Source organism: Pseudomonas sp. DVZ6, from assembly GCF_024259445.1.
GTDB classification, from domain to species: domain Bacteria; phylum Pseudomonadota; class Gammaproteobacteria; order Pseudomonadales; family Pseudomonadaceae; genus Aquipseudomonas; species Aquipseudomonas peradeniyensis.
On the sequence record NZ_JANCLM010000002.1, the window covers coordinates 52,990 to 110,660 of the forward strand.

The 57,671-nt window shown below is 67.7% G+C and carries 48 protein-coding genes (2 of these 48 only partly in view); 25 read left to right on the forward strand and 23 right to left on the reverse strand.

All coding sequences use genetic code 11. The annotated features are described in order from the left end of the window. From NMG10_RS01670 to paaF, 13 genes are all read right to left on the reverse strand, one after another. Positions 1-1,257, reverse strand: partial view of a cation acetate symporter gene (locus NMG10_RS01670; RefSeq protein ID WP_244670900.1) — the 5' portion only. Its footprint begins 306 nt before the window's first position; only the first 1,257 of its 1,563 coding nucleotides appear in the window; the start codon lies at positions 1,255-1,257; the stop codon falls past the left edge of the window. Then, positions 1,254-1,562, reverse strand: coding sequence for a DUF485 domain-containing protein (locus NMG10_RS01675; protein WP_254463597.1), 309 nt, complete (start codon positions 1,560-1,562; stop codon positions 1,254-1,256). The genes NMG10_RS01670 and NMG10_RS01675 overlap by 4 nt, the downstream gene beginning before the upstream one ends. A 171-nt stretch (positions 1,563-1,733) precedes the next feature. Next, positions 1,734-2,810 (reverse strand): 1,2-phenylacetyl-CoA epoxidase subunit PaaE, encoded by a 1,077-nt coding sequence (gene paaE / locus NMG10_RS01680; RefSeq protein WP_254463599.1) that lies wholly within the window; start codon positions 2,808-2,810, stop codon positions 1,734-1,736. 15 nt (positions 2,811-2,825) lie between these two features. Beyond that, positions 2,826-3,350, reverse strand: coding sequence for a 1,2-phenylacetyl-CoA epoxidase subunit PaaD (paaD, locus tag NMG10_RS01685; protein ID WP_232856182.1), 525 nt, complete (start codon positions 3,348-3,350; stop codon positions 2,826-2,828). Then, complete coding sequence (paaC, locus tag NMG10_RS01690) at positions 3,337-4,095, reverse strand: 1,2-phenylacetyl-CoA epoxidase subunit PaaC (RefSeq protein ID WP_254463601.1); 759 nt, start codon at positions 4,093-4,095, stop codon at positions 3,337-3,339. The genes paaD and paaC overlap by 14 nt, the downstream gene beginning before the upstream one ends. Before the next feature lie 8 nt (positions 4,096-4,103). Beyond that, positions 4,104-4,385, reverse strand: a complete 282-nt coding sequence (paaB, locus tag NMG10_RS01695; RefSeq protein WP_011533969.1) for a 1,2-phenylacetyl-CoA epoxidase subunit PaaB — start codon at positions 4,383-4,385, stop codon at positions 4,104-4,106. 28 nt (positions 4,386-4,413) lie between these two features. Continuing rightward, positions 4,414-5,403, reverse strand: a complete 990-nt coding sequence (gene paaA, locus NMG10_RS01700; RefSeq protein ID WP_232856184.1) for a 1,2-phenylacetyl-CoA epoxidase subunit PaaA — start codon at positions 5,401-5,403, stop codon at positions 4,414-4,416. A 288-nt stretch (positions 5,404-5,691) separates the two neighbouring features. After that, entirely contained in the window at positions 5,692-7,011 is a 1,320-nt protein-coding gene (gene paaK, locus NMG10_RS01705) for a phenylacetate--CoA ligase PaaK (protein ID WP_110737010.1), read from the reverse strand. Between the two features lie 94 nt (positions 7,012-7,105). Further along, a complete protein-coding gene (gene pcaF / locus NMG10_RS01710) occupies positions 7,106-8,326 on the reverse strand; it encodes a 3-oxoadipyl-CoA thiolase (RefSeq protein ID WP_274235406.1) in 1,221 nt (406 codons plus the stop codon). Continuing rightward, entirely contained in the window at positions 8,319-8,768 is a 450-nt protein-coding gene (gene paaI / locus NMG10_RS01715; RefSeq protein ID WP_110737014.1) for a hydroxyphenylacetyl-CoA thioesterase PaaI, read from the reverse strand. Before paaI ends, pcaF begins: the two co-directional genes overlap by 8 nt. Further along, entirely contained in the window at positions 8,761-10,278 is a 1,518-nt protein-coding gene (paaH, locus tag NMG10_RS01720) for a 3-hydroxyacyl-CoA dehydrogenase PaaH (protein WP_254463609.1), read from the reverse strand. The genes paaI and paaH overlap by 8 nt, the downstream gene beginning before the upstream one ends. A gap of 2 nt (positions 10,279-10,280) precedes the next feature. Then, positions 10,281-11,075, reverse strand: coding sequence for a 2-(1,2-epoxy-1,2-dihydrophenyl)acetyl-CoA isomerase PaaG (gene paaG, locus NMG10_RS01725; RefSeq protein WP_254463611.1), 795 nt, complete (start codon positions 11,073-11,075; stop codon positions 10,281-10,283). A 31-nt stretch (positions 11,076-11,106) separates the two neighbouring features. Then, complete coding sequence (gene paaF, locus NMG10_RS01730) at positions 11,107-11,880, reverse strand: 2,3-dehydroadipyl-CoA hydratase PaaF (RefSeq protein ID WP_203646643.1); 774 nt, start codon at positions 11,878-11,880, stop codon at positions 11,107-11,109. Between the two features lie 341 nt (positions 11,881-12,221). Between paaF and paaY the strand changes: the two genes are divergently transcribed. Together paaY and paaX are read left to right on the forward strand one after the other, a co-directional pair. Continuing rightward, positions 12,222-12,821 (forward strand): phenylacetic acid degradation protein PaaY, encoded by a 600-nt coding sequence (gene paaY / locus NMG10_RS01735; protein ID WP_203646641.1) that lies wholly within the window; start codon positions 12,222-12,224, stop codon positions 12,819-12,821. A 59-nt stretch (positions 12,822-12,880) separates the two neighbouring features. Then, entirely contained in the window at positions 12,881-13,804 is a 924-nt protein-coding gene (paaX, locus tag NMG10_RS01740; RefSeq protein WP_110737025.1) for a phenylacetic acid degradation operon negative regulatory protein PaaX, read from the forward strand. Between the two features lie 174 nt (positions 13,805-13,978). Here the strand turns inward: paaX and NMG10_RS01745 are convergent, their stop codons facing one another. Then, on the reverse strand, positions 13,979-15,562 hold the full coding sequence (locus tag NMG10_RS01745; RefSeq protein ID WP_254463613.1) for a rhodanese-related sulfurtransferase: 1,584 nt from the start codon (positions 15,560-15,562) through the stop codon (positions 13,979-13,981). Beyond that, positions 15,559-16,161, reverse strand: coding sequence for a cysteine dioxygenase (locus tag NMG10_RS01750; RefSeq protein WP_254463615.1), 603 nt, complete (start codon positions 16,159-16,161; stop codon positions 15,559-15,561). The genes NMG10_RS01745 and NMG10_RS01750 overlap by 4 nt, the downstream gene beginning before the upstream one ends. 110 nt (positions 16,162-16,271) lie before the next feature. Here NMG10_RS01750 and NMG10_RS01755 point away from each other — a divergent pair, with 110 nt between their 5' ends. The 16 genes from NMG10_RS01755 to NMG10_RS01830 all read left to right on the forward strand — a co-directional run bounded on the left by NMG10_RS01755 (position 16,272) and on the right by NMG10_RS01830 (position 35,672). After that, positions 16,272-17,168 (forward strand): LysR family transcriptional regulator, encoded by an 897-nt coding sequence (locus NMG10_RS01755; RefSeq protein WP_254463617.1) that lies wholly within the window; start codon positions 16,272-16,274, stop codon positions 17,166-17,168. 573 nt (positions 17,169-17,741) lie between these two features. Continuing rightward, positions 17,742-18,557, forward strand: coding sequence for an ABC transporter permease (locus NMG10_RS01760; RefSeq protein WP_254463619.1), 816 nt, complete (start codon positions 17,742-17,744; stop codon positions 18,555-18,557). Further along, on the forward strand, positions 18,554-19,321 hold the full coding sequence (locus NMG10_RS01765; protein ID WP_254463767.1) for an ABC transporter ATP-binding protein: 768 nt from the start codon (positions 18,554-18,556) through the stop codon (positions 19,319-19,321). Before NMG10_RS01760 ends, NMG10_RS01765 begins: the two co-directional genes overlap by 4 nt. Continuing rightward, complete coding sequence (locus tag NMG10_RS01770; RefSeq protein ID WP_254463621.1) at positions 19,318-20,508, forward strand: acyl-CoA dehydrogenase family protein; 1,191 nt, start codon at positions 19,318-19,320, stop codon at positions 20,506-20,508. Before NMG10_RS01765 ends, NMG10_RS01770 begins: the two co-directional genes overlap by 4 nt. Beyond that, the gene (locus NMG10_RS01775) at positions 20,505-21,449 is read left to right on the forward strand and encodes a D-isomer specific 2-hydroxyacid dehydrogenase family protein (protein WP_254463623.1); all 945 of its coding nucleotides are present in this window, start codon (positions 20,505-20,507) and stop codon (positions 21,447-21,449) included. The genes NMG10_RS01770 and NMG10_RS01775 overlap by 4 nt, the downstream gene beginning before the upstream one ends. Continuing rightward, positions 21,446-22,264, forward strand: coding sequence for a class II aldolase/adducin family protein (locus tag NMG10_RS01780; RefSeq protein ID WP_254463646.1), 819 nt, complete (start codon positions 21,446-21,448; stop codon positions 22,262-22,264). Before NMG10_RS01775 ends, NMG10_RS01780 begins: the two co-directional genes overlap by 4 nt. A gap of 15 nt (positions 22,265-22,279) precedes the next feature. Beyond that, positions 22,280-23,236 (forward strand): ABC transporter substrate-binding protein, encoded by a 957-nt coding sequence (locus NMG10_RS01785; RefSeq protein WP_203646428.1) that lies wholly within the window; start codon positions 22,280-22,282, stop codon positions 23,234-23,236. A gap of 199 nt (positions 23,237-23,435) precedes the next feature. Then, positions 23,436-24,629 carry a dipeptidase gene (locus NMG10_RS01790; protein ID WP_254463648.1) on the forward strand — a complete coding sequence of 398 codons (1,194 nt, stop codon included), beginning with the start codon at positions 23,436-23,438 and terminating at the stop codon, positions 24,627-24,629. Positions 24,630-24,949: 320 nt separating this feature from the next. Continuing rightward, entirely contained in the window at positions 24,950-26,524 is a 1,575-nt protein-coding gene (locus NMG10_RS01795; RefSeq protein ID WP_254463650.1) for an FAD-dependent oxidoreductase, read from the forward strand. Between the two features lie 75 nt (positions 26,525-26,599). Continuing rightward, complete coding sequence (locus NMG10_RS01800; RefSeq protein WP_110737047.1) at positions 26,600-27,094, forward strand: RidA family protein; 495 nt, start codon at positions 26,600-26,602, stop codon at positions 27,092-27,094. A gap of 55 nt (positions 27,095-27,149) precedes the next feature. Further along, the gene (locus NMG10_RS01805; RefSeq protein ID WP_232856200.1) at positions 27,150-29,600 is read left to right on the forward strand and encodes a TonB-dependent siderophore receptor; all 2,451 of its coding nucleotides are present in this window, start codon (positions 27,150-27,152) and stop codon (positions 29,598-29,600) included. Between the two features lie 321 nt (positions 29,601-29,921). Then, a complete protein-coding gene (locus NMG10_RS01810; RefSeq protein ID WP_254463652.1) occupies positions 29,922-30,821 on the forward strand; it encodes an aliphatic sulfonate ABC transporter substrate-binding protein in 900 nt (299 codons plus the stop codon). Positions 30,822-31,055: 234 nt separating this feature from the next. Continuing rightward, positions 31,056-31,832, forward strand: coding sequence for a 2OG-Fe(II) oxygenase (locus NMG10_RS01815; protein ID WP_050705786.1), 777 nt, complete (start codon positions 31,056-31,058; stop codon positions 31,830-31,832). Between the two features lie 5 nt (positions 31,833-31,837). Continuing rightward, the gene (locus tag NMG10_RS01820; protein ID WP_096050126.1) at positions 31,838-32,587 is read left to right on the forward strand and encodes a tRNA-dependent cyclodipeptide synthase; all 750 of its coding nucleotides are present in this window, start codon (positions 31,838-31,840) and stop codon (positions 32,585-32,587) included. A gap of 213 nt (positions 32,588-32,800) precedes the next feature. After that, a complete protein-coding gene (locus tag NMG10_RS01825; protein WP_254463654.1) occupies positions 32,801-34,345 on the forward strand; it encodes an MFS transporter in 1,545 nt (514 codons plus the stop codon). Further along, positions 34,332-35,672, forward strand: a complete 1,341-nt coding sequence (locus NMG10_RS01830) for an LLM class flavin-dependent oxidoreductase (protein WP_254463655.1) — start codon at positions 34,332-34,334, stop codon at positions 35,670-35,672. The genes NMG10_RS01825 and NMG10_RS01830 overlap by 14 nt, the downstream gene beginning before the upstream one ends. Positions 35,673-35,783: 111 nt before the next feature. Here NMG10_RS01830 and NMG10_RS01835 read toward each other — a convergent pair whose 3' ends face one another. From NMG10_RS01835 to NMG10_RS01865, 7 genes are all read right to left on the reverse strand, one after another. Further along, positions 35,784-36,767, reverse strand: coding sequence for a fatty acid desaturase (locus tag NMG10_RS01835; RefSeq protein WP_232856204.1), 984 nt, complete (start codon positions 36,765-36,767; stop codon positions 35,784-35,786). Positions 36,768-36,786: 19 nt separating this feature from the next. Beyond that, positions 36,787-37,854: a GNAT family N-acetyltransferase gene (locus NMG10_RS01840; protein WP_254463657.1), complete on the reverse strand. Its 1,068-nt coding sequence runs from the start codon at positions 37,852-37,854 to the stop codon at positions 36,787-36,789. Between the two features lie 427 nt (positions 37,855-38,281). Next, positions 38,282-39,577 (reverse strand): histidine decarboxylase, encoded by a 1,296-nt coding sequence (locus NMG10_RS01845; protein WP_274235405.1) that lies wholly within the window; start codon positions 39,575-39,577, stop codon positions 38,282-38,284. Between the two features lie 80 nt (positions 39,578-39,657). Further along, on the reverse strand, positions 39,658-40,407 hold the full coding sequence (gene dhbA / locus NMG10_RS01850) for a 2,3-dihydro-2,3-dihydroxybenzoate dehydrogenase (protein ID WP_232856206.1): 750 nt from the start codon (positions 40,405-40,407) through the stop codon (positions 39,658-39,660). Next, positions 40,407-41,273, reverse strand: coding sequence for an isochorismatase (locus NMG10_RS01855; protein ID WP_254463659.1), 867 nt, complete (start codon positions 41,271-41,273; stop codon positions 40,407-40,409). Before NMG10_RS01855 ends, dhbA begins: the two co-directional genes overlap by 1 nt. A 17-nt stretch (positions 41,274-41,290) precedes the next feature. Continuing rightward, the gene (locus NMG10_RS01860) at positions 41,291-42,892 is read right to left on the reverse strand and encodes a (2,3-dihydroxybenzoyl)adenylate synthase (protein WP_254463661.1); all 1,602 of its coding nucleotides are present in this window, start codon (positions 42,890-42,892) and stop codon (positions 41,291-41,293) included. 26 nt (positions 42,893-42,918) lie between these two features. After that, positions 42,919-44,091, reverse strand: coding sequence for an isochorismate synthase MenF (locus tag NMG10_RS01865; RefSeq protein ID WP_254463663.1), 1,173 nt, complete (start codon positions 44,089-44,091; stop codon positions 42,919-42,921). Positions 44,092-44,219: 128 nt separating this feature from the next. Here NMG10_RS01865 and NMG10_RS01870 point away from each other — a divergent pair, with 128 nt between their 5' ends. Further along, positions 44,220-48,506, forward strand: a complete 4,287-nt coding sequence (locus NMG10_RS01870) for an amino acid adenylation domain-containing protein (protein ID WP_254463665.1) — start codon at positions 44,220-44,222, stop codon at positions 48,504-48,506. A 61-nt stretch (positions 48,507-48,567) separates the two neighbouring features. After that, the gene (gene basC / locus NMG10_RS01875) at positions 48,568-49,887 is read left to right on the forward strand and encodes a putative histamine N-monooxygenase (protein WP_254463666.1); all 1,320 of its coding nucleotides are present in this window, start codon (positions 48,568-48,570) and stop codon (positions 49,885-49,887) included. 119 nt (positions 49,888-50,006) lie between these two features. Here the strand turns inward: basC and NMG10_RS01880 are convergent, their stop codons facing one another. After that, positions 50,007-52,112 carry a condensation domain-containing protein gene (locus NMG10_RS01880; RefSeq protein WP_254463668.1) on the reverse strand — a complete coding sequence of 702 codons (2,106 nt, stop codon included), beginning with the start codon at positions 52,110-52,112 and terminating at the stop codon, positions 50,007-50,009. A 217-nt stretch (positions 52,113-52,329) separates the two neighbouring features. Here NMG10_RS01880 and NMG10_RS01885 point away from each other — a divergent pair, with 217 nt between their 5' ends. The 5 genes from NMG10_RS01885 to NMG10_RS01905 form a co-directional block, all read left to right on the forward strand. Next, positions 52,330-52,845 carry a sigma-70 family RNA polymerase sigma factor gene (locus NMG10_RS01885; RefSeq protein ID WP_254463671.1) on the forward strand — a complete coding sequence of 172 codons (516 nt, stop codon included), beginning with the start codon at positions 52,330-52,332 and terminating at the stop codon, positions 52,843-52,845. Between the two features lie 120 nt (positions 52,846-52,965). Then, positions 52,966-54,753: an ABC transporter ATP-binding protein gene (locus NMG10_RS01890; protein ID WP_254463673.1), complete on the forward strand. Its 1,788-nt coding sequence runs from the start codon at positions 52,966-52,968 to the stop codon at positions 54,751-54,753. 2 nt (positions 54,754-54,755) lie between these two features. Next, a complete protein-coding gene (locus NMG10_RS01895) occupies positions 54,756-56,525 on the forward strand; it encodes an ABC transporter ATP-binding protein (protein WP_203646453.1) in 1,770 nt (589 codons plus the stop codon). A 50-nt stretch (positions 56,526-56,575) separates the two neighbouring features. Further along, a complete protein-coding gene (locus tag NMG10_RS01900) occupies positions 56,576-57,466 on the forward strand; it encodes an ABC transporter permease (protein ID WP_232856261.1) in 891 nt (296 codons plus the stop codon). Beyond that, positions 57,466-57,671: the 5' end (the start) of an iron chelate uptake ABC transporter family permease subunit gene (locus NMG10_RS01905; protein WP_254463771.1), read on the forward strand. Its footprint extends 730 nt past the window's final position; 206 of the gene's 936 nt are visible here — the first part of the coding sequence; the start codon lies at positions 57,466-57,468; its stop codon lies beyond the right edge, outside the window. The genes NMG10_RS01900 and NMG10_RS01905 overlap by 1 nt, the downstream gene beginning before the upstream one ends.

Consider the following 57,671-nt stretch of genomic DNA (forward strand, 5'->3'; position numbering starts at 1 on the left):
CAGCAGCACCGGGAAGTTGACCGAGGCGGCCACCGCCAGCACCAGGCCGGAGAGGAAGGCGATGTTCTGCGACTCGAACAGCAGCCCCAGCAGCACCGCGAACAGGCCGATCCCCAGGGTGGCCAGGCGCGAGACGCGCATCTCTTCCTGCTCGCTGGCCTGGCCCTTGCGCACCACGCAGGCGTACAGGTCGTGGGACACCGCCGAGGCACCGGACAGCGCCAGGCCCGCGACCACGGCGAGGATGGTGGCGAAGGCCACCGCCGAGATGAAACCGAGGAACAGGTTGCCGCCCACGGCCTGGGCCAGGTGCACCGCGACCATGTTGCCGCCGCCGATGATCGCCCCGCTGGCGTCGCGGTAGGACGGCTCGGTGCCGACCATGACGATGGCGCCGAAGCCGATGACGATCAGCAGCAGGTAGAAATAGCCGATGAAACCGGTGGCGTAGAACACGCTCTTGCGCGCTTCCTTGGCGTCGCTGACGGTGAAGAAGCGCATGAGGATATGCGGCAGGCCGGCGGTGCCGAACATCATGCCCAGGCCCAGGGAGATGGCGTCCACCGGGTTGGACAACAGCGCTCCCGGCGCCATGATCGCCTGGCCCTTGGCGTGCACGGCCACGGCGCTGGCGAACATTGCCTCGGTGCTGAAGCCGAAGTGCCTGAGCACCATGAAGGCCATGAAGGTGGTGCCCGACAGCAGCATCACCGCCTTGATGATCTGCACCCAGGTGGTGGCGAGCATGCCGCCGAAGGTGACGTACAGCACCATCAGCACGCCCACCAGCATCACCGCGTACAGGTAGCTGATGCCGAACAGCAGTTCGATCAGCTTGCCGGCGCCGACCATCTGCGCCACCAGGTACATCAGCGCCACGGCCAGGGTGCCGAAGGCCGAGGTCAGGCGCACCGGGGCCTGGGCCAGGCGGTAGGAGACCACGTCGGCGAAGGTGTACTTGCCCAGGTTGCGCAGGCGCTCGGCGATCAGGAACAGGATGATCGGCCAGCCGGCCAGCACGCCCAGGGCGTAGAGCAGGCCGTCGTAGCCGTTCATGAACATCATCGCCGAGATGCCGAGGAAGGAGGCGGCGCTGATCATGTCGCCGGCGATCGCCAGGCCGTTCTGCATGCCGGTCAGGCCGCCGCCGGCGGTGTAGAAGTCGCTGGCCGAGCGGGTGCGCAGGGCGGCCCAGCGGGTCACCAGCAGGGTGAAGCCGACAAACACCAGGAACATCGAGATGGCGGTCCAGTTCATCGCGCGCACTCCTGCTTGACCACCTCGTTGAGCGGGTCGATGACGCGGTTGGCGCGGTGCATGTAGACCCCGGTGAGGGCGAAGGACAGCAGCACCATCAGCACGCCCACCAGCATGCCGACACTGGTCACCCCGCCGCTGAGGGACTGGCCGAGCACGCCGGGGGCGAAGGCCACCAGCAGGACGAAACCGTAGTAGGCGACGAGCATGGCCAGGGTCAGCGAGCCGTTGAGGCGGCGCTTGCGCTGGATCAGTTGCACGAAGGCGGGGTGCTTGCTGATGGATTCGAGGTGTTCGGGTGTCATGGGGAGCGTTCTCTCTGGCTGTTGTAATTGTTTTTTCAGGTCACGCGGGTGTTGCCGGTATCTGTGTTGGCTTCTTTGCGGGTAAACCCGCTCCCACAGGGACGGCGTTGGTCTTGAGGGCGCCGATGTACCTGTGGGAGCGGGTTTACCCGCGAAGCAGGCGACGCGGTGCTAGAGCTGATCGAAATCGAGCACCACCTTGTCGCTCAGCGGGTAGGTCTGGCACGACAGCACATACCCGGCCGCCACTTCGTAGTCCTCCAGGGCATGGTTGCTGTCCATCTCCACCTCGCCCTCGATCACCTTGCACTTGCAGGTCGAGCACACCCCGGCCTTGCACGACCAGGGCAGTTCGGCGCCGATGGCGTTGCCGGCCTCGAGCACGCTGCGGGTGTTGCGCGGCAGGTCGAAGGCCAGGGCGCGGCCGTCGCTGATCACGGTGACGTGGCTGACCGCCGAATCCACCTGGCGCGCCGCCTCGCGGGCTTCGCGACGGGCCTCTGCACCGGCGGCGGCGAACAGCTCGAAGTGGATGCGCTCCCTGGCCAGGCCGTTGGCCTGCAGGCTGTCGCGCACGGTCTCGGTCATCGCCTGCGGGCCGCAGATGAATGCCGCATCGAGGGATTTGACGTCGAGCCAGCGAGCGAACAGCTGGCCGCACTTGTCGGCGTCGATGCGGCCGTTGTACAGGTCGACATCCTGCTGTTCGCGGCTGAACACGAAGATCAGGTTGAGGCGGTCGAGGTACTGGTTCTTCAGGTCTTCCAGACGATCGCGAAACAGCGCGCTGTTGCTGGCGCGGTTGCCGTACAGCAGGGTGAAGCGGCTGTGGGGTTCGCAGGCCAGGGTGGTGGCGACCAGCGACAGGATGGGGGTGATGCCGCTGCCGGCGGCCACGCCCAGGTAATGACCCCGGCGTGCCGGCTCCAGCGGCACGAAGAAGCTGCCCGACGGCGGCATTACCTCGAGCTGCTGGCCGGCCCTGAGCACTTCGTTGGCGAAGGCCGAGAAACGACCGCCCGGCACGCGTTTGACCGCCACGCGCAATTCGCCGTCCTGCACCGCGCTGCAGATCGAATAGGAGCGGCGCACTTCTTCGTCATCCAATCGGGTGCGCATGACCAGGTACTGGCCCTGGGTGAAACGAAACTCATCGTGCAGGTGCGCGGGCACGTCGAAGGCGATGGACACCGCGTCGCGGGTCTCCTGGCGCACTTGCTTGACGGTCAGGCTGTGAAACTGGCTCATGGCGTTCTCCACGGCTCAAAGGCATTTGAAATAGTCGAACGGCTCCAGGCACGCACGGCAGCGGTACAGGGCCTTGCAGGCGGTGGAGCCGAACTGGCTGAGCAGTTCGGTATCGCTACTTGCGCATTGCGGGCAGCACACCGTGGGCGAGGCCCCCCGCAGGCTGGCACTGCCGACGGGCGGTGCGATGCCGTAGGCGCGCAGGCGCTCGCGGCCCTGGTCGCTGATCCAGTCGGTGCTCCAGGCCGGGGTAAGCCTGCGCTCCAGCGCGGGCTCGGCGAACCCGGCCTGTTCCAGCGCCTGGCGGATATCGCCCTCGATCACCTCGGTGGCCGGGCAGCCGGAGTAGGTCGGGGTGACCACCAGGTGCAAGTGGCCGGCGCGCCAGTCGAGGTCGCGCACGACACCTAAGTCGACCACGCTGACCACCGGTACCTCCGGGTCCATCACCTCGGCCAGCACCGCCCAGGCCTGGGCCAGGTCGCCGTCGCGCAGGGCGCGGGCGCCGCGGTCACCCGCGATCAGCTCACCAGGTCGCATCGGGGTAGGCTCGCGGCAGGAACTGCATCTCGGCCAGCAGCAGGCCCAGGTGCTCGGTGTGCAGGCCCTTGCGCCCCTCCAGGTAGAAGTGGCTGGCGGCTTTCGGCAGCGGCAGCTCGACCGAGGCGAAGATCGTTTCCACCGTGGCGTGCCAGCGCTGGGCGACCTGCGTTGGGTCGGCGGCGATGCCGGCCTGGGCCAGTTGCACTTCACTGTCGCTGGCGACCGTCAGCTCGACGGTGAAGCGCCACAGCACGGGGATGGCCTCGAGCATGCGCCAGCGGCTCTCTTCGGTGCCGCCGCCCAGGCGCTGCACCCACTCGCCGGAGCGGCGCAGGTGGTAGGTCACCTCCTTCAGGGCCTTGGCGGCGATACCGGCGATGCGCTCATCGTTCGAGGCACACAGACCGTCAAGCACGGCGTGGTGCCAGGCGTCGTAGAGGAACTGCTTGAGCATCGTCACGGCATAGTCGCCGTTGGGCTGTTCGACCAGCAGCAGGTTGCGGTAGGCGCGCTCGTCGCGGCGGAAGACCAGGGCGTCGGCATCGCGGCCGTCGTCCTGCAGTTCGGCGGCATAGTCCAGCCAGTTGCGCGCCTGGCCGACCAGATCGAGGCCGACGTTCATCAGCGCCAGTTCTTCCTCCAGCGCCGGAGCCTTGCCGCACCACTCGCACAGGCGCTGGCCCTGGACCAGGGCGCTGTCGCCGAGCAGCAGCAGGTATTGAATCAATGCTTGCTTGTGCATGGCGCGCCTCACATGTGTCCGACTTCGGCCGGCAGCTCGTAGAAGCTGGCGTGGCGATAGACCTTGTCATCCGCCGGGGCGAACAGCGGGTCCTTCTCGTCGGGGGAGGAGGCGGTGATCAGCGCCGAGGGCACCACCCACAGGCTCACCCCCTCGCTGCGGCGGGTGTACAGCTCGCGGGCATTCTCGATGGCCATGGCGGCGTCGGCGGCGTGCACGCTGCCGACGTGCTTGTGGTTCAGGCCGTGCTTGCTGCGCACGAAGACTTCGAACAGGGTCCAGACAGACATTGGGGGTATCTCCGCATCATTCGCCGCTTCAGGCGGCGTTCTTGTTCTGTTGCTTGCGGGCATAGGCCACGGCGGCCTCGCGCACCCAGGCACCGCTTTCGATGGCGTTGCGCCGGGTGGCCAGGCGTTCCTGGTTGCACGGGCCGTTGCCCTTGATCACTTCGTAGAACTCGTCCCACTGGATCTCGCCGAAGTCGTAGTGGCCACGGGCCTCGTTCCACTTGAGCGCGGGGTCCGGCGCAGTGCAGCCGAGCAGTTCGAGCTGGGGCACGGTCTGGTCGATGAAGCGCTGGCGCAGTTCGTCGTTGGTCTGGCGCTTGATCTTCCAGGCCATGGACTGGGCGCTGTTGGGGGAATGCTCGTCGCTGGGGCCGAACATCATCAGCGCCGGCCACCACAGGCGGTCGATGGCGTCCTGGACCATGTCCTTCTGCGCCTGGGTGCCGTGGCGCATCATGGTCAGCAGCAGCTCGTAGCCCTGGCGCTGGTGGAAGCTCTCTTCCTTGCAGATGCGGATCATGGCGCGGGAGTAGGGGCCGTAGGAGGTGCGCTGTAGCACCACCTGGTTGACGATCGCCGCGCCGTCCACCAGCCAGCCCACCGCGCCCATGTCGGCCCAGCTCAGGGTCGGGTAGTTGAAGATGCTTGAGTACTTGGCCTTGCCACTGTGCAGCCTGGCGATCTCTTCGTCGCGGTCGGCGCCGAGGGTTTCCATGGCGCTGTACAGGTACAGGCCGTGGCCGGCTTCGTCCTGGATCTTGGCCATCAGCTGCAGCTTGCGCTTGAGCGACGGGGCGCGGGTGACCCAGTTGCCTTCCGGTAGCATGCCGACGATTTCCGAGTGGGCGTGTTGGGAGATCTGGCGGATGAGGGTCTGGCGGTAGGCCTCGGGCATCCAGTTCTTGGCTTCGATCTTTATTTCGGCGTCGATCTTCTCCTGGAAGGCGCGCTCTTCGGGCGACATCTCCTCCAGGGACTTGAGGCGCTTGACGCCGGTTTCTACGAGCTGTGCGTACATGTTCAGGCTCCCGGTTGTGGGCTGCTTGGGGCGTGGGTCATTTATAAGCGATACAAAACACAACATCAAACAGTATTTGATGTATCAAATAAGAATTGTGTATCGCATTGGGATTGTCGGGGCTGCTGCGCAGCCCTTTCGCGGCACAAGGCCGCTCCTACAAGGGGAATGCGATCTCCTCTGTAGGAGCGGCCTTGTGCCGCGAAAGGGGCGCAGAGCGCCCCCCAGCTTTCTAAAGGCCAAAAAAAGCCCCGGACCATGCCGGGGCTTCCTTCTCAGCGCTTGCCGTCAGCCAGCCAACCGCTTGTCATACACATGACAAGCCTTGCCCTCCGAACGTTTCAGCGTGCCGCAAGGCTGCAACTGGACCTGCGTGCTGATACCGATATAGGTCTTGATCTGCCGCGCCAGCTCGCCCACCACCTGCTTGCGCTGGCCCTCGTCGAGGTACTGGCTGTCGCTGCGCAGTTCCACATGCACCTCGACGCTGTCGAGGTTGCCATTGCGATACAGATGAATCTCATACAACTCTGAAAGCTGTTTTATCTTGAGCACCTGTTCCTCGATCTGCGTGGGGAACACATTGACCCCGCGGATGATCAGCATGTCGTCGCTGCGCCCGGTGATCTTGCCAATGCGCCGCATCGGCCGCGCCGTGCCGGGCAGCAGGCGGGTCAGGTCACGGGTGCGGTAGCGCACCATCGGCAATGCCTCCTTGCTCAACGAGGTGAACACCAGCTCGCCAAGCTGGCCGTCCGGCAGCACGTCGCCGCTGACCGGGTCGATGATCTCGGGGTAGAAGTGGTCCTCCCAGATGGTCGGGCCGTCCTTGGTCTCGAGGCATTCCATGGCCACGCCCGGGCCCATGATTTCCGAGAGCCCGTAGATGTCCAGCGCATCGATGCCCAGGCGTTGCTCGATGGAGCGGCGCAGTTCGTCGGTCCAGGGTTCGGCGCCGAAGATGCCCAGGCGCAGCTTGAGGTCGTGCGGGTCGATGCCCTGGCGCTCGATCTCGTCGGCCAGGTTGAGCATGTACGACGGCGTGACCATGATGATGTCGGGCTGGAAGTCGCGGATCAGCTGCACCTGCTTCTCGGTCTGGCCGCCAGACATGGGGATCACCGTGCAGCCCAGGCGCTCGGCACCGTAGTGCGCGCCCAGGCCGCCGGTGAACAGGCCGTAGCCATAGGACACATGCACCTTGTCGCCACGACGCCCGCCAGCGGCGCGGATCGAGCGCGCCACCACGTTGGCCCAGGTGTCGATGTCGTTCTGGGTGTAGCCGACCACCGTCGGCTTGCCGGTGGTACCGCTGGAGGCGTGCAGACGCACCACCTGGTCCTGGGGCACGGCGAACATGCCGTAGGGGTAGTTGTCGCGCAGGTCGTTCTTGCCGGTGAAGGGGAATTTCGCCAGGTCGTCCAGCGACTTCAGGTCATCGGGGTGGGCGCCGCAGGCGTCGAAGCGCTGGCGATACAGCGGCACGTTGGCGTAGGCGTGGTTCAGGCTCCAGCGCAGGCGATCCAGCTGGTGCTGGCGCAGCGCGTCGAGGCTGGCGGTTTCCATCGGGTCGAGCAGGGCGCGGTCGGCATCGTGGTAGAGGTTCATGGTTTCACTCGAGTTGTTCTTGTCGTGGGCCGAAGCCCTGAGTGTCATGGCAGGCAGCATACTGCCCGCGTCGCGTGGCGTCTCTGGCGGCTGATCAGAGGCGTTCGAGCACCAGGGCGATGCCCTGGCCGACGCCGATGCACATGGTGCACAGGGCATAACGCCCGCCGGTCTGTTCCAGCTGGTGCAGGGCGGTGGTGACCAGCCGTGCGCCGCTCATGCCCAGCGGGTGGCCCAGGGCGATGGCGCCGCCGTTGGGGTTGACCCGGGGATCGTCGTCGGCCAGGCCCAGCTCGCGCAGCACGGCCAAGCCCTGGGCGGCGAAGGCTTCGTTGAGTTCGATCACGTCCATGTCGGCCAGGGACAGGCCGGTCAGTTCCAGTACCTTGCGGGTGGCCGGCACCGGGCCGATGCCCATGAGTCGCGGCTCGACGCCCGCCGCCGCGAGGCCAAGCACCCGGCCGCGAGCCTTGAGGCCATGTCGCCGGGCTGCCGTGGGGCTGGCCAGGAGCAGGGCGCAGGCGCCGTCGTTGACCCCCGAGGCATTGCCGGCGGTGACGCTGCCGCCCTCGCGAAACGGCGTGCCCAGGCGCGCCAGTTGCTCAAGGGTGGTGTCGCCCCGTGGATGTTCGTCCTGCTCGATACGCTTGGCCGGGCCTTTGCGCTGGGGGATCTGCACCGCGACGATCTCCCGGGCCAGGCGGCCATTGGCCTGGGCGGCGGCGGCCTTGAGCTGGCTGCGCAGGGCGAAGGCGTCCTGGTCCTCGCGGGAGATGGCGAAGCGCTCGGCGACGTTCTCGGCGGTCTCGGGCATCGAGTCGATACCGTAGTGCGCCTGCATCAGCGGATTGACGAAACGCCAGCCGATAGTGGTGTCGAACAGCTGCGCGCTGCGGCCGAAGGCCTGTTCCGACTTGCCCATGACGAAGGGCGCCCGCGACATCGATTCGACGCCGCCGGCCAGCATCAGCCCGGCCTCGCCGCAGCGCAGGGCGCGGGCGGCGTTGCCGATGGCGTCCAGGCCCGAGCCGCACAGACGGTTGAGGGTGGTGCCGGGCACCTCGATCGGCAGCCCGGCCAGCAGGCCGGCCATGCGCGCGACGTTGCGGTTGTCTTCGCCGGCCTGGTTGGCGCAGCCAAGGATGACATCGTCCACGGCCGCCCAGTCCAGCTCCGGGTGGCGCGCCATCAGTGCCTTGATTGGCACCGCAGCGAGGTCGTCGGGGCGCACGCTTGCCAGGGCGCCGCCATAGCGACCAATGGGCGTGCGCACGGCATCGATGATCAGCGCGTGGGGCAGGGTGGCGTCAGTCATGGGAGGTCTCCGGCGACAGCACGGTGCCGCGCACTTTGTAGGATTTGCCGTGGAACAGGGCGATCAGCTCGCCCTGTTGGTTCTCGATGCGCACGTCGTAGTTGCCGGTGCGGCCCTTGCGGCTCTGCTCGCTGGCGGTGGCCAGCAACTGATCGCCCAGGCGTGCCGGCGCCACATAGTCGATGCTGCAACCCAGGGCCACGGCGGCTTCATCGTAGCTGTTGCAGGCGAAGGCGAAGGCCGAGTCGGCCAGGGCGAACAGGTAGCCGCCGTGGCAGGTGCCGTGGCCCTGGAGCATGTCGGCGCGCACGCGCATGCCCAGCCGGGCGCTGCCTGGGCCGGCGTCGAGCAGTTCGATGCCCAGGCCCTGGCTGGCGGCGTCGCGGGCGAACATGGCCTGGGCGCAGGCGCGGGCCAGGGTGTGTGCGGATTGCTCAGTCATGCAGGCAGCCTCCTTCGGCGTGGGTGCGGCGCAGCAGCAGGGACGGGCGATAACGTTCCTCGCCGTAGCTGCGTTGCAGGTTGTCGAGCACGTTCAGGGTGTAGCCGACCCCCAGGTCGTCGGCCCAGGCCAGCGGGCCACGCGGGTAGTTGACCCCGGCGCGCATGGCCAGGTCGATGTCGCCGGGCGTACCGACGCCTTGCAGCACGGCGTCGGCGGCTTCGTTGGCGAGCATGGCCACGGTGCGCAGCACCACCAGGCCGGGCAGGTCGGCCACCGGGCAGGCGCTCAAGCCGGCCCGGGCGAGCAGGTCGACGGCCTGGTCCAGGGCCTCGGCACTGCACTCGGCGCCGTGGCTGATGGCCAGGCGCGTGGCGCTGGTGTAGTCCAGGGCCAGGTCCAGCAGCACCAGGTTGCGCAAACCGTCCTCGCGGGCGCGCTGGCTGGCCAGGCGACCATCGGACAGCGCCAGGGTGGCATCCCCCACCCGCAGCAGGCCGCCGCCAGCGCGCTCGGTGACGTCGATACCCTTGGCGCGCAGGCGCTCGACCAGGGGCCGCAGGACACCGAGGTCACCTTCCACCGTGCAGCGCTCGACAGGCGCCTGGCTGGTGAGTGCCGCAGGCGCTGGCCGCTCGGCGCCTTCAGCGTAGCTATAGAAGCCCTGGCCGGTCTTGCGCCCGAGGCGCCCGGCGTCGACCAGCTCTTTTTGCACCAGCGATGGCTGGAAGCGGAAGTCGCCATAGAACGCCTCGAACACCGAGCAGGTCACCGCGTAGTTGACGTCATGGCCGATCAGGTCGGTCAGCTCGAAGGCGCCCATGCGAAAGCCTCCGGCGTCGCGCAGCAGGGCATCGAGGGTGGCGCAGTCGGCGGCGCCTTCTTGCAGCAGGCGCAGGCTTTCGGCGTAGAAGGGCCGAGCCACGCGGTTGACGATAAAGCCTGGCGTCGAACGGGTGTGCACCGGTTGCTTGCCCCAGTTGCGGGCGGTGTCGTACAGGGTGCTCGCCAATGTCGGCGCCGTGGCCAGTCCGGACACGACCTCCACCAGCGCCATCAGCGGTGCCGGGTTGAAGAAATGCATGCCGATCACCCGTTGCGGGTGCCGGAGCCCGGCGGCAAGGCTGGTGATTGACAGTGACGAGGTGTTGCTGGCCAGGATGCAGTCGTCGGCGCACCGGGCTTCAAGCTGGCGCAGCAGCTCCTGCTTGATCGGCAGGCTTTCGACGATGGCCTCGATCACCAGGCGGGCATCGGCCAGGTCGTCGAGGCTGTCGATCGGTTGCAGGCGAGCGCGGATGGTGCTGCGGGTGTCGGGGGTAAGCCTACCTTTCTCCACCAAGCGGCCGAGCTGTCGGTCGATACCCTCGATGGCCTGCGCGGCGGCGCCGGGGCGGTTGTCATACAGGCGTACCGGGTGGCCGGCCTGGGCCGCCACCTGGGCGATGCCGGCACCCATGGCGCCGGCGCCGATCACTGCCACCAGGGCGTCGTTGTCGAGTGCGGCCATGGTCAGCGCCCCCTGAACACAGCTGTGCGTTTGTTCATGAAGGCGCCGACGCCCTCGCGGTAGTCCTCGCTGCGCCCAGCCAGGCGTTGCAGGTCGCGCTCCAGTTCCAGCTGTTGGTCGAAGCGGTTGTCGAAACTCTGGTTGAGGGCACGCTTGATCAGGGCCAGGCCATAGGTGGGCTGGGTCGCCAGGTGGCGGGCGAGCTTGAGCGCTTCGTCGCGCAGCGCGGCATCGTCCACCACCCGGTGGATCAGCCCCCATTGCTCGGCCTGCTCGGCGCTCAGGCGCTCACCGAGCAGGGCCAGCGCCTTGGCCCGGGCCATGCCGACCAGGCGCGGCAGCAGCCAGGTGCCACCGGAGTCCGGCACCAGGCCGATCTTGCAGAACGCCTGGATGAAGCTTGCCGAGCGCGCCGCCAGCACCAGGTCGCAGGCCAGCGGCAGGTTGGCGCCGGCGCCGGCGGCCACGCCATTGACCGCGCAGATCACCGGCAGCGGCAGGTCGCGCAGACTGCGCACCAGCGGGTTGTAGAACTGCTCGATGGACTGGCCCAGGTCAGGCAGCTCGGCGCCGGGGGCGACATTGCGGTCGGCCAGGTCCTGGCCTGCGCAGAAGCCACGGCCTTCGCCGGTCAGCAGCAGCACCCGGGCGGTTTCGCTCTGGCGCACCTGCTTCAGCGCCTCGCGCACTTCCAGGTGCATGGCGCTGTTGAAGCTGTTGAGCTGCTCGGGCCGGTTCAGCGAAAGCAGGGCGACGCCGTCGTCGCCGATGGAAAACAGGATGTGCTGGAAGGACATGACTGGCTCGCTCCGTCAGTCGGTGGAAGGCTTACAGCCCTTGGAATCGGGCCGGGCGTTTGGCCTGGAAGGCGCGGATACCCTCGTCGCGGTCGGCGGTGCCGGCCAGCAGGGTGAAGGCGTGGCGTTCGAAGCGCAGGCCACAGGCCAGGTCCATGTCCTGGGCCTTGAGCAGCGCCTCCTTGGCCAGGCGCACCGCCAGCGGTGCCTTGGCGGCGATGGCGGCGGCCACCTGCAGGGCACGCTCTACGGTGAGTTCGGGCTGGGTGACTTCGCCGACCAGGCCTGCCTGCAGGGCGTGACGCGCGTCGATGGCTTCGCCGCCGAGGACCATCTGCATGGCCAGCGGCTTGCCCACGGCGCGCAGCAGGCGCTGGGTGCCGCCGGCGCCGGGGATGATGCCGAGGTTGATTTCCGGCTGGCCGAAACGGGCGTCGCTGCCGGCGATGACGATGTCGGCGCACATCACCAGTTCGCAGCCACCGCCGAGGGCGAAGCCGTTGACGGCGGCGATCAGCGGTTTGCCAAAGCCGGCGATGCGCTGCCAGTGGGCCACGCGCGGGTCGTTGAGGATGCCGACCAGGTCGCGCTGGGCCATTTCGTTGATATCGGCGCCGGCGGCGAAGGCCTTGCGGCTGCCGGTGATGACCACGGCGCGGATCTGCGGGTCCTGGTCGGCGGCGTCCAGTTCTGCGGCCAGCTCTTCCAGCAGCGCCGTGTTCAGGGCGTTGAGGGCTTGCGGGCGGTGCAGGGTGATCAGGCGGACGCCGTCCGCCGGGGCCTGCACGATGAGGTTGCTTGGCATGGGGGTACCTCAGGCTGCACGTTCGGCGCCGGCTGGGGCCGGCTTTTCTTGGAATTGTTCGTGGTGCTGGGGCAAGTATATGTTCAAAGTGATACGTAAAATCAACATTGAAATTGTAATTGCGTATCTATAGTTGAGCCGATCGACGCTATCGCGGGGCAAGCCCGCTCCCACGCTGTCTCGCTGTTGTAGCCATTTGTGGGCGCTGGCTTGCCCAGCGATTAGGTCATCACCGTGCTGACGCTTTGTGAGGAAAGCGATACACCAGCAAGGCATTGACTAAGTGATTTGATCTGATACAGGATCACCGGGTCTTCTGAATCATATCGAGCACCCAGCCCATGCCCTGCTATCGCCTCGACGGCCTGACCCCAGTGGTTCATCCCAGCGCCTACGTACACCCCAGCGCCGTGCTGATCGGCGACGTGTTGATCGGCCCCAACTGCTACATCGGCCCCCTGGCTTCGCTGCGCGGCGATTTCGGGCGAATAATCCTGGAAGAGGGCGCGAACCTGCAGGACACCTGCGTGATGCACGGTTTCCCCGGCGCCGACACGGTGGTCGAGCGCAACGGCCATATCGGCCATGGCGCCGTGCTGCACGGCTGTCGGATAGGCGAGGACGCCCTGGTCGGCATGAACGCGGTGGTCATGGACGGCGCGCATATCGCCCCACGCTGCATCGTCGCCGCCACGGCCTTCGTCAAGGCGGGATTCACGTGTACGGAACAGTGCCTGGTGGTCGGCGCGCCGGCCGAGGTCAAGCGCCCGATCAGCGACCAGGAGCTGGCCTGGAAACAGCGCGGCACTGCCGAATACCACAGCCTGGCCCGGCGCTGCATGACCGCGCTGGTGGAGTGCCCACCGCTGACCGCGCCCGAAGCGGACCGCCCACGCATGTGCGACTCCGGCTTCCGGCCCAAGGCCGAGGGCGGCGCATGAGCCTTGCGCGGTCGCGGCAGGCAGGTATAGTCGAGGCTTTAGCCGCGCCTCGTTCCCCCATGAGCAGCCTTGCCCCCCTGAACCACCTGATTACCCGTTTCCAGGAGCAGACGCCGATCCGCGCAAGCTCCCTGATCATCACCCTGTATGGCGATGCCATTGAACCCCATGGCGGCACGGTCTGGCTGGGCAGCCTGATCAACCTGCTGGAGCCGATGGGCATCAACGAGCGGCTGATCCGTACCTCGATCTTCCGCCTGACCAAGGAAGGCTGGCTGACCGCCGAGAAAGTCGGCCGGCGCAGCTACTACAGCCTGACCGGCACCGGTCGGCGGCGTTTCGAGAAAGCCTTCAAGCGCGTCTACAGCGCCAGCCTGCCGGCCTGGAACGGCGCCTGGACCCTGGTGCTGCTGGCGCAGCTCGACGCCGGCAAGCGCAAGGCCGTGCGCGAAGAGCTGGAATGGCAGGGCTTCGGCGCCATGGGCACGAACCTGCTGGGCTGCCCGCGCACCGACCGCGCCGACCTCGCCGCGACCCTGCGCGAGCAGGACGCCGAGGACGACTGCATCGTCTTCGAAACCCACGCTCAGGAAGTGCTGGCCTCCAAGGCTCTGCGCGCCCAGGTGCGGGAAAGCTGGAACATCGAGGAGCTGGGCCAGCACTACAGCGAGTTCATCCGCCTGTTCCGCCCGCTGTGGCAGGCCATGAAGGACCTCGAGGCGCCGAGCCCGCAGGACTGCTTCCTGGCGCGCACGCTGCTGATCCATGAATACCGCCGCCTGCTGCTGCGTGATCCGCAACTGCCGGACGAGCTGTTGCCGGGTGACTGGGAAGGGCGCGCGGCGCGGCAGCTGTGCCGCAACCTGTACCGGCTGGTGCAGGGCAGGGCGGAGGAATACCTGGCCTGCGCGCTGGAAACGGCGGATGGGCCGTTGCCGGATGCCAACGAGAGTTACTATCGACGCTTTGGCGGGCTTGGCTGAGCGGCACCTAACTGATGGGTTCAGCAGGGACCTGTAGGAGCGGCTTTAGCCGCGAACACCGGCAAAGCCGGTGCCATCCACCGCGTCGCTTGCTTCGCGGCTAAAGCCGCTCCCACAGGGTGCGCGCCAGCCGCGCAATCGACAGCACAGGGCCGATAGTCGGGTGTTTTTTCTTCAGATCACAAAGAACCCATGGGTCCCATCCCGCCCCAACTGGTCCACCAACCCGAACTCCCAATCCAGATACCCCTGCATCGCCTCCCGCGGATTGTCGGTGCCTTCATAGGGACGTCGATAGCGATCGATGCGCGGCGCACCCAGACGCTGTTCGCCTTGCTCAGTAGGCAGTCCCTCGGCAATCCAGGCGCTGTTGCCGCCCTCGAGCACGAACACCGACTTGCCGCTCAGCGCCGCCACCTCCGGCGCGGCATAGCGCGCCAGCTGGCTTGAGCCGCAGGTGAGGACAAAGCGCCGCGCTCCGGACAATGACGCCAGCACCTCCTTCAGCTGGCTGCGCAGCGCCCACACCGCGCCAGGAATATGCTGCCTGACATGGTTGGCGCTGGTGGTGAAGTCCAGCACCTGGGTATCCGGCTCCGATAGCCAGTCGGCGAGGCGGGCGGGGCTGATGGTCTCGGCCTGGGCCGGCACCGGCACGGGCGCGACCCAGGCACCGGTTTGCGTGAAGTCGTCCGATGACAACCCATCGAGCACCGCCACCTCCCAGCCCATCTGGGCCAGCCACGACGCGCTCATGTTGGCGCGCACGCCGTCGTCGTCTACCAGCACCAGGCGGGCGCCGCGTACACTGGCGACATGGTCGGTCTCCTGCACCAACTGGCCGCCGGGCGTGGAGCGGGCGCCGGGCAGGTGGCCGAGGGCAAACTCCTCGGGCGTACGCACATCGAACAGGTAGGTGGTGCGCTGCGCTTCGGCCTGCCATCGGCGCAGGCCTGCCAGATCGATGCGCGCCACACCGGCACGGTCGGCCACCTGGCGGGCGCGTTGCGCGGCGCTGTCACGGGTGGCGGCGGTCACGGCGCGGAAACGGCGCGACTGGCCTTGCTCCAGGGTTTGCCCGGCGAGGGTCCAGCCGATGGTGCCGTTGCGCAGGGCCGCCACCGGGTTGGGAATACCGGCATTGACCAGCGACTGGGTGCCGATGATGCTGCGGGTGCGCCCGGCGCAGTTGACGATCACCCGGGTGGCCGGATCGGGGGCCAGCTCCGCCACGCGCAGCACCAGTTCGGCGCCGGGCACGCTGATGCCGCCGGGGATGCTCATGGTCTGGTATTCGTCGAAGCGACGGGCATCCAGCACCACCACATCGGCGTTGGCGTCGAGCAGCGCCTTGACCTCGTCGGCAGCCAGCGAGGGCGTATGGCGCTCGGCCTCCACCAGCTCGCCGAAGGCCTTGCTCGGTACATTGACATCGCGGAACAGTTCGCCGCCCGCTTGGCGCCAGCCAGCCAGGCCGCCTTCGAGCAGCGCCACGTCGGTGTAGCCGAGAGCGAGCAGGCGCTGCGCGGCGGTCGACGCCAGGCCTTCGCCGTCGTCGTAGACGGTGAGGGGCGTGTCGCGCCGTGGCACTCGGGCGTAGATCTCAAGCTCCAGGCGTGACAGCGGCACATTGGCGGCGAACAACGGATGGGCCTGGGCGAACGGGTCTTCCTCGCGGACATCGAGCAAGGCCAGCTCCTGGCCGGCGAGGAGGGCGGTGCGGATAGCGTGGTAGCTGCGGTGGGTGGCCTGGCTCATGCGCGGTTCTCTTTCGTCAGATCCCAGAGGTTGGGCAGGTGGCTGTTGGAATAGCCGGAAATGAAGGGCTTCTCTGTGCCCTCGGCGGTGTACACCGCACGCCGCACCGCGCCGATATTGGCGCCGTAGACATGGATGCTGATGGAGGTGCGGTCGGCATGGGCGTTGCGCACCTGGTGCAGGTCGCCGATGCGCGGCGACACCGCGATCACCTGGCCGGGCTCCAGTCGTTCGGCCGGCCCCTCCTGCTGCAGGCCATCCTGCGCCAGGGCATAGCCCTGGCTGATCTCGCTGCCGCGCAGCATGCCGATCAGCCCCCAGGTACGGTGGTCGTGCACCGGGGTTTCCTGCCCCGGCCCCCAGACGAAACTGACGATGGAGAAGCGCTGGCTGGAATCGGCGTGCAGCAGGTATTGCTGGTAGCGCTCCGGGTTGGGCCGGGCGTAGTCGTCCGGCAGCCAGTCGTCGATACTGACCAGGTCGCGCAGCAGCCGCGCGCCGTGGTCGAGCAGGCGCGGCTCGTCCGGCGCCTGGGCGAGGAGGTCGGCCAGCTCGCCGATGAAGCCGCGTAGCCGTCCGAGGTTGGGCGTTTGAGACATGGGTTCCCTCGATGTCCATGAGATGAGGCAGCGCCGGGCGCTACCGTGGCGAGGGAAAAGGTATTATTCTTGTTGCGTATTTTTCCAGATATTTATTATGCGAATTAAGAATGAAGATAGATGATATCGATGCATTCGTGGCCGTCATCCGCAGCCAGTCCATCAGCCAGGCGGCCGAATCGCTGCGCCTGACCCAGCCAGCCATCACCCGTCGGGTGCAGAACTTCGAGGAGGCCCTGGGCGTCAGCCTGCTGGACCGCAACACCAAACCGCTGAAACCCACGCCCATGGGCATGCGCGTCTACGAGCAGTGCCGGGCGGTGCTGCGCGAGATGGACGCGCTGCGCGAGCTGGTGCTGAGCGACTCTTCGCCCAGCGGCGCCCTGCGCCTGGGGGTGCCACAGACCATCGGTGACGTGGTACTGCTTGACGCCCTGAGCCAGCTCAAGGCGCTGTACCCCGACCTGCAGACCCAGGTCGCCACCGGTTGGGGCAGCCATCTGCTGGGCAAGATGGAAAACGGCGAGCTGGACGCCGTGGCGGCGCTGTTCCCGGCCGGCAAGGTGTTCCCCGAGGGCATCGTCGGCCGTTCGCTGGCGCGTATGGACCTGGTGGTGGTGGCCGCCCGTGGCGAGGTGGGCAAGCGCAGTTGCAAGCTCGCCGACTGCTACCAGCGCGGCTGGGTGCTCAACCCCGACGGCTGCGGCTTCCGTGCCGGCCTGCAGCGGGCGCTGAACGACGAAGGGCTGTCGCTGCGGATCAACCTGGAGACCTTCGGTACCGAGTTGCAGTTGGGCTTGATCGCCAATGGCCTGGGCTTCGGCCTGGTGCCGCGGCCGTTGCTGGACAACAGCCGTCATCGCGAGCGCCTGGAGATCGTGCAGGTGAGTGACTTCAAGCCGGTGATTGACCTGTGGCTGATTTATCCGCGTTTTCTTGGGAATTTGCAGGCGCCGGTGGCGTTGTTTGGCGAGACGGTGGCGCAGCGGGTGGTGAGTCAGGGGTGAGGTTTTGGGTTTTGATCGTGTTTAGGCGAAGAGGTGCCTGGCGATAGCCTTGCAGCGCCTACGAGATCGAGCGCCGCCCGCGCGGCGCATCGCGACGCAAGGCCGCTCCTACATTTGTTGCAACGTGCCGAACCTGTCAGGCCATGGTTGCCCGCCTTGGTGCATGTCGTGAGACAGGTGGGGCGCCAGTGGTGCCCACGCTGGAACCGCGTCGTACCAATAAGGCGTACCAGGTAATGTCACAGGATTGACTGGCCCGAAACAGATGTAGGAGCGGCCTTGCGTCGCGATGCGCCGCGCGGGCGGCGCTCGATCTTGAGGGCGCTGCAAGGGTTGCGGCGGACACCTTGCGGCCATAACACGATCAAAACCCCTGCGCCCGAATACCAAAAATATTATTTATATAACAACAATAAATAAATGCACATTCTGTATATTAGGTTAGAAGCAGATCGAATTTCACGTCCCTTTTTAAGATCGATAGCATAAGGATCAAGCCAGGCACCGGCGGGCTCGATCCACACTCCCGCCACCGCCAGCAATCAATGGAACGGCCTTGAGCGAGGAGATGGAATGTCCCGGCACAGCAACACCCTGGTACCCATCACAGCCCTGCTGCACTGGCAGGGCTTTCGCAATCTGGGCCTGCGACTGGTCAGCCCGTTGCTGCTGCTGGCGGCCTGGGAGCTTGCCTCGCGCAGCGGCCTGCTACCGCCGCGAATCATCGCCGCGCCCAGCGCCATCGGCGACACCCTCTGGCAGATGATCGTCAGCGGCGAGCTGGCCGGGCACCTGTGGGTGTCCCTCCAGCGCGCCCTGAGCGGCCTGGCCATCGGTGTCAGCGTGGGCACCGCGCTGGCCTTGCTCGCAGGCCTGTCACGGCGCGGCGAGCTGGCCATCGACTCGCCGGTGCAGATGCTGCGCACCTTGCCGTTCCTGGCCATCGTGCCGCTGTTCATCCTGTGGTTCGGCGTGGGCGAGACGCCCAAGATCGCCCTGATTGCCCTGGGTACCACCTTCCCGGTGTACCTCACCCTGTTCTCCGGCATCCGCGGCGTCGACCCCAAGCTGGTGGAGGCCGGGCAACTGTTCGGCCTGGGCCGCCTGGGGCTGGTCTGGCATGTGATCCTGCCCGGCGCGCTGCCGGCATTCTTCGTCGGGCTGCGCTATGCCTTCGGCATCAGCTGGCTGGGCCTTGTGGTGGTCGAGCAGATCAACGCCAGTGCTGGCCTGGGTTACCTGGTCAATGACGCGCGCGACTTCATGCGCACCGATGTCATCGTCATCTGCCTGATCGTCTACAGCGTGCTGGGCCTGTCCATCGACGCCCTGGTGCGCCTGCTCGAACGCCTGGCCCTGGCCTGGCGCCCCACCTTCATAAGGAACTGACCATGGAAGTCGCACTGCAACGCCTGCGCCCCCCAGTGCGGGTGCGCGGGCTCACGCGCAGGTTCCAGGGCCACACGGTGCTCGACGGCCTGGACCTGGACCTGGCACCCGGCGAGTTCGTCGCCTTGCTCGGCCGCAGCGGCTCGGGCAAGACCACCCTGCTGCGGGCGCTGGCCGGGCTCGACCGGGTGGAGGCGGGCACCCTGGAGGTGCCCGGCGCCCATGCGGCGGTGTTCCAGGAGCCGCGGCTGATGCCCTGGAAGCGGGCCTGGCGCAATGTCGTCCTGGGCCTGAGGGGCGCCGAGCCGAAAGCGCGTGCCCTGGCGGCGCTGCGTGAGGTGGGCCTGGCGCACCGCACCGAGGCCTGGCCGGGCACCCTGTCCGGCGGCGAGGCCCAGCGCGTGGCCCTGGCCCGGGCATTGGTGCGCGAGCCGCAACTGCTGCTGCTCGACGAGCCGTTCGCCGCGCTGGATGCCTTGACCCGCATCCGCATGCACCAGTTGATCCTCGAACTGTGGCGCACCCATCAGCCGTCGGTGCTGCTGGTCACCCACGACGTCGACGAGGCCTTGCTGCTGGCCGACCGCGTGGTGGTGCTGGAGGCGGGGCGCCTCGCCGAGCAGATCCCGATCCGCCTGCCGCGTCACCGCGAGGTGGCCAGCCGTGGCTTCCAGGAACTGCGCCAACACCTGCTGGCCCTGCTCGGCGTCGAAGCGCCCGCGGCCAGCCATGCCCACACCCTCGCACGGACCGCCCAACGATGAGCCTCGACCTGCACACCAGCGCCAAGGCGCCCGATCTCGACTCACCGGCCTTCGCCGACCTGCTGGCCCGCCTGAGCGACGAATTTGCCGCCAGCGCCGCCGAGCACGATCGCCAGGGCAGCTTCCCCCACGCCAACCTGCAACGCTTGCATGAACACGGCCTGCTGGCCCTGACCGTGCCGCGCCGTCTGGGCGGTGGCGAAGCAACGCTGGCCCAGGCTCGGCGGGTGATCGCCGCCGTGGCCCGGGGCGAGCCATCCACCGCCCTGGTGCTGGTGATGCAGTACCTGCAGCATGCCCGCCTGCAGCAGAACCAGGCCTGGCCCGAGCACCTGCGCCTGCGCCTGGCCCGCGAGGCGGTGACCGACGGTGCGCTGGTCAACGCCCTGCGCGTCGAACCCGAGTTGGGCACCCCGGCCCGGGGCGGCCTGCCGGGCACCGTCGCCCGGCGGGTGGCCGAGGGCTGGCGGATCAGCGGGCGCAAGATCTACTCCACCGGCATCCCCGGGCTGACCTGGTTGGCGGTGTGGGCACGCAGCGACGAGGCCGAACCGCGGGTCGGCACCTGGCTGGTGCACCGCGACACGCCGGGCATCCGCATCGAGGAAACCTGGGACCACCTGGGCATGCGTGCCACCTGCAGCCACGATGTGATTTTCGATGATGTACTGGTGCCCGCCGAACAGGCCGTGGATGTCCTCCCGGCGCACCAGCCACGCCCGTCCGAGCTCGACCACAACGGCGTACTGTGGCTGGCCGTGCTGCTGTCGAGCATCTACGACGGCGTCGCCCGGGCCGCCCGCGACTGGCTGGTGGGCTGGCTGGCCGGGCGCACGCCGGCCAACCTCGGCGCGCCGCTGTCGAGCCTGTCGCGATTCCAGGAACTGGTGGGGCGCATCGATGCCTTGCTGCTGTCCAACCGGGTCCTGCTCGACGCCGCCGCCGAAGGGCGCATCCCGGCGAGCGAGGCCACCCAGGTCAAGTACCTGGTGACCACCCAGGCCATCAGCGCCGTCGAGCTGGGCGTGGAGGCCATCGGCAACCCGGCGCTGGCCCGGGGCAACCCGCTTGAGCGGCATTATCGCGACGTGCTGTGCAGTCGTATCCATACACCACAGAACGACGCGGTGCTCGGCGCCGCCGGACGCGCGGCGTTCGCCTTGCCCAGCCGTGGCGGCCAGGCATGAGCGGCGTGCGTATCGCCAGCCAGTTGGACGCCCGGTTCAACGCGTTGCTGGCCGCCGCCGTGCCGGGCGTGGAGATTCTGGCGCTGCCCAGGGGTGTGCCCCATGGCCTGCCGGACGATGTACGGGTCCTTTTGGCCGCGCCCGACGCTAGCCTGCGTGACGCCGTTGCGCCGCCCTCGGGCTGGCCGTTCGGGCTCGGCTTCGTGCAACTGGTCAGCTCCGGCATCGACTACTTTCCCGGCTGGCTGCTCAAGCCGCTGCCTGTGGCCAGTGCTCGCGGGGTGACGGCGGACAGCCTGGCCGAATTCGCCCTGGCATCGATGTTCGCCGCCGCCAAGCAACTGCCACATCTGTGGATCGACGAACCCGGGCAATGGCAACCACGTCCGCTGGCCTCGCTGGCCGGCAGCACCTTGGGCCTCTACGGCTTCGGGCGGATCGGCCAGGCCCTGGCGCGCAAGGCCCTGGCCCTGGACATCGAGGTGATTGCCCTGCGCCGTTCGGCCAGGCCGTTCGAGGTGCCCGGCGTACGGGGCGTGGCCAGCCTCGAGGAGCTGTTCGCCCGCGCCGATCACCTGGTGCTGGCGGCGCCGGCCGACCCGTCTACCCGGCATGTGGTCGATCGGCGCAGCCTCGCCCACGCCAAGCCCAGCCTGCACCTGATCAATATTGCCCGTGGCGCCCTGGTGGACCAGGACGCCTTGCTCGAGGCCCTGGACAGTGGCCAGCTGGCGCTGGCCAGCCTCGACGTCACCGAGCCCGAGCCGCTGCCGGCCGGGCACCGGCTGTATAGCCACCCCCAGGTCCGGCTGAGCCCCCACACCTCGGCCAACACGGCGCAGGTGTACCGCAACCTCGCCGCGCTGTTGGCGCGCAACCTCGAGCATTTCCGTAGCGGACGACCGCTGGAGAACCTGCTGGCCCAAGGAGAGACCGCATGAGCGCCAGGCTGAGCCGCCTACCCACCGCCTATTCATTGCCCCGCGACGGCCACACCGTGCATCGCTGGCAGGACCCGCCGCAACAATCGACTCACGAGGCCGAGCGGTTGCTGCGCAAGCAGCGCCTGGCCGGTTCGTTCCGGCTGTTCGCCCGGCACGGCTTCGACATGGGCGGCGCCGGCCATATTACCGTGCGCGACCCTCAGTACCCCGATCACTTCTGGGTCAATCCGGTGGGCGTGTACTTCGGCCATATCCGCGTCAGCGACCTGCTGCTGGTCAACCCACGGGGCGAGATCGTCGAAGGGCAGGGCGCGTTGAACCTGGCCGCCTTCGCCATCCATGCGGCGCTGCACGAGGCGCGTCCGGACGTGGTGGCCGCCGCCCATGCCCATTCGTTGTACGGCAAGGCGTGGTCGAGCCTGGGACGCCTGCTCGACCCGCTGACCCAGGACGCCTGCGCCTTTCATGGCAAGCACGCGCTGTTCGACAACTTCACCGGGGTGGTGCTGGAGGCCAGCGAGGGGGCGCGTATCGCCGCCACCCTGGGGCCGGACAAGGTCGCGCTGATCCTGCAGAACCATGGGCTGCTCACCGTCGGGCGCACGGTAGAGGCCGCGGTGTGGCGCTTCATCGCCCTGGACAACGCCGCCCATGCGCAACTGCTGGCCGAGGCCGCCGGCACGCCGCGGCCGATCTCGGCGGCGGTGGCCGAGCACACCGCGCGCCAGGTCGGCACCGAGTTCGGCGGCTGGTTCAGCTTCCAGCCGTACTGGGACCGCCTGCTGCGCGACGAACCCGATTTTCTCGACTGAGTGCAAGGAGGCGCCATGAATCGCCGTCGTTTTCTGCAGTACAGCGCCCTGGGCGGGCTCGCCTGCGCGCTGCCCGGCGCCTTTGCCCGCGACTGGCAGGGGCTGACCCTGGGCGTGGCCACCTACAAGGGCGCCGCGCCGACCTTCTTCGAGGAGGCCGGCATCGAGCGCCCGCCCTACGCGGTGAAATACGCCGAGTTCAACGGCGGCAACCTCGGCTTTGAGGCGTTGATCAGCGGTACCCTGGACCTGGCGCCGATGAGCGAGATCCCGCCGATCTTCGGCATCCGCAACCAGGCGCCGGTCAGGCTCATCGCCGTGCTGACCGGTGACGTCAACAACCAGGCCTTTGTCGTGCCCAAGGGCTCGACCATGCAGTCGCTGGCCGAGCTGCCGGGCAAGCGGGTGGGGTACATCCGCTCCACGTCCTCGCACTACATGCTGCTGCGCGCCCTCAAGGACCAGGGCCTGACCCTGGCGGACATCCAGCCCCTGGCGCTGACGCCCCAGGATGGTTTCGCCGCGTTCCAGAACGGCAACCTGGATGTCTGGGTGACCTTCGGCTACTTCATCCAGCTGGCCGAGCTGCGCAGTGGGGCGCGGGTGCTGCGCACCGGGCAGGGCTACCTGTCGGGCAACTACGTGATCGCCGCCAACCAGCGGGCGATCGAAGATCCGCGCAAGCGCGCGGCGATCGAGGACTACGTGCGCCGCGAGTACCGCAGCTGGCAGTGGGTGCAGCACCACCCCGAGGCCTGGGCCGCGCGTTGCGAGCAGGTGCTGGGCATTCCCCGGGAAGTGTTCATCGCCCAGTACAAGGCCCAGAGCGGGCCGCGGGTGCTGCAGGCGGTGGACGATGCCGCGGTGCGCTCGCAGCAGGATGTGGCCGACACTTTCTACGCCGCCGGCGTGCTGCCCCAGCGCCTGGATGTGGCGCCGTTGTGGGATCGGAGTTTTAGCTGGGCTTCGTGATTAACGCGGCCGCTCTCATGGAACAAAACATAATTCTTTGATTTGACTGGGTAGCGTGGGAGCGGGCTTGCCCCGCGATGCGGTGTATGGCACCGGCTGCGCCGGTGTTCGCGGGTGAACCCGCTCCCACAGGGTGAGAGTTCCCTGCGCGACTGCGTAGTCCGAAGGGCAGGGACCGTGTCTGGCATAAAGGAATCCCATGCCTCGTTCAACTCGATATGCCTTGCTGCTGGTACTGGCCTGCGGCTGCGCGCTGGCCGATGTCCGCGCCCTCCACGAACGCCTGATTGTCCTCGACAGCCACCTGGACACGCCCATGCAACTGGCCCGGCCCGGCTGGAACATCGGCCAGCGCCACCGCTATGCCGACGACCTGTCCCAGGTCGACCTGCCGCGCATGCGCGACGGTGGTCTGGACGGCGGTTTCTTCGCCATCTTCACCCCCCAGGGACCGCTCACGCCCGAGGGCCGTACCCTGGCCAGCGAGCATGGCCTGGCGGTGATGACCCGGATCCGCGACATGGTCGCCGCCCGGCCGGACGCATTCGCGCTGGCCACGCGGGCGCAGGAGGTGCCGGCGATCGTCGCCTCCGGCCGGCGGGTGGTGCTGATCAGCATGGAGAATGCCGAACCGCTGGCGGCCGACCCCGGCCGGTTGGCCACTTACCACCGCCTGGGTTTGCGCATGCTGGGCCTGGTGCATGCGCAGAACAACGACTTCGCCGACTCGGCCACCGCGTTGCCGAATTGGCATGGGCTGAGCCCGGCTGGCCGCGAACTGGTGCAGGCGGCCAACCGCCTGGGAATCCTCATTGACGTGTCCCATGCCTCCGATGCGGTGTTCGACCAGGTGCTGGCGTTGTCCAGCGCCCCGGTGATCGCCTCGCATTCCGGGGCCCGGGCCATCGGCCCGCATCCGCGCAATCTCGATGACGAACGATTGCGCCATCTCGCCGCCAAGGGTGGAGTGGTGCAGGTCAACACCTACGCCAGCGACCTGGTGCCGCGTGCGCCGAACCCCGAGCGGGACAAGGCCCTGGCGCCGCTGTACCGGGAGTTCCGCCTGGCGGCCAGCCTGCCGCCGGCGCAGGTGGCGGACCTGGCCCGGCGCATACGCGAGGCCGAAGCCCGGTATCCGTTGCCGGCGACCAGCCTGGACGACTTCATGCGTCATCTGCTGCACATCCTCGAGGTGGTTGGCCCGCGGCATGTCGGCATCGGCGCTGACTGGGACGGTGGTGGCGGGGTGGAGGGGTTGCGCGATGTCAGCCAGTTGCCAGAGATCACTGCGCGGTTGCTGGCGGCGGGGTACAGCGAGCAGGACCTGGCGGATATCTGGGGTGGGAACCTGTTGCGGGTGATGGAAGAAGCGCAATCTACGTGTCCACTGTAGGAGCGGCCTTGTGCCGCGAAAGGGCTGCATCGCAGCCCCCAGGCATTGGTGTCACATCGTCGATCGTCGGGGCCGCCTTGCGGCCCTTTCGCGGCACAAGGCCGCTCCTACAAAAAAGCAGGTGTTTCAAAATAATTATGCGTTCTGCGCAGCATGCAAAGCTTAAGACATTACACATTTTAATATTTGCATATGCTCAAAATGTATTTCTCTTAGCTCATTCCGCTCTCTAGGATGGCTCCACATAGAGCGTTTTCGTAGCTTGAAAACATCAAGCCATAACCGAAAGCGATAACCGTGGACCAGGGAGAGTGCCCGCGATGCCATTGACCAGACGCCAGCTCATTGCCCGTATCGGTATGGTCGGTGGCCTGCAAGCCGCCACGGCGGCCCTCGGGTTGTTCGGGCCGCTGGCCCCGGCGCGGGCCAGCCAGGAGAACTACGCTCAGCTGCCGCTGGCCCGTGTCGGGCAGGGCGCCACTGTCACCGTGGTCGGCGCCGGCATCGGCGGCCTGGTGGCCGCCTACGAGCTGCGCAAGGCCGGCTTTGCCGTCACCCTGCTGGAGGCCCGCGAGCGGGTTGGCGGGCGCAACTGGACCGTGCGCCGGGGTGACCGGGTCGCGTTCACCGATGGCAGCGTGCAGACCGTCGAGTTCGACGATGGTTTCTACCTCAACGCCGGCCCTGGCCGGTTGCCCAGCCATCATCAGCTGATGCTCGGCTACTGCCGCGAACTGGGGGTGGAGCTTGAAGTGCTGGTCAACACCAGCCGCAACGCCCTGGTGCGTCCCGACCTCGACCAGCCACCGATGCAGATCCGCCAGGCGGTCAACGACAGCCGCGGGCACCTGGCCGAACTGCTGGCCAAGGCCGTCGACCGCCAGGCCCTGGACCAGGAGCTGAGCCTGGACGACCAGCGCAACCTGCTGGGCTTCCTGCGCACCTGGGGCGACCTGTCGGAGAAGCTCGAGTACCTGGGTTCGGCGCGCTCGGGCTACAAGGTCTGGCCCGGGGCCGGCGACCAACAAGCCCTGCGCAACGACCCGCTGCCCCTGCGCACCTTGCTCAACCCGGCGCTGGGCACGGCGCTGATGATCGACGAGTACCCGGAGTTCTCGCCGACCATGTTCCAGCCGGTGGGCGGCATGGACCGCATTCCCCTGGCGTTCCAGCGCCACCTGCAGGATGCCCTGCGCCTGGGGGCCGAGGTACGCTCGATTCGCCATTTCGACGACCGGGTGGAGATCGGCTACCAGCAGCATGGCCAGCCGCAGCGCATCACCAGCGACTATGCGGTGATCGCCTTGCCGCTGCCGTTGCTGGCGAAGCTCGACAGCAACTTCAGCGCCCCGGTGCGCCAGGCCATCGCCGCCGTGCAGTTCGGTCACGCCAACAAGGTGGCCTGGCAGTCCCGGCGCTTCTGGGAGACCGACTACCAGATCTACGGCGGCCTGTCGTTCATCAACCAGGCGTCGTCCGGGCTGTGGTACCCCAGCGGCGGCTTCAACCAGGCCGAGGGCATTCTCGTCGCCGCCTACAACAACGGCGAGACCGCCCGCCAGTTTGCCGACAAGTCGGTCGCCGAGCAGATCGCCCTGTCGCGCCAGGCCGTGGAGCTGCTGCACCCGGGCCACGACCACGAACTGCGCAAACCGCTGGTGGTGGACTGGGGGCGCATACCCCACAGCCTCGGGCCGTGGATCAGCCACCCGCTGGCCGACGCCGACTACGACCTGCTCAACCAGGCCCAGGGCCGGGTGCACCTGACCAGCGACGCCCTGGCCCACAGCGGTATCGGTATCTGGCAGGAAACCGCTGCCGGAGCCGCCCGGCGGGTGGTGCGCAACCTGTGCGAGCGTGCCCAGGGCACCTCGCAGAGCCGGCAGACAGCCTGACTACTACACAACTAAAACCATCTGCCAGGTAGCGGACCTCCGAGGCTGGCGCCTACACATCAGTGGAGCTTCGCCATGCCTTTCAAGCACGCCCTTCTGGGGTTGGGGGTCCTGTTCGCCGCGGCCAGCCAGGCCGCCGATATCGAGCGCGTCCCCTCGACCTATCCCAACTCGCCGATCCTGCAGTCGGCGACCCTGCCGCCGGGCACGGCGCTGACCTTCGTCTCCGGCATCCTGCCCGACCCGGCCGACCCCAAGGCGGCCAAGGACGAGCTGCGCGCCAGCGGCGACACCGAGGCGCAGACCGTGGCGGTGCTGCGCAAGGTCGAGGCCGCCCTGGCGCCGCGCGGGCTGGGCCTGGGCGACGTGGTGCAGTTGCGGGTGTACCTGGTGGGCGACCCGGGGTTGCAGGGACGCATGGATTTCGACGGCCTGCAGCGCGGCTTCCGCCAGTTCTTCGGCAATGACCGTCAACCGTTGAAACCGACCCGCACCACGGTGCAGGTGGCCGGGCTGGTGTTGCCCGGCGCCCTGATCGAAGTCGAGGCGGTCGCCGCCAAGGCCCGTTGAACCCCGAACCCGATAGCGGCGGCCGGGCCATGGTCGCCACAAGGAATATCCGCAGATGCCCAAGACCTTCAAGCTTTCCCCCGTGGCCACCGCCCTGGCCCTGAGCCTGGCTGGCGAGGCCATGGCCGCCGAAGACCCGGCGCTGTCCACCGTGGTGGTGACCGGCGTGCGCGGCAGCCAGCAGCGCACCGTGACCGACAGCCCGGTGCCGGTGGACGTGATTTCCGGCGAGCAGTTGCGCACCAGCGGCCAGAACGGCCTCAAGGACATGCTCACGCGCCTGCTGCCCTCGTTCAACGCGCCGACCATCAACGGCGGCGGCACTGCATTCCTGGTGCGCGGCATCAGCATGCGCGGCCTGGGCGGCGACCAGGTGTTGATCCTGGTCAACGGCAAGCGCCGGCACAACACGGCGATGATCAACAACAACGCCCGGGTCGGCACCGCCGCGGTGCCGGTGGACCTCGACCTGATTCCCACCGCGGCGATCGAGCGCATCGAGGTGCTGCGCGACGGCGCGGCGGCGCAGTACGGCTCCGACGCCATCGCCGGGGTGATCAACATCATCCTCAAGCAGGATGCCGAGGGCATCACCTCCGACAGTTCGCTCGGCCAGTACTACGCCGGCGACGGCACCAGCGGCCATGAGGCGGCCAATGCCGGCTTCGGCCTGGGTGACGGCGGCTTCCTCAACCTGTCGTTCGACGCCAAGGTGCAGGAGCCCTACGACCGCGCCGGCGCCGTGCGCGGCAATTTCACCACCCTGGCCAACGGCCAGCCCGACCCGCGCCTGACAGAGCGTCACGGTTGGGGCGAGGAATACGGCCTGGGCCGCGACCGCACCTACAGTGGCGCCTACAACCTGGAACTGCCGCTGGGCGAGGAACTGAAGCTGTATTCGTTCTCCACCCTCAGCTACCGCGACGGCAAGAAAGTCCTCGGCCACCGCGCGCCCACCGACATCACCGCCACCAACTGGCTGCCCAACGCGCCTTATCCGAAAGGCGGCCAGGCCACCCGCGAAGTGGAGGAGACCGACTACCAAGTGCTCGCCGGCCTCAAGGGCCTGGCCGCCGAGTGGGACTGGGACCTGTCGACCACCTATGGCCGCGACAAGGCCAAGCTGTACACCGACAACAACCTCAACCTGTCCAACGACCCCTTGCTGAGCCAGCGGCGCTTTCACCTGACCGACGAGATCTTCGACCAGTGGACCACCAACCTGGATTTCAGCCGGGCCCTGGACATCGGCTGGAGCAGTCCGCTGGAAACCTCGTTCGGCGTCGAGTACCGCTGGGAGAAGTACGAGCTTACCGAGGGCGAACCCAATTCCTACAACTACGGCGACTATGTGATCCCCAGCGGCCCGCTGGCCGGGCGGCGCCCGGACCCGGGGCTGTTCTCGGTCAACGGCACCACCCCGGAGGACGCCGGGCAGATGATCCGCCACAGCGGCGCGGCCTATGTCGACTTCGGTATTAACCTCACCCCACAGTGGTACAGCGCCTTCGCCCTGCGCTATGAGCGCTACAACCAGGAGGTCGGCGAGACCGTCAGCGGCAAGTTCACCACCCGCTACGAGTTCGCGCCGGGCTATGCGGTCAGGGCCGCGGTGAGCAATGGCTTCCGCGCGCCGTCGCTGGCGCAGAACGTGTTTTCCTCGACCAGTTCGGTGACCATTTTCGGCGCCGGCGGCAGCACCAGCACGGCGCGCACCAAGCAGATGCGCCCAGGCTCGCCCGAGGCCATCGCCTTGGGTGCCCAGACCCTGGAGCCGGAAAAGTCGCGCAACTACAGCCTGGGCTTCACCGCCGAACCCACCGACCGCTTGCGCCTGACCGCCGACTTCTACCTGATCGACATCGACGACCGCATCCTGCAGACCGGCGTGCTCACCGGCCCCGCCGTGTCGAGCATCCTGGTGGCCAACGGCCTGTCGCCGGACCTCTCGGGGCAATACTTTGCCAACGCCGCCGATACCCGCACCAAGGGTGTCGACCTGGTGGCCGAGTATCGCCAGCCGCTGGCCGAGTACGGCACCGTGCGCTGGAGCCTGGCTTACAACCACAACAAGACCAGCATCCGCGACCTGGCCGACACCCCGGCGAGCCTGTCGAGCCTGGGCGCGGGCTACGTGCTGTTCGACCGCCAGCAGCAGATCGACCTGACCAAGGCCACACCCAAGGACAAGTGGATCCTCAACAGCAACTACAAGGTCGACGACTGGACGGTGAACCTGACCCTGACCCGCTACGGCGAGTACACCGAAGGCTCGAACATCCCGGCCAACGACCGAACTTACGGCGCCAAGTGGATCACCGATATCGACGTGGCCTACGACCTCACCCAGAACATCACAGTGGCGCTGGGCGCCAACAACCTGTTCGACAAGTACCCGGACAAGATCGGCATCGTGCCCTGGGCCGGGACCTACGAGTACGGCATGTTCTCGCCTTATGGACTGGGTGGGGGGTACTACTACGGCCGTGTGAGCCTGGCGTTCTGATGGGTACTCGCGAAGCTGACGGCTTTCCTGTGGGAGCGGGTTCACCCGCGAACACCGGCATGGCCGGTGCCATCCACCGCGGTGTGCCATTCGCGGGTAAACCCGCTCCCACAGGGGCGTGGCTCGCTGGCGTGTTGCTGTGCCGGGCGTGTCACACGCCGGCCAGCCATGGGAGTTTCCTGCATGATTGAGCGTGGGAGCGGGCTTGCCCCGCGATCACCGGCAGAGCCGGTGCCATCCAACGCGCTGCCTGCATCGCGGGGCAAGCCCGCTCCCACGGGATTCAGGGGGCGTTACATCCTGGCGGGGTTGCTGTGCCTGATGCTGGGGATCGCACACGCCGAAGAAACCCTGCGCGTCTCCAGCCAGAAGAACTCGCTGCAGGTGCTGCTGCAGGCCGCCGGCGAGCTCGAGGATGTGCCATACCCCCTGGAGTTCGCCGCCTTCGGCGCCGCCGCGCCCACCGCCGAAGCCCTGGCGGCCGGCGCGGTGGATATCGGCACCCTGGGCACCGCGCCGTTCGTGTTCGCCACGGCGGCCGGCGCCGGGCTCAAGACCGTCGGGGTGGTGCGCCTGCAGGTGACGCCCACGGCGGTGGCAATCGTCGTGCCCGACAGTTCACCCCTGACCGACGCGGCGTCGCTGGTGGGCCGGCGCATCACCACCACCCGTGGCTCCATCGGCCATTACCTGGCGCTGGCCGCATTGCGCGCCAGCGGCCATAAAGGCCGCGACGCCACGTTCGTGTTCCTCCAGCCGGGCGAGTCGCGCAGCCTGCTGGCCAACGGCGGCGCCGATGCCTGGGCCACCTGGGATCCGTACACCAGCATGGTCCAGCTCGAAGGCGGCACGCGGGTGCTGGTCAGCGGCGAAGGTTTGTTCGCCGGCAACATGCTGCTGGTGGCCAACCCCGCGGCGATTCGCGACAAGCCGGCGCAACTGCGGGATTTCCTGCATCGGGTCGGCCGCGCCTGGGACTGGGCCAACGCTCATGTCGAGCAATTCTCGGCGATCCAGGCCCGCCAGAGCGGGCTGCCACTGGAAGTGCACCTGCGCTCGAACCGCTATTCACAGCCACGCCGGGTCGCAGTGGACGACGCCCTGGTCAGGGACCTGGCCGACACCGCCCGGCTGTACCGGGACGAGGGGGTGATCGGTCCGGGCTTCGTTGCCGAACAACAGGTGGATACGCAGTTCAATGAGGCGCCGAAAGTTCAGTAAAAGTTACCCGTAACGCATGAACCAAGTTGTCATTTTTATAATGTTCATGCGCATTGCTGATAATGGTTGAAGTTGCTATGTAATATTTTGAAAAAAGTTTTGATGCTAGAGAAAAACGATATTTCACAAGCGCTTGCCGCTTGTTGAAGATGGCCTGGCGACCATCGGATGTCGCCGGTTATCCGCCCATCACAGGTGCAGTCAAACCGTTCAGGAATAGGCGAGGGAGTGTTCATGCTGACAATTACCACGGTCGAGGAGTTGACCGCCGCACAGTTAGACGATGTGATTCACGCCCGCACACTGGGCATCCTGATCAAAGGCTTCGCACCCGCCGATACCGTGGCACTGGCCCTGGAGCGCCTGAGCCATCACGAACTGCGCGGCGCCTTCAGCGAACAGACCGAGTTCGTGCGCCTGGGCAAGGCCTATATCGAGATCAAGGACGAAGCCAGCCGCGCCGAGTATCACGGCCAGGCCATCGGCAACATCCGCAAGATCCGCAGCGCCTTCGGCCCGCTGGCGTCGCCCATCGATCACCTGCGCCTGCTGCTCGACGAGGTCTGGCCCAAGGGGGCGCGGCTGCTGGATGTGAACGGGCAGAAGTGCTTCGTCGGCATTGCCCGCTTCCAGGGCAACAATGTCGACCTCACGCCGCATACCGACGACCTGGCGCGCAACGCCCCGGCCGACCACCAGCCGCGGCTGCTCACCCAGCTGTCGACCAACATCTACCTGCAGATCCCCGAGGACGGCGGCGAGCTGGAGATCTGGAACCTGCACCCGGACGAGGCCGAGTACCAGCGCCTGCGTGGCCAGCGCGCCTACGGCATCGAGCGCCACCTGCTGCCGCCGCCGGACCTGGTGGTCAAGCCCGAGCCGGGCGACCTGATCTTCCTCAACCCGCGGCTGATCCACGCGGTGCGCCCTTCGGCCACCAGCACCCGGGTCACCCTCGGCGTATTCATCGGTTATTTCGGCGACGACCAGCCTTTGGCCTACTGGAGCTAAGCGACATGAGCAATGTGGAAGCGATCAACCTCAAAGCCTATTTCAACAAGGGTGGCGAAGAACTGGACTTCACCGGCAAGCGCTGCGTGCTGGCAGTCAGCGTGGGCCAGGAATACCACGAGGAGCACAAGCTCAGCTCCACCGTGCACCTGATCAACAAATCCGGCTTCAGCCAGGTGAAGGTGGTGGTGGCCGACACCCTGCAGCGCCACAACAAGCACGGCAAGTCGCCGGGCGAGGCGCTGTCGGCGTCGATCCGCGACGGCGACGCGTGGTTGGCGCGCAATCGCAAGTACCTGGCCGGGCTCGAGGCGCCGGTGCGCATCAGCCGCTGGAACCAGGAGCTGGCCTCGGACCGCTACGCCGAGCTGCGCCAGCAGGTGAACCAGCTGTACCGCGACAGCGAGGACCTGCGCGGCGCCATCGAGGCGACCATCGGCGTGTTCATCGAGCGTTTGCGATTGCGCGACCCCGAGGCGGACCTGGAGCGCGCTGCCGCCCAATGTCGTGAGTACATCCTCGAGGAGGTGCCGATCATCCTGCCGCAGTGGGCCGAGGAGGGGTACGACTACGTGATCTACCCGCAGCAGATGACCGATGCCATGGCCACCGCCCGGCGCCTGCTGGTCGAGCCGCACGCGCCGGAGCGGGTGCACTGGTTGCCGCTGAAGTTCAAGAAGCGCGGCATCCCGATTCCCTTCACCCTGCCAGGAGCGGCGCATCCGGCCTGGGCCGCCAGCGCCATTGCCATCTGAACCTTAGGGTTTGTACGAAAAGTAGCCGAGCGGCGATCAGGCAAGGCGAAAACAGGCGAGGAAGCGGAGTTGACTGGTTGTCAATGAGCATTCCGAGCCTGTTTTCAACGCAGCATGATCGTCGCGCAGGCACTTTTGTACAAAGCCTAGCAACCCCGGCCCCACGCCACACGGATGATGGCCTTCACTCTGAAATCCGGAACAGGAGTTTCCATGGGCGTTTTTGCGCAACAGCAACGCAAATGGTGGGCTTTGCTCGGTGTGAGCATCGCCAGTTTTCTCGGCTGCGTCGACTTCACCATCGTCAATACCGCGCTGCCGGCGCTGCAGGCCGACCTCGGCGCCTCGGTGGACAGCCTGCAGTGGGTGATCAACGGCTTCATCCTGGCGCTTTCCAGCGCCATGGTGCTGGTCGGCCGGCTGGCCGACCTGAAAGGCCGCCGACGGGTGCTGAATATCGGGCTGGGAGTGTTCGGACTGGCCTCGCTGGCGGCGGGGCTGGCCACCGGCATCGACACCCTGGTGGCGGCCCGGGTCGCCCAGGGCCTGGCCTGCGCGGTGCTGTACACCGCGTCGGGGGCGATCGTCGCGGCCACCTTCGCCAGCGAGGAGCAGGGCAAGGCCTTCGGCGTGCTGTTCGGGGTCAACGGCATTGGTCTTGCCGCGGGGCCGGTGCTGGGCGGGCTGATCACCAGCGCCTTCGGCTGGCAGTGGATCTTCCTGGTCAACGTGCCGTTCGTGCTGCTGAGCCTGGCGATCATCGCCGTGGCGGCGGACGAGTCGCGGGCCGGCGAGGAGGGCGCGCGGCTCGACTGGCTGGGCGCGCTGCTGTTGCTGGTGGGCTTGCCGAGCCTGGTGCTGGTGATCGTCCAGGGCGCCGCTTGGGGCTGGACCTCGGCCAATACCTTGGGCCTGCTGGCGGTGGCGCTGCTCGCCTTGCTGGTCTTCGTTGGGGTCGAGTTGCGGGTCGATGCACCGATCATCGACCTGCGCCTGTTCGCCAACCGCCGTTTCGTCGCGGCGGTCACCGCCAGCTTCGGCCTGGCGGTGTTCTATTGCGTGGCATTCTTCGTCATGCCGCTGTACCTGGCGTTGATCCGTGGCGAGAGCGTGCAGGCCAGCGGCCTGCTGTTGTTGCCGACAACGCTCGGGGTGGCGTTGCTGTCGCCGCTGGTGGGCCGCCTGGTGGACCGCAAGGGCCCGGCGCTGCTGGTGCAGGCCGGGCTGCTGTTGTTCGTGCTGTCCGCCGTACTGCAGGCAGCATTCGGCGAGCACACCTCGCTGGTGCATCTGTTGGGCGCCTTCGCCGTAATGGGGCTGGGTTGGGCCTGCATCCTCGGACCCTCGACGGTGCTGGGGATCTCGTCGGTGCCGCAGCAGGTGAGCTCGGTGGCCATGGGCTCGCTGATGACCCTGCACAATGTCGGCGGTGGGCTAGGGCTGGCGGTGGGGGTAGGGTTGTACCGGGCGGTGGCCACCGATACGTTGTCCGCCGCCAGCGGCGTGCCCGTGCAGACCGACTGGCTGGCCCGGGCGGCGGCTGCCCCGGAGCAGGGTGCGACCTTGTTGGCCGAGCATCTGGGGCAGGGCGACGATGTCCTGCAGGGCTGGGTGCATGCCGCGTTCCTCGACGGTTACCAGGCGCTGATGGTGTTCCTCGCCGTCAGCCTGTTGCTGGTCTGGGGTGGCGTGACCCTGCTGCTGCGAGCGAAGAAGGCAACCGTACCCGCCCAGGAGCCCAGCCATGGCAAGGCGTGACGGCCGCCTGCGGCTGGGCGCCTTTCTCTCCGGCGCCGGCGCTCACGCCGGCAGTTGGCGACATCCGCAGGCCGACGCCGATGCCTCGATCAACTTCGAGCGCTACCGGCAGTACGCCCAGACCCTGGAGCGCGGGCGTTTCGACGCGCTGTTCCTCAACGACAACGTCGCCGTCGGCGAGCTGGACCCACGGGTGCTGCGCAGCAGCGCCTACAGCCTGCGTTGGGATCCGCTGACCTTGCTGCCGGCGCTGGCGGTGGTAACCCGCCATATCGGCCTGATCGCCACCGCCAACACCAGTTTCAACGAGCCGTACAACATTGCCCGCACATTTGCCTCCCTCGATCACTTGTCCGGTGGCCGCGCCGGCTGGAACCTGGTGACCGCGCTGATCGGTGGCGAGAACTTCAACCAGGGGGCGCACCTGCCCCATGCTGATCGTTACGCCCGCGCCGAGGAGTTCTTCGATGTGGTCACCGGGCTCTGGGACAGCTGGGCGGACGATGCCTTCCCGCTGGACAAAGCCTCCGGTACCTGGCTGGAGCCTGCGCGCATGCGGGTGCTCGACCACCAGGGCGAGCATTTTCGCGTACAGGGCCCCTTGAATGCGCCAAGGCCGCTGCAAGGCTGGCCAGTGATTGCCCAGGCCGGTTCCTCGCAGGCCGGCCGGGCGCTGGCGGCGCGCAGCGCCGAATTGGTGTTCACTGCCCAGCAGACCTTGAACGAGGGCCGGGCGTTCTACGCCGACATGCACCAGCGCCTGGCCCTGGCCGGGCGGGAGCCGGAGTCGTTGCTGGTGTTTCCGGGCCTGGCACCGGTGGTGGGGCGCACAGCCAGCGAAGCCCAGGAAAAGCACGAGCAACTGCAGGCGCTGGTGGATCCGGAGGCGGCGCTCAAGGCGTTGTCGTTCCTGCTGGACATCGGCATCGACCTGGAGCAGTTGCCGGCGGATGCCCCGGTGGTGCTGCCGGACCCTTTGCCGTTGACCGAGCGGCACCAGAGCCGCCAGCAGTTGGTGGTGGACCTGATCCGCCGCGAACGGCCCACCGCCAGGCAGTTGCTGGCCAGGCTCGGCGCGGGCGGGCACCGGCTGCTGGTGGGCACGCCGGGGCAGATCGTCGAGGAGATGGCCTGCTGGTTCGAGGAGGGGGCAGCGGATGGCTTCAACCTGCTGTTTACCCACCTGCCGGGTGGGCTGGATGATTTTGTCGGGCAGGTGGTGCCCGAGTTGCAGCGGGTGGGGTTGTTCCGGCGCGAGTACGAGGGGCGCACGTTGCGGGAGAATCTGGGGTTGCGGTATGTGCCCAATCGCCATTTTTCGAACTGAGCATGGCACCTGTGGGAGCGGGCTTGCCCCGCGATGGCGTCATTAGCGAAGTGACGCTATCGCGGGGCAAGCCCGCTCCCACGAATACTTGTACTGACCCGGAGGGGCAGCTCAACCCCGCTGATCGAAGAAATGCCCCATCAGCTGCAACAACGGCCGCCGCCGGTTCTTCACCGCGAACTCCCACTCATGGGTCTGCGACGGCGCATGGCCGACCTCATGCTCGCTCAGCAGCTTCTGCACCTGGGCCAACCGGTACCACGGCACCGAGGGGAAGGCGTGGTGGACGATATGCAGGTTGAAGTTGAGGATCACATAGCGCGACCACAGCGGCAGGTCCTTGCAGTCATGGGACACGCCGTCCTGCTCCCAGAACTGCAGGCGGTCGGCGTCCCGCGCAAGCAACGGCGCCTCGGCATGGTGCGGCAGGTTGAGCAGCTCGACCATGAAGAACAGGAATACCCAGGTGATCCCGTAGAACAGCACCAGGTCCAGCAGGTGCCCCAGGCTCCAGGCCAGCACGGCCGCCGCCAGGTACCCGGCCAGGTACAGGCGGGCGAAGCGGATCTCCTTGAGAATCCTCGGCGAACTGTCGCCCTTGGCCCGGGCAATGAACGGCGCGCGCCAGTTGAGCAGGAAATGGTTGGCGGCGATCATCGGGATCCAGTGCTTCCAGACGAACTCCAGGGTGCGCTCCTGCTTTTTCGTCATCACCGAGAAGCGCTCGATCATGCCGCGGTTCTCCGGGTCGTTCACCGGGTGCGCGGTCCAGGTGTGGTGGGCCATGTGGAAGCGCCGACGGACCAGGAACGGCAAGGCGATCAGCCAGCCGTCGCAGTGGCCGATGAAGTCGTTGAGCCGACGGTTGGCCGAGGCGGCGCCGTGGGTCGCCTCGTGCATGATCAGGTAGAGCTGCACGGTGGCCAGGCCTGCCAGCGCCAGGCCCAGCAACTGCAGGGCGGTGGAGTCGGCGAGCCACAGGTTCCAGGCCACCGCCAACAACAGCAGGTCGGCGACCCAGAGCATCACGGTCCAGGGTTCCCGGGCGCCGTCGGGGATCTGTTTTCTTACACTAAGCCATTGGTCCTTGGTCACTTGCAAAAACTCCGATCGGTTAGCTGGCGGCCCGGGAAGCCGGGGCTGCGGGAAGGCTGCAGAGGTTGTTGGCCAGGTGCGCGTAGGCCAGGTCGAAGCGGGCGATGTCGTCGTCGAAGCCGTGGCTGCGCGGCGCCACGTCGAAGTCCTGGAACACCAGCTGGAGGCAGTCGTAGCGCGTGCCGTTCTCCAGGTGCCAGGCCGGCAGGTAGGCGGTGATGGCAAAACCCAGGCGGCGCAGGCTGGCCAGCAGTTCGAGCTTGTCGGCCAGGATCACCAGGCTGACGTACTCGGCCTGCGCATGTTGGCGCAGCAGTGCGCCCAGTTCCGCCAGCACGGCTTGGCTTGACAGGTAGCAACCGCACTGGCCCGACAGCATCAGCGCGCGGGCCTTGGGATCGTGGGTGTAGCTGAGCTGGCCATGGCGTTCGGCGCCGGTGGGGCCGCTCAGGAAGGTCTCCGGGTAGCTGCCGGGGGTGACGCCGAGCCGAAGGGCGGGGTAGAGCAGGCGGCGGACGAAGTCGGCGGCGCGGGTGGTCACGTACCAGGGCGCAACATGGACAAAACCGGCCTGGAGCACCGGCTGGATGGCGGTCAGGTGATATTCGCGCAGGCCGTCGACCGTGTCCGGGCCGCCGTCATGCCCCACCAGCACGGCGGGGCGGATCTTGTTCATGACGCTGTGGCTTGCGATGTTGCGGGTGATGTAGAAGCCCAGTTCCACGGGCTCGGGCCGGTGGGTCTCGAAGCCCAGGCGGATCAGGCTGGAGATGGCGCCGGTCCTTCGCGCATCGGGGTGGATGACCCCGTGGCAGACTTCCCACGAGCGGTTCCAGGGGCGACGGGCGATGCAGCAGCAACCGAGCAGTTGGCCCTGGGCCTCGGCAACGAACCACTGTTGTTGCCCACTGCCCATGGAGTAGTGGATATAGCCCGGGTTCTGGCAGGGGTGGGTGGTCTGCCCATACACCTGCTGGAACAGCGCGGCGAGGGCTTCGATATCGGCGGGGCTGGCCGGGCGATAACGCAGTGATTCGGTTTCCGGCAACGGCGCAACTGCCGTTTGCGGCGAACGGGTCGCAGTCATGACGCACCTTTTGTCTTTATTGAAGGCGAACGAATGCAGTGACCGCCCAAGGCGGGTCACAGGCACGTGGCGGGGTGGGTGCAGGGGTCAGTGACGGGGATGTCGTCGCAGGTCGGCGCGGCTGGGTGATGTGTGTAGAGGGTGAGGCGAGGGTGCGTCATCCGTGAGCATGGCCATCATACGACTCCTGTACATGGCGGGTTCTTGTCCAAGGCCAGCGGAAATCCTTGCCGCTGCCAGGAAACGGACTATAGAGCCACGCCATGGGCCGTCAAACGGGGGGCGACCGGTGTCTGCAACGCGGTGCCCCGTCACGGTACCGAGGCGGCGGGCAGGCCCGCCCCCTGTTTTTCGGCACGCAAGGTCCCCAGGTGACACGCTGTAGGAACAGGCTTACATACAAGTGGCCGTATGGATGACTCTGCGTTCAGATATCGCTGCCCTTGAGGCGGGCAAGGCCGCTGTCGCGCTCGGGCATTGCATGGCCCTGCAGCCGCTCCGGCAGGGGCTGCCCAGCCGTGCTGTAGACCTTGGTGTGACTGCCCAGGCCGTCGATCAGGGGGCCTTGCAGCGGGGATCGGCTTGGCGGTTTGTTGCGAGACTTGAGGTCAGCGATCACCTCGTCGAGCAAGGCGTCGATCTGTGCGCTGTCCTGATGATGGGCAGTGGTGATCAGGTGCGCGGTGTCGCCCGAGGTGGCCAGGCAATGGCGTTTCCACACGCTGGCCGAGGGGCAGGGGAACACCACGGTGATCGAGTTGGGGTTGCGCCAGGCCTCGATGCCGGCCGCCCGCAGCCGGTCCACCGCGTGCTGGGCCAGATCCAGGCAGCGCTGGATGCGTGCGCGCCAGTCCTCCCGCGACCGGCTGCACAGGGCGGCCCACATCAGCAGTGGCGTGTGACCATTGCGCGAGCCGCTGATGGTCTGGTCGCGGGCGCTGATGTAGTCGATTTCCACCGAGATGCGCTCGACGTTGCCACGCCGCGCCACGACGATGCCGCAGGGCATCGGCGAGCCGATCATCTTGTGTCCGGAGACGCAGATCGAGTCGATGCCGTCGGCGAACGAGTAGGGCTCGGGGGCGTCGACGAAGGGCAGGATCATGCCGCTCAGGGCCGCGTCGGCATGCAGGTAGTAGTCCTCGCGGCGGATGCCGGCCCGGGCCAGGCGTTGCTGGATGGTGGCGATGTTGTCGGTGGCGCCGCGCAGGGTGGTGCCGATATTGGCGAAGATGATCGGGTGGCGCTCGCCGTCGGCGGCGATCCGCGCGACCAGGTCGTCGTAGTCCATCTCGCCGTTGGCCTGGGACTCCACCACTTGGGCCTTGATGCGCAGCAGGCGGACGATCTTGGCCACCGAGTAGTGGGTGTCCTTGGAGTAGTAGAGGGTGGCGGCGGGGAACAGCTCGCGGGCCAGGTAGCAGCCGAACATGTTGCCTTCGGTGCCGCCGTTGGTGACGTAGCCCCAGCTGTCCTCGAACGGGATGTGGAACAGCTCGGCGAAGTAGCGCATCACCTCGCGCTCGAAGTCGAAGGAGTTGAGCAGGTAGTTGCTGGGCTCGTTCCAGTCGCCGCAGTTGTTGATGGAAAAGCGCATGAAACGGTGCAGCAGGCTGTAGTCGAAGTCGGCTGACTCGGGGTAGCCGACATTGAAGTACTGGTGGGTGAGGCAGTATTGCCAGAAAGCCTCGAGACGCTTGTGGTTGGCGGGTGAGAATGTCATGTCCAGCTCCATGGTGCGCGCTCGGCCAGCCAGGGCCGAGCGCGGTGCGGGTGAAAGTCCTTGTCAGTGCCGCATCAGGCTCAGGCGGCCAGGGTGGCGCCGCCGTCGACCACGATATCCTGCAGGGTCACGTGGCCGGCCTGCTCGGAGGCCAGGAACAGCACCACATTGGCGATGTCGTCGGGCGTGGCGATCTTGCCCAGCGGCACGCCGAGCTTGAACTGCCCGGGCAGGCCGTCGACCAGCTGGCGCTCGAGCGCCGGGTCGCCGAGCATGCCGGCGAGCATCGGCGTGCGCGTCGAGCCCGGCGAGACCACGTTGCAGCGCACGCCATAGGGCGCCAGTTCCAGGCCCACGCAGTGGCTCAGGCTGACCAGAGCGGCCTTGGAGGCGCAGTAGGCGGCCATGTTCAGGCGCGGCACGTGGGCGGCGTTGGAGGCGACATTGACGATGGCGCCGCGGCGCTGGCGGCGGAACACCGGGGTCCACTGGCGCATCAGGTAGAACGGCGCGCTCACGTTGACATCCAGGCAGCGCTGCCAGTCCTCGCAGGACACTTCGTCGCTGCGCCCCAGGCGCAGCACGCCGGCGACATTGACCAGCACATCGAGGTACTGCGCCTGCTCCTTGAGGCGGTCGCAGACCCGCTGCACATCGGCCGGGTCGGTCAGGTCGACATGCAGCAGCGGGAACGGCACGTCGGCCTCCTCGCAGTCCAGGCCGATGACCTCGGCGCCTTCGTCGAGAAACTGTTGCGCCACGCAGCGGCCAATGCCGCTGGCGGCACCGGTGACCAGCACGCGCCGGCCGGTGAAACGGGCCATGGCCATCAGGCGGCACCCCGCGCTTGCACCAGCGACCACCAGCCATCCAGGGTCGGCGCGTTGGCCAGCTCCTCGAAGCTGACGGCGATGCCGCGCTGCTTGAGCTCGGCGGCCAGCTTCATCACCTGCAGCGAGTCCAGCCCGTAGAAAATCAGGCTTTCCTGCGGGTCGAGGTCGCTGTCGTCCTCGATCATCTGGCGCACCCGGCCGTGCAGCCAGTCACGGGTGGTTTCGCCCGCGGGCTGGGTCAGCAGGGTGGCGGTGTCGGTCACATGGCCGCAGCGGGTGGCCACGTACTTCAGGGCCAGACGGTGCTCCTCCTCGGAGAAGTCGGCCACCGCATCGCCCACCAGGAAGGCCTGGATATCGTTCATGAAGGCGTCGGCGGCGGTGATCATGCAGCCGATATGAGCGTACACGCCACCGATCAGCAGCTGGTCACGCTGCCAACCGCGCATGCGCTCGAGCAGGTCGGAGCGCTGGAAGGCGCTGTAGCGCCACTTGGTCAGCACGGTATCGCCCGGCTGCGGCGCCAGGGCGTCGATGATCGGTTGCTGCTCGGGGCTGGCCGCCGGCAGGCCCGGGCCCCACATGGCGTTGAGCAGGGCGCGGTCCTCGGGCGGCTGTTCATGGGGCTGGGCGGTGTAGACCACCGGGATGCCCTGCTTGCGGGCCCACTGGATCAGCCGCGACAGGTTGTCCACCAGGGCGGTGAGCAGGGCGCCGTCGGGCTGGTAGAAACGCAGGAAGTAGCGCTGCATGTCGTGGATCAGCAGCACGGCGCGGGCCGGGTCGGGCTGCCACTGGGTCTTGTTGGCCGGGTAGCTGGCCCGCTGTGGCATGGCATAGTCGTGGATGGTTGGAATGGTCATGTCGGGTCCTTGGACGGTCAGGCGGTCGGGGCGACGGCGAGCAGCGCGCGCAGTTGCTTCTTGTCGATCTTGCCCACTGCGGTCAGCGGCATGGCGTCGATCAGCCGGATCCGGTCCGGGAGCTTGTACTCGGCGATGCCCAGGCCCATCAGGTGACGGCGCAGGGCAATCGGCTTGAGCTGCGGATTGCGCGAGACGATGAAGGCGCAGCTCTTTTCGCCGAGCAGGTCGTCGGGCAGCGCCACCAGGGCGGCGTGGGTCACGTCCGGGTGCATGACGATCAGGTTCTCGATCTCTTCCGAAGCGACCTTTTCGCCGCCGCGGTTGATCTGGTCCTTGACCCGGCCAACCACCCGCAGGTTGCCGTCGGCGCTGCGCTGGACGATGTCGCCGGAGTGGTAGAAGCCGTCCTGGTCGAACACCTGGGCGTTGTGCTCGGGGCTTTTATAGTAGCCGCAGAAGGTGTAGGGGCCGCGGGTGGCGAGCATGCCCGGCTCGCCGTCGGCGACCGGCTGGCCCTGTTCGTCGAGGATGCGCACTTCGTCCAGCTCGCTTATCGGCCGGCCCTGGGTGGTGAACACCTGCTCGTCGCTGTCATCCAGGCGGGTGTAGTTGACCAGGCCCTCGGCCATGCCGAACACCTGTTGCAGCCTGCAGCCCAGCACCTCGGGGACCTGCCGGGCCAGGGCCTCGGCGAAACTGGCGCCGCCGACCTGCAGCAGGCGCAGGCTGCGCAGCTTGGCGGCGTGCCCGGGGGCGGCCTGCAGCCACAGGGCCACGGCGCTGGGCACCAGGGCGGCCATGGTCACGGCATGGCGCTCGATCAGGGCGAAGCAGTTGAGCGGCTCCGGGTTGGTCGCCATGACGATGCAGCCGCCGGCGTGCAGCACGCCCAGGCCACCGGGGGAACTGAGGGTGTAGTTGTGCGCCGCGGGCAGGGCGCAGAGAAAGCGCGTGGCGCTGTCCAGGGCGCAGATCTGCGCGCTGGCGCGCACGCTGTAGGCGTAGTCGTTGTGGGTGCGCGGAATCAGCTTGGGAGTGCCGGTGCTGCCGCCGGACAGCTGGAACAGCGCCACTGCGCCGGCTGGGCTGGGCGCGTAGTGGGTGCCGCGCACATCGGCGCTGGCGCTCCAGTCGTCGAGGGCATCGAGCATCAGCGTCAGCTTCGGGCGCAGGCCTTCCTTGGCCAGGTCGTCGAGGAACGCGTCGTTGCGGAACACCTCGTGCTCGGCCGAGGCGATCAGCAGGGCGGGGTGGATCTGCCGGGCAAAGGCGCCCAGCTCGTGCTGGCGGTGGCTGTAGAGCGCGTTGACCGGGGCGATGCCGGCCTTGAACAGGGCGAACAGCACGATGTAGAACTCGGCGACGTTGGGCAGCTGCACCAGCGCCGTATCGCCCTGGCCCAGGCCGTGGGCGGCCAGGCGCGAGGCCAGGTTGGAGGCGCGCCGGTCCAGTTCGCCGTAGCTGATGCGGCGCTCGCCGCAGAGGATCGCCGGTGCTTGTGGCTGCGCGGCGGCGCGCTCGATCAGCAACTGGCTGAGCGGCTGGTCGTTCCAGTAGCCGGCGGCGCGATAGCGCTGCGCCCGGTCCGCGGGCCAGGGGGTGAATTCGATAGTCATGGGAATCTCGGAAAACGGGATTGAGGTCAATGGTCCAGGCCGCAGGCTCGCAGCATGGTGCCGAGCTTGGTCTGTACTTCGTTCCATTCGGTGTCGGGGCTGGAGGCCTCGACGATGCCGGCGCCGGCGAACAGGCGCACGCGCTGGCCGTTGAAGGTGCCGCAGCGGATGGTCACCACCCACTCGCCGTTGCCCTGGGCGTCGCACCAACCGACCATGCCGGTGAACAGGCCGCGCTCGAAGGGCTCGACGAAGCGGATCAACTGGCGAGCCCGCTCGGTGGGATAGCCGCACACGGCGGGGGTCGGGTGCAGGCGGCAGGCCAGTTGCAGGGCGTCGATATCGGCCGTGGCCAGTTCGCCCTCGATGCGGGTGGACAGGTGCCACAGCGCGGCGGTGCTGATCAGCGACGGTCGCTCGGGGACCTGCAGGCGGCTGCACAGTTCGCCGACGCGCTGGGCGATGTCCTCGGTGACCAGGCGGTGCTCGTAGTGGTCCTTCTCCGACGCCGCCAGCCATTGCGCATTGCTGCGGTCGGCCTCGGGGTCGGCCATGCGCCGCACGGAGCCGGCCAGAGGATTGCTGACGAACGCCGTGCCTTGCTTGTGCACCAGCAGCTCCGGGCTCACACCCAGCAGGGTGGCGCCATCGGCCAGGGGCACGCGGAAGTGGTAGCCCTCGCGGTTCAGTGCTTTCAGGTTGGCCTGCACCTGTGCCGGGTCCACGGGTGCGGCAAAGTGCAGTTCACGCTGCACCGAGAGCACGGCCTTGCGCACATCGCTGTGCTGGAAGTTGACGATGGCGTGGCGCACGGCGCGCTTGAAGCCGTGTTCGTCGGGGATGTTGGCCTGGCTGAGCAACGCCGGCAGTGCGCCGGCCTGGGCGGGAGCCGCGGTGCGCGCCTGCCAGGCATAGGCCTGGGGGACGTACAGGCTGCAAGCCTGGGTGGTGTCGAAAGGGATGGCGCCGACCACGATCGGGTTGTCCTGCCCCGCCTGGCGGGCGCGTTCGAAGGCCTGGTCGATGCTGCGCCGCAGTGCGCCGCCGGCCAGATGGCTTCCTTGCGCCGGGGTGTCGATACGCTCGCGCAGACCGCTGACGCTCAGTTCGCGGTCGCCGGATGTGAATGAAAAGCTCGAGTCCTCTTGGCTGAGCGGCACGGTGTCCCTGTCTTGCAAACGCAGGGTGCCTGTCTTCATGGGTAGCCTCCTTGGCGATGGGTGAGAAAGAAAACCTTGAAATATAATCATTCTCGTTAGTAAATATGAGGACGCGAAACACATGGATTTGTCAACCACGCGGGTAAGCGATGAGAGAGTTAACTTCGATGCAGGCCGCCTGTTGGATCGGGCGGGATGCACATGCGGCACTGGGTGGCGTCAGCGCTCACCTGTATGCCGAGTTCGATGGCCAGGCCATCGATGTGGCGCGCCTGACGGGCGCACTTGAGGGGCTGTACCGGGCGCATTCGATGCTCAGGCTGCGCATCGACGGGCAGGGGCGGCAGAGCATCGACGAGGCGCTGTGCGCCCAGCTCGAGCTGGAGGATTTCAGCCACCTGGACGGGCCGGCCGTGGAGCGGCGCCTGTTGGAGAAACGTCGCCAGTGGAGCCACCAGCGCCTGGACCTGAATGCCGGCCAGGGCGCACGCTTTGGCCTCAGCCTGCTGCCGGGCAATGCCAGCCGGCTGCATGTGGACACCGACATGATCGCGGTGGACCCGTCGAGCTTCCGGGTACTGATGGAAGACCTGGCCCGGCTGTACGACACCCCTGGAACCGTGCTGCCGACCACGCCGAGCTACTTCGACTGGCTGGACCAGGTGCGTGCCGATGCCGACCTGCGCGCCGCCCGCAGCCGTGACCGCGGCTGGTGGCGAGCACGCCTGGCGCATATCGCCCCGGCGCCCTCATTACCCTTGCTCCCGCCAGGACCGGCGCGCAGCGAGCGCCTTGCCGCCCGGCTCGAACCTGCCCAGTACCGCGCCTTGCAGCAGGCGGCGCGGGCGCAGCGGATCACTTCGTCGGCGTTGCTGCTCGGGCTGTTCGCCAGCGCCTTGGGCGAACACACCGGGGACCGCCGCCTGCGCCTGAACGTGCCGGTGTTCTGGCGCGAGCCGGTGCTGGAGCCGGTGCAACGGATCGTCGGCGAGTTCGCCAACCTGGTGCTGGTCGATGTCGACTTCACCGGCGTCACCAGCCTTGCCGCGCTGTGCCAGGACCTGCACCGGCAATTGGTCGAGCGCCTGGCGCACAGCGCCTATCCGGGCGTGGACCTGATGCGCGACCTGTCGCGCCATCACGGCACGCCGCAACTGGCCCCGGTGGTGTTCACCGCAGGGCTGGACCTGCCCGGTGGCGAGCTGTTCTCCGAGCGCGTGGGCCGGGTGTTCGGGCCGATGGACTGGGTGATCTCCCAAGGTCCGCAGGTGGCACTGGACGCGCAGGTGGCCCAGGTCGATGGCGGCCTGCTGGTCAACTGGGATGTGCGCCTGGACGCACTGCCGGCGGATTGGGTCCAGACGCTGTTCGAGCGCTTCATCGCCTTGGCCGTGGCGGTGGCCGCCGACTCCGGCGCTCTGCACCAGCCATTGGCGATCGAGGCCAGCCGGGATCGCCCTTTGAACGCCCTGCAGCAGGCCTACCTGCTGGGGCGTGGCGAGCATCTGCCGCTGGGCGGCGTGGCCATGCAGGAGTTTCGCGAGTATCGCGGGCGCATGGACCTGGCGCTGCTGCGCAGCCGCCTTACGGACATGGTGCGCCGCCACGACAGCCTGCGCACCCGCATCGACGCCCAGGCGCTGACCCAGTCGGTAAGCGACCAGGTGCAGGTCAACCTGGAGGTGATCGACCTGCACGCCTTGACGGCCGAGCAGGCCCAGGCACAGCTCGACGTTCGTCGTGAGGTCTACGCCCATGCGCTGTCCGACCTTGCCGGGCGGCCCTGGAATGTTACCGCCTTCCAGCTGCCGCAGGGCGAGCTGGTGGTGTTCGTGCGCTTCGATGCGCTGATCCTCGATGGACGCTCCATCGCTACCCTGATGGTCGAACTGTTCGACGGGCACTGCCAGCCGCTGACCGCCAGCGAGCCGACGGCGGCTGTTAACGACCAAAGCGAGGTGCGCAAAGCCGATGCCGAGTATTGGAAGTCAAAGCTGGCAGAGGTTGATGGCGCGCCACGGCTACCGTGGCGCTGCGCTCTGGACAAGGTCGGCGTGGCCCGGTACGCACGCCAGCGTCAGGTGATCCCGGCCCCGGCGTTCAAGGCGCTGAGCCGCGCCGGTGCGCGCGAGGGGCTGTTCAAGAACTCGACGATCATGGCCGTGGTACTGGAAGTGCTCGGCCACTGGCTCGACGAGGGCAGCCTGTGCGTGGCGGTGCCGGTGGCGCCGCCCCAGGACGGCGCGTTCGCCAACCGTTCCAGCTTCATCGCCCTCGACTGGCAACACCGCCTGCCCACGCTCGCCGAGCGCGCCAAGCGCCTGCAGGCCGATGTGCTGGAGGGGCTGCAGCACCTGGCGTTCTCCGGCGTGGACCTGGCCCGCCTGCTGTACGACAGCAACGGCCCGGGCCCGGCACTGCCGGTGGTGTTGACCAATGGCCTGTCCTGGCCGGTGGGCGCGGTCGATGGCCCGATGACCTTGCGCACGGGCCTGACCCAGACGCCCCAGGTGGCCATGGACATCCGCTTCTGCAACACCGCCGAGGGAGGCCTGGCGTTCGAGATCGACTATGCCCGCGAAGCGGTCGATGGCCGCTGGGTCGTACAGTTGCTCGCGGCCCTTGGCCAGGCGGTGGAGCAGTTGGCCGGGCAGGCTGCCTTCGAAATTCATGCACGGCAGTTCATCGACCTTGGTCACTATCGCTTGAACAGTAGTGAGGAACAGGCCGAACCTGTCGACTTCCTCGGGCGCATCGCCCACAACCTGTTCGGCCCGGACAATGGGCGCATTGCCTTGCTGCACGGCGAACGGCGTATCAGCTATGCCGAACTGGGGCAGGGCGTGAATCGCATCGCCGGGGCATTCCAGGCTCGCGGGTTGCGCCCCGGCCAGGTGGTCGCCATCTGCCTGCCACGTGGCCCCGAGCACACCATGACGACCCTGGCCTGCGCCCTGAGCGGGCTGGTCTGGGTGCCGATCGACGCGGCGGCGCCCGAGGAGCGCCTGCGCTACCTGCTGGACAACTGCCTGCCGGCGCTGGTGGTCGACGCAGTCGGTCCACTGCTGGCGAGTCCACCGGCAACGCTGGACCTGACTGGCCTGGCGGCCTTGTCGGCCAGCAGCGCGCCGGCCTACTACCTCTACACCTCCGGTACCACCGGCAAGCCCAAGTGCGTGGTGCTGAACAACCGCGCCACGGCCAACGTCATCGGCAGCACCCTGGCGCAGTGGCAGGTCAGCCGCAATGACGTGTTCATCTCGGTGACCCCGCTGCACCACGACATGTCGGTGTTCGACGTGCTCGGCAGCCTCTGCGCCGGGGCGGCGCTGGTGTTGCCCGAGCCCGGCGAGGAGAAGGACGCGCTGCGCTGGAACCAGCTGGTCAGGCAGCATGGCGTGAGCCTCTGGTGCTCGGTGCCGGCCATCCTCGAAATGCTCCTGGCCTGCCGCCAGGGCGACGGACTGAACAGCCTGCGTCTGCTGGCCCAGGGCGGCGACTACATCAAGCCGGCGGTGATCGCCGAGCTGCGCGAGCAGTTGCCGGCGGCACGGCTGGTGTCCCTTGGCGGGCCGACCGAGACCACCATCTGGAGCATCTGGCACGAGATCGGCGACCAGGACCGCGCCAGGGTGCCCTATGGCCGACCACTGCCGGGCAACCGCTACTGGCTGCTGGACGAGCATGGCGAGCATTGCCCGCAGGGCGTCGCCGGGCGTATTCACACCAGCGGCGTGGGCCTGGCCCTGGGCTACCTGGAGGACGGCGAACTGGTGCAGAACGACTTCGTCAGCGTGCTCGACGAGCACGGCGCGCCGGTACGGGCTTTCCGTACCGGCGACCGTGGCCGCTATCGCGAGGACGGCGTGCTGCTGTTCGACAGCCGGGTCAATGGCTATGTAAAGGTGCGCGGCGTGCGCGTGTCGCTGCCGGACATCGAGATCGAGCTGATCCGCCACCCGGCGGTGCAGCAGGTGCTGGTGGTGGACTATGGCGACACGCAACAGGGCGAGGCCTGCATCGGCGCGCTCTATGTGCGGCGCAACGGCGCGCCGCCCGGCGCCGTGGCGCTACGCGAGCATGCCCGGGCGCTGCTGGCGCAGTCCCACGTGCCCACGCGCTTCGTCGAGGTGGCCGAGTTGCCGTTGACGGCCAACGGCAAGCCGGACCGCCGCCGCGCCCGCGCGTTGCTGGAAGGCGTAACCGAGCAGGCGCCGGCAGCGACGCCCAGTGACCCGCAGCGTTGCGCCCAGGTGCTGGCGATCTACCAGCAGGTGCTCGGTGCCACGCAGCCGGCCTTGGACTTCCTCGCCATGGGCCTGCGCCCGCAGCACCTCAAGCCCCTGGCGGCACACCTGGGCGAGGCCTTTGCGGTGTGCTTGTCGCCCGCACAGTTGCTGGCGTGCCGCACGGTCGAAGACGTCGAGCGCCTGCTCGCCGCCACGCCTGCCTGAATCAACCGCCCTGGGTCGCACCCAGGGCGCCATCCGTAGTTTTTGGGAAATCATCGAGCATATGGACATAGCAACCGTAGACATCGCCGGCATCGGCGTCGGACCGTTCAACCTGGGCCTGGCCGCGCTGCTGTCGCGCCACCCGGAGCTGCGCTGCGCGTTCCTCGAGCGCAAGGCGGAATTTCGCTGGCACGAGGGCCTGCTGCTGCCGGGTACCACCTTGCAGGTGCCGTTCCTCGCCGACCTGGTGACCCTGGCCGACCCTTGCCACCCGTTGAGCTACCTCAACTACCTGCACCAGCACGACCGGTTGTTCCAGTTCTACTACTACGACCACTTCCAGGTGCCCCGGCGCGAATACGATCACTATTGCCGCTGGGCCGCGCGCCAGCTGCCGGCCTGCCACTTCGGCGAGGAAGTCACCGGGGTGCGCTACGATAGCGGCAGCGAGCGCTTCGTCATCGACAGCGTGTCGGTATCGGGCCTGGAGCGGCGCTACAGCAGCCGCGACCTGGCCATCGGCCTCGGTACCCGGCCGTGGCTGCCGGCCTGGGCGCGCGCACGCAGCCAGGCACCGGTGCTGCACTCGGCGGAGTTCGGCAAGCGCCAGGCCGAACTGGAGCAGTGCCGGCGCGTGGTGGTGGTCGGCTCCGGGCAGAGCGCGGCGGAGTGCGTGCTGGCCCTGTTCAATGCGTTGACGCCGCAGCAGGTGGAGGCGGGGGCGTCGATCCACTGGATTACTCGGTCGGGGGGCTTCCATCCCATGGAGTACTCCAAGCTTGGCCAGGAGTGCTTCACCCCGGCCTACATGAACTACTTCCACACCCTGGACCGCGACAAGCGCCGCGAGATCGTCGCGGAGCAGGGCCTGCTGTACAAGGGCATCAGTTTCTCCACCATCGGCGCAATCTACGACCTGATCTACGAGCGTTCCATCGGCGGGCGCGAGCCGGGGCTGACGTTGTTGTCCAACTGCGACGTAGAGACTGTGGAGGACCTGGCCTCGGCGGGCCTGCGCATGACCTTCCGCCACCGCCAACTGGACCAGCGGGCGACGCTGGAAACCGATGCGATTGTCGCGGCGACCGGCTATGCCCATGCCTGGCCGCAGTGGTTCGAGCAGCTCAAGGGCACGGTGCTGGCCACCGACGCGCACGGTGACTGCATCGTCGGTGAGGATTTCACCGCACAGCGTTGCGATGGCGGCAGTGGCCGGGTGTTCGTGCAGAACGCGGAGATCTTCCAGCATGGCGTCGGCTCGCCGGACCTGGGTCTGGGGCCGGTGCGCAATGCGGTGATCCTCAACCAGTTGCTGGGCCGGGCGCAGTACCGGGTGCCGCAGCGGTCGTCGTTCCAGCTCTACGGGTTGCCGCAGGACTGAGCCATGGGGCTGCTTCGCAGCCCTTTCGCGGCACAAGGCCGCTCCTACAGGGGAACGCGTACCTCTCTCTGTAGGAGCGGCCTTGCGCCGCGAAAGGGGCGCAAAGCGCCCCCGGGGTGCTACAACACCACGTCGCCCAGCGCCCGCCGGCCGGCATCCACCTCGGCAAATACCCCGAACGCCGCCGAAATCATCGCGCACAGGCGCTCGACCTGGACAGCGCTGTAGCGATCACTGCGGTAGGTGACCACCAGTCGCAGCGAGCGCTGGCCGTCGAACACATCCTCCATGATCTCGAACTGCAGGCCGAACATCGACTCGCTCTTGTCCGGGTCGATCTGCTTGTAGCGGATCGCCTGGCCCTCGGGCGTGTGCAGGGCGCCATTGAGGGCGTTGTTGGCGTGGATCTGCACGTACACATCGAACATCAGGCCCTCGGCGGGCGTCATGCCCAGTGCCTGCTGGATGGTCTCCATGGGCACGTCGGCATAGGCCATCGAGTCGTTGATCATCCGCGTCACTTCACCCAGCAGCTCGCCCAGCGACTGCTCCGGGGCGAACTGCACGCGGTGGGCGACCATGGTGGTGAAGTAGCCGACGGTGTCGAAGAACGCCGGATCCGTACGCCCCGAGGCCGAGGTCCCGATCACCAGGTCCGAGAGGTTGCCGAGCTTGTGCAGCGACAGGGCGATGGCGGTGTAGATCACGCTGAACAGCGATGATTGGTGCTGCCGGGCACTGGCGCCGAGTTGCTCCAGCACGCCGGGTGCGGGGCGCAGTTCCAGCCAGCGTGCGCGTGTGGTGGCTTGTTCGGCGGGAACGCTCGGGGCGTCGGCGCAGGCGGGCAGGGCAAGGCCACGGGTGGCGTCGCGCAGCAGCTCGGTCCAGTACGCCAGGTGGCGCAGGTTCGGGCCCTGGGCTCTCTGGGCGAGGGCGAATTCGTGGAAGGTACGCGCTGCCGTCGGCCATTGCGGCGCCCGGTCCTGGGCGCGGGCCAGGTAAGCCTCGGCCAGTTCGGCCATGATCACGTTCAGCGACCACTCGTCGATGGCCATGTGATGGACCAGGAACGACAGCACCTGGTGGCCGCTGTGCGGGTCACGCAGCAGACGCAGCCTCAGCGGCAGCTCGCGGGCCAGGTCGAAGCGGTGCTTGGCCTCGCTGGCAAGGCTTGCCCCGGTGCTCTCGGCGCTGCTCCAGAACCACTTGTAGCGGCCCAGTTCGGCCAACGGCACGATGCGCTGGCAGGCGCTGTCGCCTTCGCCATGGTAGGTGGTGCGCAGGCTGGCGTGGCGTTCCAGCAGGTCAGTGAAGGCCTGTTGCAGCAGCACTTCGTCCACCGGGTCGTGGAAGTCCAGGGCAAAGGGCAGGTTGAAGATGGTGCCGTAGTCGAAGGCCGCGCAGGCGCGCCACAACGATGCCTGGGCCAGGGCCATCGGCGCTTGCTGGATTTCCTCGGCCAGTTGGCTGACCTGGTCGGCTTGCCCTTGGCTCAGCTTGGCGCGGTTGGCCAGCGCCGACGCGCTGGGCGAGGCGAAGAAGTCGCTGAAGCGCAGTTCGATACCGTGCTCGCCCTGCAGGCGGCCGATGATCCGCGTGGCCAGCAGCGAGTGGCCGCCCATGTCGAAGAAGTCGTCGTGCAGGGTCATGCCAGGCTCCGCCAGCGCCTGGCGGAACGCGTCGAGGATGCGTTGCGCGATGTCCGTCGAGGGCGCCTGCGACAGCGGTTCGAGCAGCAGTGGCTGGTCGCAGGCCTGGGCGTCGTATTCGGCGCGGATGCGTTCGAGCAAGGCTTGTGGCGACTGGCGCAGCACCGCATGGCAGAGCAGGCCGAGCGCGGCCTGCTGTTCGCTGGCCAGCAGCAGGGCCTCGAACGGCGGCTGCCTGGTGGAATCCCAGGGCGCCGCCTGGCGCGCCCGCAGCAGGGCGTCCATGCCCTCGGCCGCGCCCCGTTCGATACGCAGGCACGGGTACCAGCCGGGTTCCTGGGTCTTGTACAGGTCGCCGTCGTCGCTGAAGTGGTAGCGGCTGTTCAGGCCCGGCGTGGATTCGACCACCGCCTGCACGGCCAGGGCCAGCAGCGACAGGTCGGCCCGGGGGCCAAGGCGCCAGGCACCCAGTTGCCGGTGCAACCGCTCGGGTTGCTGCTGCTGGGCGAACCAGGCGAGTTCCTCGTGTTCGTCAAGGACCTGGGGCGAGGGTGGGGTGGTGTTGCGTTCCAACATAGCTAGCTTCCTGCTGTTCGATCGTTCAAGGCCCGCGTCGGCCTCACTGCCATCCATGGATCGCGGTGAGTGGCCGCGCAGAGGGGTTGCACCACCGGGGTGCATTGCGTGAATCCCGGGGATTCGTTATGGTGTGAAAGATGCAAATAATTATCATCTAGATTGGCGCACGTCAAAGCAAGCCGTCTGGAATGCACCACGCTCAGGGAGAGGTACCGTGGACAACGGAACGTTCGCGCTTCGTCAGCAGCTGCACCAGCTGTATCAGGATCATCACGGCTGGCTGTGCGACCTGCTGCGGCGCAAGTTGGGCAACTCGGTGGACGCGGCGGACCTGGCCCACGACATTTACCTGCACCTGATGAACAAGGGCCAGGTGCCCAGCGCCGAGCAGTCGCGCTGCCACCTCACGCAGATCGCCAACGGCAAGGTCATTGACCTGTACCGCCGTCGCCAGCGCGAAAACCGCTACCTCGAAGACCATGGCCTGCTGCCCGAGCCACGGGTGCCGTCGGAGGAGGCGCGGGCGTTGGTGGTCGAGGCCCTGGGGGCAATCGACAGCGCCCTGCAGCGGCACTCGCCCAAGGCGCGCCAGGCCCTGTTGCTGTGCCGCCTCGACGGCATGGCCCATCGCGCCATCGCCGCCGAGCTGCGGGTTTCGGTGTCCTCGGTGGAAAAATACATCGCCGCCGGCCTGCGCACCTGCAGGCGCTACCGGCTGGGCGGCGCCTGAGCGTGCGCAGATTTTCTTGCGGGTTTGACCGCCTCGTGCGGAATACAGGTTGAGAAGGACACGCGGGCAGGGCGCCCCTGGGACGGCCCGGCCCGCCCCTCGTGCTGAAAAGGAGCATTCATGAGTGTTGAACAAGGGGTGGCGGAATCGTCCGCCCGTGGGCCGGTCGCCGCAGTGCTTGCGCCGATACGCGGCCGATTGATCGTCGCCGGGCTGCTTGCCGCCCTGGGCGCCATGCTGACCCTGGCGCCCCTGGCGGCGATCGCCGAAGTCGCCCGGCTGGCCTTCGCCGGCGGGCAGGGCCTCGACCAGGCCTGGCCGGTCATCGCCGTGGGGCTGGGTTGCCTGTTTGCCGGCATGGCGCTGATCTCGCTGGGCGACCTGGTGGCGCACCTGGCCGACAACCACATCACCGGCACGCTGCGCCTGGCGATCATCCGCCGCCTGGCGCGGGTGCCGCTGGGCTGGTTCACCAGCCGCGCCTCGGGCGAGGTCAAGCAGGCCATGCAGGACGACATCGGCATCCTGCACAGCCTCACCGCGCACTTCTATACCACTCTCGGACGCAGCGCCGGGGCGGTGCTGGCCTCGATCGTCTACCTGTTCGCCATGGACTGGCGCATGGCGATCGTGTCGATGCTGCCGTTCCCGCTGTTCTTCCTGTTCTTCGCCCGCGCCCACCAGGCCAGCGCCCGCAACATGCAGGCCTTCGGCGCCGGCATGGGGCGGATCAACCAGGCGGTGGTCGAGTTCGTCAACGGCATCCCGGTGGTCAAGGCCTTTGGTGGCCAGCGCAAGGCCCATGGCAGCTACCGCGAGGCGGTGGACGCCTTCGCCGCGGCCTTCACTGACTTCACCCGGCCGCTGGTCAGCGCCATGGCCAACGCCAACGCAATGATCGCCCCGGTGTCGGTGCTCGGCGTGGTGCTGGCGTTCGGCACCCTGTTCGTCGGCCTGGGTTGGATCACCCCGGTTCAGGTGCTGCCGTTCGCCCTGGTGGCGCCGGGCATCTGCGCACCGTTGCTGTTGCTGGCCTACATCACCCACGACCTGAACAACGCCACCGGCGCCGCCCAGCGCGTGCAGGCGCTGCTGCGCACACCGGTGCTGGAGACCGACGACCAGGGCGCCGCCGGCAAGCTGCCGGCCAATGCTCGGATCGAAGTGCAGGGCCTGGGCTATCACTATGACCCGCGCAATCCGGTGCTGAGCGAGGTGTCGTTCACCCTCGAGCCCGGCACGGTGACCGCGGTGGTCGGCGCCTCGGGGGCCGGCAAGTCGACCCTGGCGCGCCTGCTGCTGCGTTTCTTCGACCCCAGCGCCGGGCGCATCACCCTGGGCGGCGTCGACCTGCGCCAGATCGACAGCGCCCAGCTGTACCGACGCATCGGTTTCGTCCTGCAGGACGTGCGCCTGATCCATGCCAGTGTGCGCGAGAACATCGCCCTGGGCCGGCCTTCGGCGAGCCAGGAGCAGATCGAGGCGGCGGCACGGATCGCCAATATCCACGAGCGCATCCTCGCCCAGCCGCGCGGCTACGACGCGGTGATCGGCGAGGACGTGCAGTTCTCCGGCGGCGAGCTGCAACGGCTGAGCATCGCTCGCGCCGTGCTGCTCGACCCGCCGGTGCTGGTGCTCGACGAAGCCACCGCGGCGGCCGACGCCGAGAACGAAGTCAAGCTGCAACAGGCGCTGTCGCGCTTCGCCCAGGGCCGCACGCTGCTGGTGATCGCCCACCGCCTGGACACGGTGATGCATGCCGACCAGATCCTGGTGCTGGACCAGGGCACGGTCGCCGAGCGCGGCAATCACGACGAACTGCTGGCCCGACGTGGCCTGTACGCCCGCTTGTGGGCTGCCGGGGGTTATGTGAAAGCGCGGGCGACCGCGCAGGTGGAGGAGCACTGATCATGCTGGGGATTTTCGTTCGACTGCTCGGCGCCGACGCCGTGTTCCTGCGCCGCTACCTGCGCCTGGCGCTGGTGTATGGCGTGCTGTGCGGGCTGACCATCGTCACCCTGGTGCCGATCCTGCGCCACCTGCTGGGCAACCAGCTGGAAGCCGCCGGCCAGTGGCTGGCGCTGCTGGCCCTGGGCGTGGTGGTGTGCTGGTACCTGCGCCGGCGGGTGGAGAAGGCCGGCATCGCCGTGGGCATCGCGGTGCTGCGCGGCGGCCGCCAGCGCCTGGGCGAGCATGTCGGCACGCTGCCGGTGGGTTGGTTCAGCGCCGCCAATACCGCGCGCCTTAGCCATGTCACCACCCAGGGCATGATGGAGATTGCCCAGCTGCCAGCCCACGTGTTCACGCCGCTGTTCACCGGGGTGGTGACGCCGCTGGTGATCCTCGTCGCGCTGTTGCTGGTCGACCTGCGCCTGGGCCTGGTGGCCCTGGTCAGCCTGCCGCTGCTGGCCCTGGTGATGCTGGCGACCATGCGCCTGGGCCAGCGTGCCGACCAGCGCTACCAGCGCGACACCGCGCAGACCAGCCAGCGCATGGTCGAGTTCGCCCAGGCGCAGTCGGTGCTGCGCGCCTTCAATGGCGAGCAGGGCGGCACGCGCTTCCTGGAGCAGGCCGTGGCCCAGCAACAGCAGGCCGCGCGCAAGCTGATCCAGCTCTCGGCGCTGTCGTCGGTGCTCAATGTCTGGGCGGTGCAGGCCAGCTTCGCCGCCTTGCTGGTGGTCGCCACGCTGTGGCTCGGCGAGCAGGCCGGCGCTGCCTTCGACAGCGCGACGGTGATCGCTACCCTGGTCGCGCTGGTGCTGGCGACCCGCTTCATCGATCCGCTGCTGGACGTGGCCGGCTACAGCGAGGTACTGCGTGGCACCCGTGGCCAGTTGCAGGCGGTGGCCGAGCTGCTGGCCGTCGAACCGCTGCCCGAACCCGCTGCGCCGCAGGCGCCGGCCGACGGTTCGGTGCAACTGGAACAGGTCGGTTTCCGCTACGGCGATGACCAACCCGAGGTGCTGCGCGAAGTCAGCCTGGACATCGCGCCCGGCAGCATGACCGCACTGGTCGGCGCGTCGGGGTCGGGCAAGACCACCCTGGTGCGCCTGATCGCCCGGTTCTTCGATGTCACCCAGGGCCGGGTCAAGGTCGGCGGGGTGGATGTGCGGCAGATGTCCGCCGAACAGCTGGCCGGGCAGATCAGCCAGATCTTCCAGGACGCCTACCTGTTCCAGGGCAGCATCGCCGACAACATCCGCCTCGGCAAACCCGACGCCAGCGAGGCCGAGGTACTGGAGGCAGCGCGGCTGGCCGGGGTGCAGGAGATCCTCGAGCGCCTTCCCGAAGGCTTGCACACGCCGGTGGGCGAGGGCGGGGCGCGGCTGTCCGGCGGCGAGCGCCAGCGCATTTCGATTGCCCGTGCCTTGATCAAGGACGCGCCGATCCTGCTGATCGACGAGGCCACCGCGGCGCTGGATGCCGAGAACCAGGCGGCCATCGCCGAGGCACTGGCCCGGCTGCGCGGCAAGCGCACGCTGATCGTCATCGCCCACCAGCTGTCGACGGTGGCCATGGCCGACCAGATCGTGGTGCTGGACCAAGGGCGCATCCGCGAGCAGGGTGCCCATGCCCAGCTGGCTGCCGAAGGTGGGCTGTACGCGCACTTCCTTGAGCAGCGCCGGGCCGCCAAGGGCTGGCGTATCGGCGAGGCGGCGGGTGATGGAGTGACCGCTTGAGTCGGGTGCTGCTGCCAACGCTGTTGTTGCTGCTGTGTGGCGTTTCATTGATGGTCGGGGCCAGCCAGATGTCCTGGTCGGCCTTGTGGTCGGCCAGCGACGATGCCTGGCTGACCCTCACCGCCAGCCGCTTGCCACGCCTGGCGGCGCTGGTGCTGACCGGTGTCGGCCTGTCGATCTGCGGGGTGATCCTGCAGCAGATCGTGCGCAACCGCTTCGTCGAGCCGGCCACCTGCGGCGGACTCGACGCGGCCAAACTGGGCATCCTGGTGGCCCTGACCGTGCTGCCCGGGGCCGGGGCCAGCGGGCGCATGCTGTTCGCCCTGGTGTTCTGCCTGCTGGCGAGCCTGGTGTATGTGGCGATCATCCGCCGCATCCGCTTCACCAACCTGGTGCTGGTGCCGGTGATCGGCCTGATGTACGGCAGCCTGCTAAGCGCCATCGCCGAGTTCTACGCCTATCGCCACAACATCCTGCAGAGCATGCAGGGCTGGCTGCTGGGCGACTTCTCGCGGGTGATCGAGGGCAACTACGAGATCATCTACCTGATCCTGCCGATTGTCGTGCTCACCTACCTGTACGCCCAGCGCTTCACCGTGCTCGGCATGGGCGAGGGCATGGCCACCAGCCTCGGGCTCAACTACGCGGCCACCGCCATCCTCGGCCTGGTGCTGGTGGCGGTGACCGTGTCGGCCACGGTGATCACCGTGGGCGCGATTCCCTTCGTCGGCCTGGTGGTGCCTAACCTGGTGGCGCTGCGCTACGGCGAGAACCTCAAGCGCACCCTGCCCATCGTCGCCATGTGCGGCGCGGCGCTGCTGCTGGCCTGCGACATCCTCGGCCGGCTGCTGATCCACCCCTACGAAGTACCCATTGGCCTGACCGCCGGCAGTGTCGGCGGCGTGCTGTTCCTGTTGCTGATCCTGTGGAAGTGCAAATGATGCGCCGCGTCGCCTGGTTGTTGTTGCCGGCCCTGGCGCTGGCGTTCCTGCTGCTGGGCTCGGGCATGGACTTCAGCTACGTGATCCCCAAGCGCCTGGTGCGCCTGGGCGCGATCGTCGTGGCCGGGGTGTGCATCGCCTTGTCCTCGGTGATCTTCCAGACCCTGGCCGGCAACCGCGTGCTGACCCCGGCGATCATGGGCTA

Coding starts and splice junctions, on each gene's coding strand:
- NMG10_RS01675 (WP_254463597.1), bottom strand. CDS start 1,562: ATGACACCCGAACACCTCGAATCCATCAGCAAGCACCCCGCCTTCGTG.
- paaE (WP_254463599.1), bottom strand. CDS start 2,810: ATGAGCCAGTTTCACAGCCTGACCGTCAAGCAAGTGCGCCAGGAGACC.
- paaD (WP_232856182.1), bottom strand. CDS start 3,350: ATGCGACCTGGTGAGCTGATCGCGGGTGACCGCGGCGCCCGCGCCCTG.
- paaC (WP_254463601.1), bottom strand. CDS start 4,095: ATGCACAAGCAAGCATTGATTCAATACCTGCTGCTGCTCGGCGACAGC.
- paaB (WP_011533969.1), bottom strand. CDS start 4,385: ATGTCTGTCTGGACCCTGTTCGAAGTCTTCGTGCGCAGCAAGCACGGC.
- paaA (WP_232856184.1), bottom strand. CDS start 5,403: ATGTACGCACAGCTCGTAGAAACCGGCGTCAAGCGCCTCAAGTCCCTG.
- paaK (WP_110737010.1), bottom strand. CDS start 7,011: ATGAACCTCTACCACGATGCCGACCGCGCCCTGCTCGACCCGATGGAA.
- pcaF (WP_274235406.1), bottom strand. CDS start 8,326: ATGACTGACGCCACCCTGCCCCACGCGCTGATCATCGATGCCGTGCGC.
- paaI (WP_110737014.1), bottom strand. CDS start 8,768: ATGACTGAGCAATCCGCACACACCCTGGCCCGCGCCTGCGCCCAGGCC.
- paaH (WP_254463609.1), bottom strand. CDS start 10,278: ATGGCCGCACTCGACAACGACGCCCTGGTGGCAGTGATCGGCGCCGGC.
- paaG (WP_254463611.1), bottom strand. CDS start 11,075: ATGTCCTTCCAGCACATCCTGTTTTCCATCGGCGACGACGGCGTCGCC.
- paaF (WP_203646643.1), bottom strand. CDS start 11,880: ATGCCAAGCAACCTCATCGTGCAGGCCCCGGCGGACGGCGTCCGCCTG.
- paaY (WP_203646641.1), top strand. CDS start 12,222: ATGCCCTGCTATCGCCTCGACGGCCTGACCCCAGTGGTTCATCCCAGC.
- paaX (WP_110737025.1), top strand. CDS start 12,881: ATGAGCAGCCTTGCCCCCCTGAACCACCTGATTACCCGTTTCCAGGAG.
- NMG10_RS01745 (WP_254463613.1), bottom strand. CDS start 15,562: ATGAGCCAGGCCACCCACCGCAGCTACCACGCTATCCGCACCGCCCTC.
- NMG10_RS01750 (WP_254463615.1), bottom strand. CDS start 16,161: ATGTCTCAAACGCCCAACCTCGGACGGCTACGCGGCTTCATCGGCGAG.
- NMG10_RS01755 (WP_254463617.1), top strand. CDS start 16,272: ATGAAGATAGATGATATCGATGCATTCGTGGCCGTCATCCGCAGCCAG.
- NMG10_RS01760 (WP_254463619.1), top strand. CDS start 17,742: ATGTCCCGGCACAGCAACACCCTGGTACCCATCACAGCCCTGCTGCAC.
- NMG10_RS01770 (WP_254463621.1), top strand. CDS start 19,318: ATGAGCCTCGACCTGCACACCAGCGCCAAGGCGCCCGATCTCGACTCA.
- NMG10_RS01775 (WP_254463623.1), top strand. CDS start 20,505: ATGAGCGGCGTGCGTATCGCCAGCCAGTTGGACGCCCGGTTCAACGCG.
- NMG10_RS01780 (WP_254463646.1), top strand. CDS start 21,446: ATGAGCGCCAGGCTGAGCCGCCTACCCACCGCCTATTCATTGCCCCGC.
- NMG10_RS01785 (WP_203646428.1), top strand. CDS start 22,280: ATGAATCGCCGTCGTTTTCTGCAGTACAGCGCCCTGGGCGGGCTCGCC.
- NMG10_RS01790 (WP_254463648.1), top strand. CDS start 23,436: ATGCCTCGTTCAACTCGATATGCCTTGCTGCTGGTACTGGCCTGCGGC.
- NMG10_RS01795 (WP_254463650.1), top strand. CDS start 24,950: ATGCCATTGACCAGACGCCAGCTCATTGCCCGTATCGGTATGGTCGGT.
- NMG10_RS01800 (WP_110737047.1), top strand. CDS start 26,600: ATGCCTTTCAAGCACGCCCTTCTGGGGTTGGGGGTCCTGTTCGCCGCG.
- NMG10_RS01805 (WP_232856200.1), top strand. CDS start 27,150: ATGCCCAAGACCTTCAAGCTTTCCCCCGTGGCCACCGCCCTGGCCCTG.
- NMG10_RS01810 (WP_254463652.1), top strand. CDS start 29,922: ATGCTGGGGATCGCACACGCCGAAGAAACCCTGCGCGTCTCCAGCCAG.
- NMG10_RS01815 (WP_050705786.1), top strand. CDS start 31,056: ATGCTGACAATTACCACGGTCGAGGAGTTGACCGCCGCACAGTTAGAC.
- NMG10_RS01820 (WP_096050126.1), top strand. CDS start 31,838: ATGAGCAATGTGGAAGCGATCAACCTCAAAGCCTATTTCAACAAGGGT.
- NMG10_RS01825 (WP_254463654.1), top strand. CDS start 32,801: ATGGGCGTTTTTGCGCAACAGCAACGCAAATGGTGGGCTTTGCTCGGT.
- NMG10_RS01830 (WP_254463655.1), top strand. CDS start 34,332: ATGGCAAGGCGTGACGGCCGCCTGCGGCTGGGCGCCTTTCTCTCCGGC.
- NMG10_RS01840 (WP_254463657.1), bottom strand. CDS start 37,854: ATGACTGCGACCCGTTCGCCGCAAACGGCAGTTGCGCCGTTGCCGGAA.
- NMG10_RS01845 (WP_274235405.1), bottom strand. CDS start 39,577: ATGACATTCTCACCCGCCAACCACAAGCGTCTCGAGGCTTTCTGGCAA.
- dhbA (WP_232856206.1), bottom strand. CDS start 40,407: ATGGCCATGGCCCGTTTCACCGGCCGGCGCGTGCTGGTCACCGGTGCC.
- NMG10_RS01855 (WP_254463659.1), bottom strand. CDS start 41,273: ATGACCATTCCAACCATCCACGACTATGCCATGCCACAGCGGGCCAGC.
- NMG10_RS01860 (WP_254463661.1), bottom strand. CDS start 42,892: ATGACTATCGAATTCACCCCCTGGCCCGCGGACCGGGCGCAGCGCTAT.
- NMG10_RS01865 (WP_254463663.1), bottom strand. CDS start 44,091: ATGAAGACAGGCACCCTGCGTTTGCAAGACAGGGACACCGTGCCGCTC.
- NMG10_RS01870 (WP_254463665.1), top strand. CDS start 44,220: ATGCAGGCCGCCTGTTGGATCGGGCGGGATGCACATGCGGCACTGGGT.
- basC (WP_254463666.1), top strand. CDS start 48,568: ATGGACATAGCAACCGTAGACATCGCCGGCATCGGCGTCGGACCGTTC.
- NMG10_RS01880 (WP_254463668.1), bottom strand. CDS start 52,112: ATGTTGGAACGCAACACCACCCCACCCTCGCCCCAGGTCCTTGACGAA.
- NMG10_RS01890 (WP_254463673.1), top strand. CDS start 52,966: ATGAGTGTTGAACAAGGGGTGGCGGAATCGTCCGCCCGTGGGCCGGTC.
- NMG10_RS01895 (WP_203646453.1), top strand. CDS start 54,756: ATGCTGGGGATTTTCGTTCGACTGCTCGGCGCCGACGCCGTGTTCCTG.
- NMG10_RS01900 (WP_232856261.1), top strand. CDS start 56,576: ATGGTCGGGGCCAGCCAGATGTCCTGGTCGGCCTTGTGGTCGGCCAGC.